The following is a 56,639-nucleotide window of genomic DNA, read 5'->3' as shown; positions in this document are numbered from 1 at the left end:
CAGCTGAATCCACCCGCCGCAACGATCTGACCGAGATCCGGGCGTGGGCTTCGCAGAACGGGCACACTGTGTCCAGCCGCGGCAGGATCTCGGCGGAAGTCATCTCGGCTTATGAGCAGGCTTCGGCGTAAAGCTTCGGTTCGTCAACAGCACGGCGCGCATTCCCTCCGCGCGCCGTGCTGTTGACGTCTAGTTGGGCAGCGGAATATCGGCTTTGAATCGCTCGCCCGGCGGCAGACCGCGCAGCACCGCACTGGTCCAGGCCACCGCCGGCGGCCAGCCCGCGACGGCGTTGACGATGTGTTCGGGCAGCGGCATCGTGTAGAACCGCAGGTCAGCGCCGCGGTTCCAGTAGTCGTTCACCGTCGGCAGTACCGCCGACGTCGGGATCAGTTCGTCCCAGATTCCGTGCCACCAGAAGATCGGGCTATCCGGAATGTGATGTCCCAGACTCTGATCCGCGAGTACCTCCATCACACCCGGCGCCGTTTCCAGTGACTTCCCCGGCTGGAAATAGGCGCTGATCGGCCGGTACGCGCCTGCCGCGCCGATCGTGTACACGCAGCGACTCCGCATATCCGCCACGATCGCCTGACCTTCGGGGGTCAGCAATTCCTTCGCGTCGAACTGGTCGGGGAATTCCCGCGACAACGCGGCGAAGCCGAGCCACATCGTGAAATTACTGGCGCCGGCGAGGCCGGGCTGCTGGGCGATCGCGTAGCGAGCCTGGGCGCGGAGGTCGGCGGGGAATCCACCCACCGCGGTGCCGAGCAACCGCACATCGGGGGCATAACTCTCGCGAAGTTCGGCCGCACGGATCGAACCGGAGCCGCCGCCGGAGTACCCGTAGAGCGCGATCCCGGAGTCGGTCAGGCCCAATGCCGAGTTCTTCATGGCGCGCAAACTGTCGAGCACCATTTTGCCTTCGTCATAGGTGTTGAAGGTATTGAACTTGCCGTCGAAGTCGGCGACGTTGATCGCGAATCCCTGCGCGAGCCAATAGACCGCAAGCGCGGCCTCTTTCATCGTGCCCGCCTGCAACGTGTACGACGGGTTGCACGACGAATCGGTCGCGTCGATGGCCTCCTGGAACGACACCACCGGTCGTGAACTGCCCGACCACGGGATGCCGGGGACGATCACCGAGGTCGCGGTCGCGATCGGATTGTCGTGCACGTCGTTGCTTCGGTACAGCAGTTGTTCGGTGTGCACCGGGAAGGGCAAGCCGAGCAGACGCGTCTGCACCGTTCGGGAGCGGATGATCTGTCCGGGCGCATAGGAATTCAGGTCCGCCGGGTCGTCGTACCAGGGATCTTCCGCGGGCACCGGGATCGGCAGCATGTCGTAGAGCTGGGGTTCGGCGGGCAGCTGCGGGAGCTGGTTCTGGTCCGGCGGAAATCTCGGGTACGGGTCGCCGGAGGCGTTGCCCGCGCTCGACACCGCCAGACATACCGCCGCCAGAGGCACTACCGCCCACCTCGTTCTGAACATTCGTCCCCGCTTCGGTCGACCGCGCCCACCCCGGCGACTCGGGTGGATGGTGGCTGCCGCGCTGCGCTGCATGGCGTCTCCTCTGGTAGGTGACGCTGATTACAGCACGAGCACTTGTTTCTAACAAGAGTTCTTGTTCATAACGCGAGACCTTTGCCGTTGACAAGGGATCCACTGCGGCAATATTCTCTTCTTATACGCAGATACATCTGCTGCGAAGAGTTATTCGAGGTGCGCAACACCGGCGTCGCCGAGTGCACGAGCGTCGTTCCCGACGGCGGCACCGAGGCAGATCTGCGCGCGGTGTGCGCCACGCTGAGCGCGATGACCGACGCCTGGGATCGCAACGACGCCGATGCCTACGGTGCCACCTTCACCGAAAACGCCACCTACACAACGTTTATCGGCACCCACTATCAGGGACGTGCGGATGTGACCGAGGGGCATCGCGCACTGTTCCGCGGATTCCTGAAGGGCAGCAAGCTGGCCGACTCCTTCCTCGACATCCGCGACCAAGCCACTGGCTGCACGATGACCACGAATCACCCTGCGCGAGTGGACAACAGGTAAGGGGAGAACGGCTCACGGTAGAGTGCCCGAGGAAGTTCGCAGGGGTGTAGGCGCTAAATTCGGGGGGATACCGTGAACGAGATCTTGGCCTTGATCGGGGTGGGTGGGCTGATCCCGACTGTGATCGCGTCGGTGTCGGCGTGGTTCTCGACGACATTCAGTCGCCGAATCAACAAGCGGGCGATCGAAACCACCATGACAGGCAACGACGTTCCTCCCGCCGTCTCGATAGCGACCGAACCGGAGGATCCCGACACCGACCACATCCAGACGCCGCGTCCTCGAACAGAGGAATACCTTCGGCAGGTGCGCAGCGCGATGGCGCAGAGCACGGCGTTTTTCTGGGCGTACATGATCAGCGGCTGCTGTGGAGTCGTGGTCGTTCTCGCCGCGGCATCGATGGTGGCGTTCGGCAATCGAGACGCCGCCGCCGCGACCTCGATCATGGGTGCGGTGCCGGTCGGGATCACCGCGTTGTTCTACAAGCGTTCCACCGACCTCGATAAAATCGTGGGCGAAAATCTCGCACGCCTGGGCAAAGCCGACGAGATCGCGGAAGCCAACCGCGCCGCGCACGATGTGGTGTCGCGCATGGGGGTGGGCGCCGATCAGGACCGACTACTGGCCATGATCGGGGTGCGGCAACTCTTTCCGTCCGCGACGCCCGCGGAAGTCGCTGAACTCCTGCGGACCGTGCCGGTCGAATCCGGACACTGAGGCGCCCGGAACGACCGCAAGGGGTGACTGGCAGTACCTGGAACAGCAGTCACTTCCACGCGCTACACCCACGGTGTCGAATGGTGTGCACAGCGCGTGTCGCCGATACCCGACTCGGGGGCACGGTCATGCTCGCAGTGGCCGTCGTCGCGACAGCGGGCGGTGACATCGACACCTGGCTCCGCGACAACGCCATCACCCGCTGACAGTTCAGTTGCCGTATTGCGCTGTCTCCGGGCGCTCGATCAAGAGCACGTGCGCGACCTCGTCGGCGACCGGTCGGTGCCGGATTCCCTTGGGCACCACGAACAATTCGCCCGGATGCAGGGTGACGGGCGCGCGGTCTTCCAGTTCGATCCGGAAGGTGCCGTCCCAGCAGAGGAAGAGTTCGTCTTCGTCGTGGTGGTGCCAGGGGAATTCGCCCGACAGTCGGGCGACGCGGACAACGGTGTCGTTGACCATGGCCAGCTCCTGTTGTTGAAAGGGGCCGGGCAGGGCGGCGACGGCCGCGGGGATCGATACCGAACCGGTAGTGCTCGAGGTTGTCATGGTGATCATCGTCGAGCTGCTCGAGGCGACGATCCAGCGCCAATCAGCCATAATTGGTTTGGCTATGGATCCAATTACTGTGACAGATCGGCTCGGCCGCTGGTCGGCGGGGCGCGGGCCCCTGTATGCCCTGCTCGCGGCGGGGTTGCGCGGGCTGATCGAGGACGGCGAACTCCCGCCTGGCGCGCTGCTGCCCCCGGACCGCAAACTGGCTGTCGCCTTGTCGGTCGGGCGGAGCACCGTGGTGGCGGCCTATGACCTGCTGCACGACGAAGGGCGAATCGTTCGACGACAAGGCAGTGGCACCCGTGTCGCGGGATCACCACAGGTCGATCCGCCGGAAGCTACCAGTGAGCCGATGTTTCTCGACCTGCTCGAGCCGCGCTCCGACGTGATCTCGCTGGCGTGCGCGGCACCGGATCGACCTCCTCTCGCATTGGCCGAGTCCTACGCGGCGATGCTGCCCGCCTTGACCGCCACGACCGACGACATCGGCTACTACCCGTCCGGCCATCCGGCGCTTCGGGAGGCCGTCGCCGAGTATTACCGGGGTCGGGGTCTACCGACCGAGGCCGGGCAGATTCTCGTCACTACCGGTGGGCAACAAGCACTTTCACTGCTCGCACGCGCCTTCCTCCGGCCTGGCGATCGCGTTTTCGTGGAGGCTCCGACCTATCCCGGCGCGTTGGAAGCCTTTCGCGCGGAAGCGGCGGACGTGTCCGGCCTGCCGCCGGGGCTGGACGGTTTCGCGGGAGCGATCCGCGACCATCGCCCCACTCTCGCCTACGTGATCCCCACCTTCCAGAACCCGACAGGCTCGGTGCTGTCCACGCTCACCCGGCGCAGGCTCGCGGAAACATCGGCAGCAGAGGGGATTCCGCTCATCGATGACGAAGTCCTGGCCGAGCTCGGCTTCCCTGGCCACGAGACTCCGCGACCACTCGCCGCGTTCGCGGACACCGTGATCACCATCGGTTCGCTGAGTAAAAGCGTCTGGGGCGGACTGCGAGTCGGCTGGATCCGCGCGGCATCCCCTGTCGTCACCAAGCTCGCCAAGCTTCGCGCGGTGCACGACCTCGGTGGCAATCTTCCCGCCCAGCTGGCCGCGGCCGAACTACTTCCCCGTCTCGACGACCTGCTGCGCGCGCAAGCCACCGAGCGCCGACTTCGTCACGACCATCTCCGCGCGGAACTCGCCCGCCGAATCCCCGAGTGGGAGGTGCCGCCGGTCGAGGGCGGCCAGACCCTCTGGATCCGGCTGCCACACGGCGACGGCGCCTCCTTCGCGCAAGCCGCACTGCGCCACCATGTTTCGATCCTCGCGGGCAGCGGCCTCGATCCGACCGGCGGGAGCGAGCGCTACCTGCGGATTCATTTCCTCCATCCGCTGGAAACCCTCACGACGGCAGTCGACCGTCTCGCCGAAGCCTGGCGCACCTACCGTCCGCCGAACAGACCCGCTGTCACGACACCACCTCTGGCGATGTGACGTCTACGCCCGAACACCAGGCGAGATCGGCCCGCATCCCCCGCGATCGACTCCCGCCTCGGTGCGGGTTGACCCTGACGCTGCGTCAGGGTTGCACCCTTGTCGCATGACGAACAACAACACGTCCCCGACCCGGCACGCCCCGCCGGTCGGCGGATTCGAGGAGATCAATGGCAAGCGCATCTTCGCGCACCGGTCGGGCAGCGGCGGACCGGCCGTGGTGTTCCTCCCAGGCGCGAGCGCGGTCGGTCTGGACTATTTCGTTGTGCAGCAACAGGTTTCTCAGTTCACCACCGCCGTCATCTACGACCGCGCCGGCACCGGCTACAGCGATCCGCTGCCCTTACCTCGCACCGCCGAAGCGGTCGCCACGGAACTGCGTCAGCTGCTGCGCGCCCAAAACATCGCCGCCCCTTATGTTCTCGCGGCGCACTCCCTCGGCTGCCTCTACGCCCACCGGTTCGCTCAGCTCTACCCGCAGGATGTGGCCGGGCTGGTCTGGATGGACGGCCTGCATCGCGACTGGGACGAGTTCATGCCGCAGTCGATGCACCTGGCGGCGGCCGCGGTGCCCACGCCCGATCTCGAACAGGTCGAACAGATGCGGACCGCCCTGCGCGAGTTGCGCGTCGAGTTGCTCGCGGACTACCCCGAGCATGTGCGGCAGCCACTGATCGATGCCAAGTCGAGTACCGAATGGATCCGTGCGGGCTTCGCCGAGCGCAACGGATTGACCGACGTGGCGACCGAACTGCACGCCGGGCCGAACCTTCCAGATGTTCCGCTGGTAGCGCTCAGCGTGCTGGGCGCCGACCCCGGCCAGTCCGCTGAGGCGCTGGCCGAGATCCACGACGGCAGGCGACGAATGGACGCGGCCGTGGTGGACGGGGTTTCGCACGGGGAGCAGCGCATCATCACCGACACCGTGCACCACCGACTCTGCTTCGACCGTCCCGATGCCGTGGTCGAGGCGATCCGCGATGTCGTCGACCAGGTGGCAGGCCCCTAGAATCGGCGCGGTGCTCACCATCGGCCAACTCGCGGCGACTGCCGACGTGACCGTGCGCACCGTGCGCCATTACCACCAGGTCGGGCTGTTGCCCGAGCCAGAGCGCGACGCCTCCGGCTACCGCCGCTATCCCGCGCAGGCAGCGGTGGATCTCATCCGGATCAGAACCCTCGCCGACGCCGGCGTCCCCCTGTCCAGGATCGACGCGCTGCTCCACGCGCAACCCACCGAATTCGCTTCCGCCATCAGCGATATCGACGCGGCGTTGCAGCGCAAGATCGATCAGCTCGCCGAGTACCGCCACCGGATCGCCGAACTGGCAGGCGGCGAAAGCCTCTTCCTCCCCACCGAAGTGGTCGCCATCCTGAACCGGATGCGCGGTCTCGGCATCAGCGAACAACGAGTGCGACTGGAGCGCGACTCCTGGATCCTGCTACAAGCATTGGACGCCGACGCCCTCCCCCGGCGAATCCGCGAGAAGAACGCCGAATTCGACGACCCCGAAACCACCCGCCTCTACCTCGCCGTAGACGAATCGGTCGACTGGAACCCCCACGATCCACGCCTCGACCAACTCATCGACGACCTGGACACCTGGCAAATCCGCCACCAACGCCCCACCACCCGATCCACCGAACTCGCAGCCTCTCGAATCTCGGAGTCCTCCCCCGCCTGGCAACGCATCATCAACGCCCTCACCCACCGAGCCCAACAGCGAGCCACCGAGCACGACCGGTGACGTCCCTCAGGAGCGCTGCTGGGCGACGGTGTCGCTCGCGGTCTGGACGAAGGCCTGTACTCGTGCGGTGAGGCCGGTATTGAGCCAGCCGAGGCCGAATTGTAGGGGTGGGGCGTCGGTGACGGGGATGAAGGTGACGTCGGGGCGGACGTAGAACAGGGGGGCTTGTTCGGTGGTCAGGTAGACGCCTTTGCCTGCGCCGACGAGGGCGAGGATCTCCTGGAAGGTGGCGGCGGTCGGGCCCGGGTCGATGGGGCGGCCGGATGGGGTCGTCTTGGGGTGGTGGAATTCGTCGAAGTAGGCGGGGAGCTGCGGCGGGTTCTGGATCATGGTGACCTCGGCGAGGTCTTCCAGGGACAGCGCGGGTCTGCGGGCGAAAGGGTGGCCGGAGGGGACGGCGAGCATCTTGGCTTCGCAGAGCAGGGGTGGGCCGATGGTCATGTCGGGCTCGCTCATCGGGAAGCAGCAGAGCATGGTGTCGACATCACCCTCGCGCAACCGATTCGCACCGTCGCTCAGCTGCAACTCGGTGATCCGCACGGTGCATTCGGGGTGCCTGGCCTCGAAGATCTCGCCCACCTCGAGCAGGTACCGTCCACCGGCCGACCCGAAATAGCCGACCCGCAGGGTGCCGTGGATGCCGCGTCCGGCCAGTTTGGCATTGCGGACGCTGCGCTGGACCTGTTCGTAGGCGGGCCGAAGCTCCTCGCGCAGCTGACATCCGACCGGTGTCAGGGCAACCTTGCGGCTGGTCCGTTCGAATAACGGCACCCCGACCTGCCGCTCGAGCGCCTTGATCGTCTTGCTGATGTGCGCCGTGGAGACCCGCAGCCGCTCCGCGGTTCTGCCGAAATGCAGTTCCTCCGACAGCGTCAGGAACGCCTCGATCTCGTTTCGCTCCACGCCCCGCCTTCGATCATTGCCCACCGGTTAACGACCCTTGGGTGATTTGTCGTTGATCACGCCCGGCGAACGGTTGATCATAGATCCGTCTACGAAAAGCGTTCAGAGAGGTCGGTTTCGACATGGCGGTAGTGACCGTTCCGCACATCAGGCACCGGGTCGTCGAGATCGACGGCGTACGGGTCTTCTACCGGGAAACCGGGCCGACCGACGCGCCGGCACTGCTTCTCCTGCACGGCTTCCCCTCGGCATCGCACCAGTTCCGTCGGCTCATGGACGCACTGGGCGGGCGATACCGGATGATCGCCCTGGACTACCCCGGCTTCGGGCACACCGAAGTCCCCGACGATTTCGTCTACTCCTTCGAGCGACTCGCCGATATCGTCGAAGGGTTCGTCGACGCGGTCGGGCTGCGACGATTCGTGTTGTACGCCTTCGACTTCGGTGGTCCGGTCGGGTTGCGGCTCGCCACCCGCCGTCCGGCACAGATCGCGGGCCTGATCGTCCAGAACTCGAACGCCTACGACGAGGGCCTGTCCGAGATGGCGCGCGCGATGACCGCGAACAAGCCGGGTCTACCGGGCGCCGAGGACAACGTTCGACAGATCCTCGAACTGCCCGTCACCCGCGGCCAATACGAGGGCGGCACCACCGATCCGGAGCTCATCGCACCCGACGGCTGGACCCTGGATCAGCATTTCCTCGACCTCCCGGGCCGCAAGGACGCGCAGGTGCACCTGGCCCTCGACTACCACACCAATGTGGCGCTCTACCCGGTGTGGCAGCAGTGGTTGCGCGAGCACCAGCCGCCGACGCTGGTGCTGTGGGGTCGCAACGACGCCTTCTTCCCCGAGGCAGGCGCCACCGCCTACCTCCGTGACGTCCCCGACGCCGCGGTCCACCTTTTCGACACCGGACATTTCGCACTCGAAGAGAATCTGCCCGAAATCGCGCCGCTCATCAGCGATTTCGTCGATCGCCTGTATCACCGCAAGCCCATGAGGATCGCGGTCATCGGCGCCACCGGCAACCTCGGCGGTGCGGTGGCCAGGGAGGCCGCCGCTCGCGGCTTACAGGTCACCGCGCTCGGCCGGGACACGATGGATGTCACCGACGCGGCCTCGGTCAAGAATGCCGTCGCGGGTCACGACGCCGTCGTCGCGGCCATCAAGGGCGAGGACCGACTGGTGCCGCGCGGCGCCGCGACCCTGCTCGAAGCCCTCCCCCTCGCCGGGGTCGATCGCCTGGTGTTCCTCGGTGGGGGCGGCAGCCTGGAGTACGCACCGGGACAGCGTTTCGTCGATTCGCCGAATTTCCCCGCCCAGTACCTGGAGACGGCTCGCGACCAGACCGAAGCGCTCGAGATCTTGCGGGCTTCCGATTCGCCGGTCCGGTGGTCCTATGTCAGCCCGCCGCCCGTGCACCTGGTCCCCGGCGAGGCGACCGGCTCCTACCGGGCCGAGGCTCGCGATACCCCGATCACGGATGCCGACGGTGAAAGTCGCATCAGCGTAGGCGATTACGCCAGCGCGATCGTCGACGCGATACAGGAAGGTTCCTTCGTCGACCAACGCTTCACTGTCTCGTACTGACCCCCTGCACGCCTGTTTCAGCGCAGGACCAGTTCACGAAGGGCCGCGGCCACGGTTGCGGGGTCCTCTTCAGCCATGAAGTGACCCGTGTCGACGGTGCGGTGGTCGAGATCCGGTGCCCAACTCGACCACAGCGCCGCCGCTTCGAATCCGAGCGCAGCGCCCCAGTCCTGCTGCATGACCGTTACGGGCATGGACAGCCGCGCGCCTGCCGCGCGATCGGCGCGGTCGTGGTCGATATCGATGGTCGCCGAGGCGCGATAGTCGGCCACGATCGAGGGGACGGCTTCGCGACTGGCCTCCAGATACGCGGCGCGTACGGGCGGAGGGATCGCGGCGGGATCCTTGGTCCACAGGTCGAGGAAGTAGGCGAAGAATGCGTCGGCGCCGGCCGAGATCATCTGTTCGGGCAGACCCGGCGGCTGGGCCATCAGGTACAGGTGGAACCCGACGGCAGCGTCGACGCCGTGCAGCACTTCCCACATGTCGAGGGTGGGTAGCACGTCCAGGCAGGCGAGGTGGGTGATCGTCGCGGGGTGATCGAGTCCGGCGCGGAAGGCGACAAGGGCGCCCCGGTCATGGCCCGCGAGTGCGAAGCGTTCATGGCCGAAAGCCGCTGCCATGGAGACGATGTCGGCTGCCATACGCCGCTTGGAGTAGGTATCGGGTGCGGCGTCGGCGGGTTTGTCGCTGTCTCCGTAGCCGCGTAGGTCCGGCCTATCACCGTGTGGTCGACGGCCAGGTCGGCGGCGACGTGACGCCACATCAGGTGGGTCTGCGGGAAGCCGTGCAGCAGCACGATCGGGGCACCCGAACCGGCGACGGCGACGTTGAGCGCGACATCGTCGGCGACGGGGACGCGGTGGTAGTCGAATCCGGGAATGGTGCGGGTCATCGCGTTGGCTCTTTCGTTCGAAGGCTGGTCCGCGGGGTCCGAGCGGATCGAGTTCGAGCGTGCGGTGTCGCGATGAGCAGCCGATGAACGCGCACTACATTGGCCTGATGCGGTTTCAGGTGCTCGGTCCCGTCACCGCGCACGACGACCTGGGCGGACCGGTCGCGCTGCGCGGTCCGCGCTATCGCGAGGTGCTCGCGCGGCTGATCCTCGCCGACCGGCGCGTGGTTCCGGTCAGTCGACTGGTCGACGATCTATGGGACGAGCCGCCCGCGGACGCGGTGGGCGCGGTGCGCACCTTCGTCGCCGGACTGCGGCGCGCGCTCGAGCCCGACCGCCCGCCTCGCACACCGGCGCGTCTGCTGGTCACAGAGGGGCTCGGTTACGCGCTGCGGGCCGAACCCGATGCCGTCGACGCGTGGCGATTCGACAATGCGGTCCGGATGGCATCGACTCTGCCTGCCGGACAAGCTTTCTCGGTACTCACCGAGGCATTGGGCTGGTGGCGCGGACCCGCCTACACCGACTTCGCCGATGCGGGATGGGCGCAGGCCGAACGATCGCGGCTCACCGAGCAGCGACTGCTGGCGGTCGAACGCCGTGCCGAAGCCCAAGTGGCGCTCGGCGACGCCGCGGCAGCGGTTCCCGACCTCGACGCGCATGTCACCGAGCATCCGTGGCGCGAAGACGCGTGGGGGCTGCTGGCCACCGCCCTGTATCGCTCGGGCCGTCAAGCCGACGCGCTCGCCGTCCTCACCAGGGCCCGGCGGATGCTGGCCGAGGATCTGGGCATCGACCCGGGACCGGCATTGCGCCGCCTCGAACACGACCTGCTGCGCCAGGCGGCACACCTCGACCCGGTCGCGACCGATCCCACCGCGCAGGTCTGGGAACAGGCACGCGCCGCCTACGACAGCGCGGTCCCGCCACGCACGAGGACGCGCCTGGAATCGACCGCCGGATTGATGCGCGACCTCGCGGTGACGGGCGGCGGCGGGTTGGAAGCGGCACGCGCACATCGGATTTCCGCTGTCGTCGCCGCCGACGAACTCGGTGACCCGGAATTGACCGCACGGGTGATCGGCATCTACGACGTGCCCGCGATCTGGACCCGCTCGGACGACCCGGCACAGGACCGACGACTCGTCGACATCGCCGAGAAGACCCTGTCGCGGCTGCCCGCCGACGACGACGCCGACCGGGCCAGGCTGCTCGCGACCATCGCCGTCGAATCGCGCGGCGGCCTGCCGGTGGACGATCCGACCGAGGCCGGTCTGCGCCCGCTGCGCGCCGCCCGCCAGGCCGAGGACATCGCTCGCCGACTACACGACCCCGCACTGCTGGCATTCGCGCTCAACGGGGTGTTCATGCAGAGCTTCCAACGGGCCGGACTGGCGCAGCGGCGCGAAGCCGTCGGCGCCGAGATCGTCGCGGTGGCGGCGAAGAGCAAGCTCGCCACCTACGAGGTGCTCGGTCACCTGATTCTCGTTCAAACGCGTTGCGCCCTGGCTGATCACGCCGGCGCCGACCGGCACGCCGATGCCGCCGACGCGCTCGCGCGGCGTTACGAACTGCCGCTGGTCGAGGTGTTCACCACCTGGTATCGCGCCTTACGCACCAGTGCGACAACAGATCTCGCGACCGCTGAGGCGGCATATACGGCAGCCGCTACCGCCCTCACCGGTGCCGGTATGCCAGGGCTCGAGCACGGGCTGTTGCCGCTGGCCGAGCTGAGCCTGTATCTGCGCCACCAGCAGACCGCACGGATCGCGGCGATCGCCCCCGATACCGACTGGGGACCCTACAGATCCTGGGTCGAGCCCACCCTGCTCGTCGCCCGAGGGCAGATCGACGAGGCGCGCAATGCCCTGCACGACATCACCTCACCACCGCGCGACCTGTTGTTCGAAGCACTGTGGGCGATCGTGGCACACGCGGCCGTCGCCGTCGACGACGTCGAGGTCATGCGCCGAGCCCGGACCCAGCTGGCCCCCGCCGCGGCCGAAACCACCGCGCAGAGCGGACTTCTCAGCGTGGGTCCGGTTCGGACATACCTCGACGACATCGAATCGGCGCTGTCGTCACACCGCAGGCGCGACTAGCGGTAGTCGCCGAAGGTGGCGCGCAGGTCGTCGATGATCAGGTCGGGTTCCTCCATGGCGGCGAAGTGGCCGCCGCGTTCGAACTCGGTCCAGCGCACGATGTTGTGATTGCGTTCGGCCATGCGGCGCACGGGAACACCCAGGTCGAAGGGCATGACAGCCACGGCGACCGGAACGTCGGTGGCAGGTTCGGGTCGGCCCCAGGTCGCGGCGCCCTCGTAGTAGTAGCGCGCCGACGAGCCCGCGGTGCCGTTGAGCCAGTAGATCATCACGTTCGTGAGCATCGCGTCGCGGTCGACCGCGTCCTCCGGCACGTCGGTGGAGTCCGTCCAGTCCTTGAATCGTTCGACGATCCACGCCAATTGGCCCACCGGCGAGTCGGCGAGTGCGTAGGACAGGGTTTGCGGGCGACTGGCTTGCAGCAACGCGTACGCGCCGAGTTCGTAGTCGGCCCGTTGGGCCAGCTCCAGCGCGCGCTTCTCGGCGGGGTCGTCGAGGTCGGCGGTCTCGGGAGTGACCGTGGCCGAGGCGATCATCGTCACGTGGAGTGCCAGCAGATGGTCGGCGTCGATCACCGCCAGCTCGCGGGAGATGGCCGCACCGGTGTCCTCGCCGTGCGCGACGTAGCGGTCGTAGCCGAGCCGGGCCATCAGCTGTGCCCAGGCGTGCGCGGCTCGTGTGGTCGACCAGCCGACCGCGGGGCCGGAGAACCCGTAACCGGGGATGGTCGGCACCACGACATGAAAAGCGTCCTCGGCGCTGCCGCCGTGCGCCACCGGATCGGTCAGCGGTCCGATCACGTCGAGGAACTCCACGATCGAGCCGGGCCAGCCGTGGGTGAGCACCAACGGCAAAGCATCGGGTTCGGCCGATCGCACATGGACGAAATGCACGTCGTGTCCGTCGATTTCGGTGCGGAACTGCGGAAAGGAGTTGAGCCGGGCCTCCTGCGCTCGCCAGTCGTAGGTGTTGCGCCAGTAGCCGGCCAGTTCCCTGGTGTAGTCGAGCGGGATGCCCTGTGACCAGCCGACGCCGGTGACCCCGTCGGGCCAGCGGGTGTTGTCCAGTCGGCGGTTCAAGTCGTCGAGGTCGGCCTGGGGGATATCGATCAGGAAGGGGGTGATCTCGGTGCTCATGAGAACTACGCTAATCAGCACCTAGGACAGCTTCAGCCCTAGCTTCCCGGAAGAATGGATTCATGCTCGAATCCTCAGCGCGACTGCTCCGATTGCTCTCACTGCTGCAGACCCCCCGCGATTGGACCGGTCGCGACCTCGCCGAACGCCTCGAAGTCGATATCCGGACGGTACGTCGCGACGTCGACAAGCTGCGCACGCTGGGCTACCCCGTGCACGCCGTAGCGGGCTCGGCCGGGTACCGGCTTCGCGCCGGGGCCGCGCTGCCTCCCCTGCTGTTGGACGACGAGGAGGCGATCGCGGTCGCGGTGGGCTTGGGGACGGCTGTCGCAGGCACCGTCGCGGGCATCGAAGAATCGTCGCTGCGTGCGCTCGCCAAACTCGAACAGGTGCTCCCGTCGCGGCTACGCCATCGCATCGCGGCGTTGCAGGCGGCAACGGTGACCGTGCCCAGCGGCACCACACCGGTCGATCCCGAGACTCTCACCGCCATCGCCGGTGCGATTCGCGATCGCCACCTACTCCGATTCGACTACCGCACCCACGACGGCGCCACCACCCGCCGCACCGCCGAACCGCATCGGCTCGTCCACACCGGACGACGCTGGTATCTGGTCGGCTGGGACGTCGACCGCGCCGATTGGCGCACCTACCGAGTGGACCGATTACAGCCACGCATCCCGACCGGACCGCGCTACGACCCACGTCCAGCGCCCGACATCGATCTCGTCGGCTTCGTCTCACGTAGCGTGAGCACGGCCCCCTATCGGTACCAGGCGCGCATCACCCTGCTGGTGTCGGCACTCGAAGCCGCCGACCGTATCCCGGCGACAGTCGGTGTCATCGAAGCCATCGATGACAACTCCTGCCTGCTGCACACAGGGTCGAACTCGCTCGACGAGATCGCCGTCTACGTCGGCCTTTTCGGCTTCGGCTTCCGGGTCCACGAACCACCGGAACTCGTCGATCACCTGCGCGCACTGGCGGCTCGCGTCACCGAATCCGTGGCCTCGAGTACCGACACCGACTAGGCGGCGTCCTGTAAGTCGTCCGAGCTGGAGGATCAGTCGACGCCTCTGGTCATCGATTCGACCTCACCATCGGTGTCGTCGGTGACCATCACGTAGTTCGAGGCTGCCGCGCCTGGATCTCCGTTTCGGCGGTTCACAATGCAGAGACGAACTCGGTTGTGCGCGACGCGACGAACCTGACATCGTGTCCAGGTGGCCGTACATCTGGGCGAAAAGAACAGGTTCGCTGTTGAAGTTGGCGTTCTGTCCTCGGGGCTGCGTCAAGTGGACCTGTGGGCCGCCGATCAGTGGTTGACCTGCGACGACAATATGGTCTTTGTCGAGCAGTTCCGCCGCTCTGTGAAGGAAACTGCTGTCTCGGTACGTTCCGGGCACGTTCCGCCTCTGCCCTTTGCCGGGCTGTCCCCGATCGCCACTCATCGTCGGTTCAGTACCGCGACCGACGACGACCCCATTTGCGCGCTACGCGAGCAGTTTCGGTTCCTTTACTGGGGACCCACGACCGACAACTTGCAGACCTTCGTCTTCCGCGACGGCGACCACCTGGTGATCACGTTCCAGTTCTGGCGTGAGGCGCATTTCCTCAATCATCCCGAGCATGTGGGACGGGTCTTCCAGGTCAAGATCGAGCCTGCAGAATTCGCTGGAATCCTCGAAAGTCTAGATTCAGCTCTGTAGGTCATCGGAGCCAGAGGACCATGGCGGCGATGGTGAGTTCGGCGTAAAAGTAGCTGACGCGTTTGGCGTCCGGGTGGCCAATCCGCGAAATTGATTGGGCCGGTTAAAGCATCGTTCTACCACGTTGCGTTGTTTGTAGAGGTCGCGGTTGAATGCCAGCGGACGTCCGCCCACGCAGCCATTGGCTTTACGCTGGGTGATCTGGTCATGCGTTCGGGACTGACGAAACGCACACCACGGTCCCGAAGGCCACGGCGGGTCGAGGGATGTGAATATGCCCTGTCAGCGATGATCTGGTGTGAGCGCGGCCACGGCCGATCCGAGCTACATAGATACCGTCGAGCAACGCTACCAGCTGCGGATTGTCTCTGGCCTGGCCAGCGGTCAACACGATCCGCATCGGTAGCCCGCGTCCATCGACGGCGAGGTGGATCTTGCAGCTCAATCCACCCCGGGAGCGGCCGAGTCCTTTCCCCGTCGATCGCGAGGGCTTCGATTCCGGGTGCGCAGCCCCCTTTTTCCGGGCCCCAGCAGCGTGCTGATGAGCCCGGACCACGCTGGAATCGACACTGATGACCCACTCGACCTCGCCGATCGAGTCGTCTTAGACGATCACCTGATCCAGCAAACGTTGCCAGGTGCCATCGGCGGTCCACAACCGCATCCGCTCGTGCGCGGTTTTCCCGGGACCGTGCTGCTCGGGCAGGTCACGCCATGGTGCTCCGGTCCGGAGTTTCCACAGGATCGCGTTGATCACCTGCCGGTGATACGCCAGCGTCGACCACGTCTTGATACCGGCAACAACGGGTCGATTCGGCCTATGCCCGATCAGTCAACTCACCCCGACCAACCACGACATGCAGCTAACACCTACCACCACAACGGCTTACAGGACACGGCCTAGCCGCGAGGAACACGGCTCACCGGCTACGTGAAGACATAGTCGGTGAGCGGGAAATGCGTACTGCGCCAAGCAGCTTCGACGGTGGAGCTGGGACGCAGGGGTACGTCGCCGTGTTTGTCGAAGTAGTAGCTGTTGGCGGTGGCGCAGCTTTCGTCCCAGAACACCTGGCCGCCGCGACGGGCGAGCATTTCACGGAAGAAGCGGTCGTTGGCTTCCTCGCTGACCTCGATGCGGTCCGCGTCGTGCGTGCGGGCGTGGTGCAGGCAGCGCAGGATGTGGCGGGTCTGGTTCTCGATCAGGGTGAAGTAGGATGCGCCGTTGTAGCCGTAGGGGCCGATGATGGAGAAGAAGTTCGGGAACCCGGGGACGCTCACGCCCTCGTAGGCTTGCAGCCGGTTCTTGTCCCACCAGGTCTCCAGATCGCGGCCGTCGACGCCGCGCAGGTCATAGGTCGGCATATTGCCCGATTCCATGACTTTGAACCCGGTGGCGAGGACCAGCACGTCGGCGGGGTGTTCGGTGCCTTCGGCGGTGCGGACGCCGGTGGCGGTGATCTCGCTGATCGGGTCGGTTTCCAGGGTCACGTTCGAACGATTGAATGTCGACAGATAGTCGTTGGAGAAGCTGGGCCGTTTGCACCCGAGGGCGTATTTCGGGGTCAGCGCGGCCCGCACGGCGGGGTCCTTCACCTGGCGCCGCAGATGGGCAAGGCCCGCGCGTTCGCCGATCGCCGCGGTGGGTAGAGAGCTGTGATAGTGGGCGGCCAGCGGGAAGGTGAATTCGACGTAGGTCTGGCTCACCAGTCGGGTCAGCGTTCGTCCGCCGGGGACCTTCAGCGCCAGCCGGGCGGCGAGGGGCAACGGCAGGTCAGGGCGGGGCAGGCACCAGATCGGCGTGCGCTGGAACACCGTCAGCTGCTCGACCTGCGAGGCGATCTCCGGGATCACCTGAACCGCGGAGGCGCCGGTGCCGATGATCGCCACGCGCTTTCCCCGCAGGTCCTGGCGGTGATCCCAGCGTGAGGTGTGCATGACGGTCCCCGCGAAGGACTCGATGCCGGGGATATCAGGGAGTTTGGGTCTGGTGAGCACGCCGGTCGCGCTGATCACGAAACGCGCGGTCAAGTCGCTGCCGTCGGCGGTGTGCAACACCCACCGGTCGGCGGCCTCGTCGAAGTCCGCGCCGGTCACTGTGGTGCCGAAGCGAATGCGCGGGCGCAGCTCGTATTTGTCCACGCACGACTCCGCGTAGGCCTTGAGCTCGCGGCCGGGCGCGTAGACCCGCGACCAATCGGTGCGCTGCTCGAAGGAGAACTGATAGCTGAACGACGGAATATCCACGGCGACACCGGGATAGGTGTTCCAGTGCCAGGTGCCGCCGACACCGTCGGCTTCGTCGATGATCACGAAGTCGTCGAACCCGGCCTTGCGCAACTCGATCGCCACGCCGATCCCGGAGAACCCGGCTCCCACGATGACGATCTCGTGCTCGATTCCGGTGGTGGTCATGCGATCTCCTTCATCAGTTCCGCCGACGGATGCAGGCGGCCGGGCCGAGCGACCGTGCGTACTACATGCCCTGCGTCGTCGGCGTAGACGATGGCGTCCACCCGGTGCTCGATGCCGTCGACGGTACGCACGCCCAGCGGCACCAGTCGTGCGATCGGCCAGGTCACCAGCGTGCAATGAGGTTGCCGCAGGGCGCGGTAGTAGCTGTTGTGCACCGCGACGCCCGCGGTGTCGTCCGGCGTCAGACGGTGGCGCAGCCACGAATCGCGCACCTGGACGCGGAGATTGACGCGAGCGGCGAGCCGAACCAGTCCTTGCGGTGCGCGGCGCAGCGTCGTCGCCGCGGGCAGCGGTACGCGTGGGAGGACCCATACCGCCTCGGTCTGGAACACCGTCACCCGCGCGGCCTCGGCGGCGATGCCGGGCAGCAGTCGCGCGGCCGCCGCCCCACTGCCGATGATCGCGACCCGCTGACCGGTGAATTCGTGCCGGGGCGCGAAGGCGGTGCGGTGCACCTGCGGACCGGTGAAGGTATCGGCGTCACGCAACGTCGTCATTTCGCCACCGGTTCGTAGGTGAGTTCGTCCGACCAGGACGGCCTACGGCCGAGGACACGGATCGGAAAACGGTCGATGCAGGCATTGGACACATCGGCCAGCAGCTGGAACGGCTGACGACGGTGAATAGTGGCTTTCCCGTGCATCTTCACCACGTGATAGAGCGGGACCCGGCGGATGGCCGGGCTGCGCTCCCCCACGTTCTCGTAGCGGCGCACCGCCTGCCACAGCTTCTCCTCGTCGAGGCCCAACGCGATGATGTTGGTCGACATCCGCGACAGCAGTGGCGCGTACAGCAGCGCGCCGAGCACGAACGACGGACGCACCGCGAAGCCGGCTGTCTCGATGGCGATCCGGCGCAGCGGGCCCGCGCCGAGCTGTTCGAGAACCTGGAATCCGACTGCCAGGTGCCGGGACTCGTCGCTGTTGATGTGCCGGAACACCTCGTGGCACACCGGGTCCTCGACCTCGTCGAGCAGGAATTTCACCAGCGCGCCGTCGAGTGCGGTCTCCAGCGAGGGGATCACGGTGCCGAGGACGGGCAGGGTCAGCTGGTCGGCGTAGCGGTCGAGCCAGCTGATGACCAGGCGAATGTTCTTGTTGGGCAACGGCATCGCGTCACCGTCGGGGAGCATTCCCCAGCGGCGCATCAGCGCGAGTTCGGCGTTGGCGTGCTTCTGTTCCTCGGCATGGAAGTACCGGTAGATCTCGCGCAGCGGGCCGGGTGGCGCCTGGTGGGTCAGCGCGGCGAAGCCCCGGGCGCCGACGTGTTCGATCCACACCAGGTCGGCCATGAAGGTGGCCAGCCGCGGGCGCTGTTCGTCGGTGATGGTGTCGGCACCCGGTGCGTCCCAGTCGATATCGGCCAGCGCCCACTGCTTGGCGCGAATGGTGGCGAGCATCTCGGGATAGGCGAACGTCATTGTTCGACCTCCTTCGGTGGAGTGGATCAGCGCACGACCCGCTCCAGCAGGCCTGCCGAACGGGTGTAGGTGGTGGGCAGCCATCGTTTGGCCTGCCAGAGCATCTTGGCCTCGAGCTGCGGCACCACATAGAGGTCGCCGTGGTCGACCGCGTCGAGGGTGGTACGGACGATGGCCGCCGGTGCGCGTCCGGTCCAGCGCAGGAGCAGTCCGCCCAGCCGCTCGGCGGTGTCGTCCATGGGTGAATCCGCCTGCATGATATTGGTTTTCACGCCGGTCGGGCACAGCACCGTGACGCCCACGCCGGTGCCTGCCAGCTCGGCCGACATCGTCTCCGACAGCGCTAGCACGCCGGCCTTGCTGACGTTGTAGGCGGCCATCCTCGGTGCCGCGCCGAACGCGGCCGCCGAGGCGACGTTCACCAGCGATCCGCGCCCGGCCGCGCGCAGAATCGGCGCGAAGACGTGGCAACCGTGGATGACGCCCCAGAGATTGACGCCGAGCGTGCGCTGCCAATCGTCGAGGGCGAACTCGCCGACCACCGGCCCGCCGGCGCCGATGCCCGCGTTGTTGACCACCACGGTGGGTGGGCCGCCGAACCAATCCTGCGCGGTCGCGGCCACTTGCGTGACCTCATCGATCACGGTGACATCGCAGCGGGTTCCGATCGCTTTGCCACCCGCCGCCTCGACGAGTTCGGCGGTCTCGTCCGCGCGGTCTCGATCGATGTCGGAGCACAGGACGCGACCGCCCCGGCGACCCAACTCGACGGCGAACGCGCGTCCGATCCCACTGCCCGCGCCGGTCACCACCGCATCGGCGTTCGTGGTCCGGCGCTGACCGCCGAAGGGGAACAATCGCATGGCAACTCCCGGGATCTACCGGCGAGACTCTAATTGGTGGCATCTGCCACCATTGGCCGCACCTGACACCAATTAGGCGCGCGGAGGTGTACTTTGTCAACCATGGAAGTGCGCGCACCGGCACGGACGTGGGGCGGGCGGACCGCCGAGGAGCGCAGGGCGCAGCGACGGGTCGGCCTGGTCGAGGCCGCCCTCGATATCTGGCTCGACAACGGGTGGGCCGCGGTCACCATGCGCGGGGTCTGTCAACGGGCCTCGCTTAACGACCGCTACTTCTACGAGCACTTCGCCGATCGCGACGAACTGCTCGCCGCGGCCTGGGACGAGGTGCGCACCGAGGTGTTCGCCGAGCTGGCGAACGTCGTGGTCGAACAGGCCGACCGGACACCACTCGAGATCACCCGCGCGACCATCGCCCGCGCCGTCGCGCTACAGACTGATCTACGCGGGCGGGCCAGGATCCTGCTGGCCGATCACGCCGGCAGTGCCGTGCTCGAACAGCGGCGCAAAGCCATGCTCACCGACGCGACCGATGGGCTGATCGCTATCGCCTGGCCCTATCTACGCCCCGATATCGACGAAACCGCCATGCGTATGAGCACATTGGCCGGTATCGGCGGATTCATGGAACTGGTGTCCGCCTGGCGCACGGGCGTGCTCGACGTGGACGCCGAGCGAATCGTCGAACACAGCAGTGCGATCGCGATGCAGCTCGGCGCGACGTTCCTGCCGACGGAGATCATCGGCGACCAGGATTCCTGACGGCAGTGATGGGCTCGACCCGCAGCGCTGCGATGATTACTGCGCGGACCCCTTCAGTGCGCGCAGACCGGCGGCCATGAATTCCGGCGTGGCATCGGCGGCCCGGTCGGCGGCAGAACCGGTATCGGAGCCCTGGTGGGCGCGGTGGGTGATGCCCTCGCCGATGATGCCGAGTTTGAAGTTGGCCAGAGCGAGATAGAAGCCCCAGTTGGCCAGCTCGCGCCCGGACGCGGCGGCGTAGGTCTGGGCGAGGTCGTCGGGAGTCGGCAGGCGAGAGCTGGTCCACGCGGCGCGGGTGCCGAGGATCATGTCGAATATCGGGGCCCGGTACACGCACATCAGAGCGACGTCGGTGAGCGGGTCGCCCAGGGTGGAGAGCTCCCAATCGACTACGGCACGCACGATCTTCGGGTCCGCGCTGTCGAGGATCGTGTTGTCGATCCGGAAATCCCCGTGCACGATCGAGGCCGACGATTCCCGAGGGATCGCGGCGGACAGCGCCGCGTGCAGAGTTGCCACGTCGGGGAGCTCGCGGGTTTTGACCCGCTCCCACTGGGATGCCCAGAGCTTGACCTGCCGGGTGACGAATCCGTTCGGCCGACCGAATGATTCGAGCCCGACCGCGGCCGGGTCCACCGCGTGCAGCTCGGCCAGAACGCGGACCAGTTCGCGCGCACTGGAATTCACCTGCTCGTCGGTGAGCGTCGCCAGCTCGTCCTGATCCCGGAACACCGTCCCGTCCACGAACTCGACGACGGTCATCGGCGCACCGAGCGCGGATCCGGTCGCATCGAAGGCGATCGTCCTCGCCACGGGCACCGCGGATTTCTGCAGCGCGCTGGTGACGGTGTATTCGCGGGCCATGTCGTGTGCCGACGGGGTGAGTCCGGCGACCGGTGGGCGGCGCACCACCCAGCGCGAGACGTCATCGGCGGCGGCGAACGTCAGATTGGACCGGCCACCACTGATCAGTTCGACGCGCAGCTCGCCGCGCACCTCGACGCCCTGCCCGCGCAGGAACTGCTCCAGTGCGGCGATGTCCATGCCCGGCAGTGTCATTCGGAATCTCGCTTCGCACGCTTGGCCGCGCTCACCGCGCGTTTGGCGATGGCCCAGCGGTGTACCTCGGAGGGGCCGTCGTAGATACGGAACGGACGCACTTCGCGCGAGAGGCGCGCGAGCGGGAGGTCGGCGGAGACACCGAGACCGCCACACATCTGCATACTGCGATCGACGATGCGGAAGATCGCTTCGGCGGCATAGGTTTTCGCGATGGATGTCGCGTTCGCGGCGGGTTCACCACGGTCGAGTTCCCAGCAGGCGCGGGTCAGCAGCGCGCGCGTGGCGGCGATGTCGATCTCGTTGTCGGCGATCATCTTCTGGACCATGCCGAGGTCGCCGAGCCGGGAGCCGAAGCCCTCACGCTGGGCCACGTGCGCGAGGGCGACGTCATGGCCGCGGCGGGCGGCGCCGAGCCAGCGCATCACGTGGGTCATGCGGGCGGGGCCGAGGCGCACCTGGGCGTATTCGAAGCCGCGGTCGACCTCGCCGAGTACCGCCGATTCCGGAACGAGCAGGTCGTCGAAGAAGACCTCGCAGTGGCCACCGATCATCGACTTGTCGAGGGTGTCGAGGTGACGGCCGACGCGGATGCCGGGACTGTCTGCGGGAGCGAGGAACATGGTGGCGCCGCCGCGTTGGCCCGGCTCGCCCGAGGTGCGGGCCATGATGATGAAGAACCCCGCGCCGTCGGCGCCGGTGATGAACCATTTGTGGCCGGTGATGCGCCAGCCGCCGTCGGCGCGGACCGCGCGGGTGCTCAGCGCGGACGGGTCAGAGCCCGCGCCGGGGGCCGGTTCGGTCATGGCGAAGGCCGAGCGCACCTCGCCGCGAGCGAGCGGGGCGAGGAACTGCAGCTTCTGCTCCGGGTCGGCGATGTGGGCGAGCATGTGGACGTTGCCCTCGTCGGGGGCGGCAATATTGAGGGCCGTCGGGCCGAACAGCGAGTAGCCCGCCTCCTCGAACACCGGAGCACGACTCGACATGTCGAGACCGTGGCCACCGTATTCGATCGGCGCGTGCGGGGCGAAGACACCCGCGTCGCGGGCGGCCTGCTGGAGCTCGATTCGCAGCTTCTCGCCGCCCGCCGCGGCGATGTCGCCGTCGTGCGCGTCTTCCACCGAGAGCACATGTTCGCGGATGAAGGCGCGTGTGCGCTCGGCCAGGCTCTGCACCTCGGACGGATGGGACAGGTCGATCGGCACGGGTCCGCTCCTCGGCTCGGTTGCCGAACGATCGCTCGGCAATAGACTGCAATGACAGTGGCATGCGCCGATTACTGCTGTCAACAGGCATGGTCGCTGGGCCGCATTGTTCAGGTATTCTGAACAACATGGAGTCGACGGCAGGCGAACACGCGGTGGGCGCACGGGTGCGCCAGGCGAGGACCGCCGCAGGGCTGTCACTGCGGGCGATCGCCCAGCGGATCAACGTCAGCCCGGCCACGCTGAGCGCCATCGAGACCGGCAAGACCGGCGCATCGGTCGCACGCCTGCGATCCCTGGCTGTCGAGTTGGGCACGACGGTGGCCTGGCTGATCGGCGACCAGCCGCGCCGCGCGCACGATGGCCGCCCCGTCGAACCCGGCCCGCACACCGGCGCCACCCCGGATTCCTGGCGCGAGTTCCCGCCGCTGGATATCGACCCGGTGCTCGCCGCCGCCATCGACTCCTTCGTCGAGACCGGCTACCACGGCGCCACGATGCGCTCGATCGCGGCGCGCGCCGGCATGAGCGTGCCCGGCGTCTACCACCACTACCGCGACAAACAGGACCTGCTGGTCCGCGCACTCGACCTCACCATGGACGAATTGCACCGGCGGGTGCGCGCGGCCCGTCTCGACGGCGTGAACGGCCGCGAACGAGTGATCCGTGTCGTCGAGGCACTCGCGCTGTTCCACACCCACCACCGCGAACTCGCCTTCATCGGCGCCAGCGAGATGCGCAGCCTGAACCCGGCCGATCGCGATCGAATCACGGCCTCCCGCAACGAGATCCAGTACCTGCTCGATGCCGACATCGATACCGCGCTCGCCGAAGCGGACAGATCGGCCGACCGTGCCCGCGACGCCGGGCGTGCCATCGCGACGATGTGCACCGCACTCCCCCAATGGTTCCGCCTCGACGGCCCGTCCTCCCCCGAACAGATCGCCACCGCCTACGCGGATTTCGCCCTCGGCCTGCTCGGCTTGGCCAGCGCCGACAAAGGAACGGCTGGATCACCCAGAGACCGAGAAACAGCACAGCCGACCGATTCCCGGTAGACAGACCAGCGGCGCACGGGAGATACCCCGTGCGCCGCTGATGGTCGAACGTCAGTTCACCGCATACGGATACGTGTCGGAGCGACCCTGGAACGACAGGATCCGCGGGTTCTGCACCCGACCGTCGCGAATCTCGATCGCCCGGCGAATCGTTTCGCTGCCATCCCACGCTTCGGGGCCGCCGAGCACGACGGGCAGGTACTCGAGCAGGGCTTCGGAGTTCTCCCACGTCGCCGAGTCCCAGAGGAACGACGGGCTGTGGTCGACACCGTAGTAGTGCAGATCGTCACCGACGGTGAACATCGGATCGGCGAACGAGGTCGGTCGCGAGAACTCGAAGCCCATCCCCTCGTCACACGAGACGTCGACGAAAAGTGTTCCGCGTGTGAACAGTTCGAGGTCGTCGTTCATGACGAACGTCAACGGGTCCTCGGTGTCCTGGAACATGCAGTTCACGATCACGTCGTAGTTGGCCAGCATCTCCGCCAGCGGCCCCGGTTCCGGCGCCTTCAGCGCGAGTGTCCGGCCCGGCAGTGCTGGATCACGCTTGAAATGCTGCATCCGCACCGAGGCGAACGGCGAGGCCACCGCCGACACACTGCGCTGGGTCAGCACCGTCACATCGCTGATCCCCAGCGCCGACAGCGCCCGCACCGCACCACGCGCGGTGGCGCCGAAGCTGATCACCGCCGCGCGCATCCGGCGACCGTAATCTCCACTCACGCCGCGCAATTGGAGGGCGTGCATGACCGAGCAGTAACCGGCCAGTTCATTGTTCTTGTGGAACACGTGGACGCTGAAAGCACCCGACTTGGTCCAGTGGTTCATCGCCTCCCAGGCGATCAGGGTCAGGTCGCGGTCGACAGCCAACTGGGTCATGCGGGCGTCCTGCACACAGTGCGGCCAGCCCCACACGATCGTGCCGGGGCGCATCTGCGCGAGGTCTTCGGCCAGCGGCTTGGCCAGGAGCAGCACATCACATTCGGCGAAGAGCTCGTCTCGCGTGCGATGGCCCGCTACCAGTGGGGCGAGGACATCGTCGGGGTAACCGAATCGATTACCGTAACCGTGTTCCAGGTAGATCTGACCGCGCAGTTCGGGACTGATGCGGTCGAAGTGAGCCGGGTGGATGGCCAGCCGGTGTTCGTTTTCCTTGCGAGAGGTCGCGACGACGCCGACCGTCAGGTTTTTCACAGTTGCTTCACCTGGTCAGCCTACCCGTAGGCCCTTTCAGCTCTCCGCCTCGTTGGTGATGTCGTCGAGCGACTCACCCATGGTCTCGGGCACCCGGCGATAGCAGAACACCAGCGAGATCGCGGAGACGACCGCGAAGAGGAAGAACATCGTCGAGGCGCCCCACAGTTCACCCAGCGGCGGGAATATCAGGGAGACGGTGAAATTTCCCATCCAGATGAGGAAGGTGCAGATACTCATCGCGGTGGCGCGGATCGGGGCGGGGAAGATCTCCGAGATCAGCAACCAGGTGGGCACACCGACGCCGAGCTGGAACGCACAGACGTAGACGATCATCAATGTCACCAACACGTAGCCGGTGGCAGTGCTCTGTGTGAGTCGTTCCATCAGACCCATACCGACCAACGCGACGACCATGATTCCCAGCCCGATGAACATCGGCGGGCGCCTGCCGATCTTGTCGACCAGGCTCATGCCGAGCATCACGCCGATCACCGCGCCGACACCGATGCCGATCGAGGAGGTGATCGCCGCGTCGTCACCCATACCCGCTTGGGCGAGAGTGGACGGCGCGTAATAGATGACGGTATTGACACCGACGAATTGCTGAATCAATGCCAATCCGACGCCGGTGTAGAACAGCGCGCGCACCTTCGGTTTGCGCAACTGGTCACTCAAACTGTCCTTGACCGCCTCGTCAGCGGCTTCGGACTGTTCGATCTCGGCGATCGTCGGCTCGACATTCTCGGGGTAGTAGGACTTCTCGAGCACCTTCTTCGCATCAGCGGTGCGGCCCTGCTTCAGGTACCACCGCGGTGAATCCGGCATGAAATACATGCCGATCACGAGCGCCGCGGCGGGAATGGCCGCCATCGCGAGCATGAGCCGCCAGTTCCCGGTCGGGGCGAGCAGTGCGTTGACGATGTAGGCGAGCAACTGTCCGCTGGCGATCATCAGCGAGTTCATCGAGACCAGGCGCCCGCGATAGGTCGGCGGGGAGATCTCGGAGACGTACATGGGCACCACCAGCGAGGCGGTACCGACGGCGACGCCGAGGACAAGGCGGGTGATGATCATGACCGTGGCATCGGGGGCGAGCGCCTGGGCGAGCGCACCGACGAAGAACAAAACGCCGGCGAACAGCAGCGTCATCCGTCTGCCCCACCGGTCGGCCATCCAGCCGCCGGTGATCGAGCCGATCGCGGCGCCGATGAGCAGCGAACTCGTGATGACGCCGACCTGGGTCTGGCTGAGCGCGAAGTCGGGCGTGAGGTAGACCAGCACGCCGGAGATGACGCCGGTGTCGTAGCCGAACAGCGCGCCGCCTAGCGCGGCGATGACGACGACGGTGAGCACGAACTTCTTGATCTTTGCCCGCATCGCGACCCGTTCGGGCGAGTCGGGCGTGGTATCGACCGGCGGTTCGGTGACCGGGGAAACGACCACCTTCTCGGACCGATTCATGATGGCGCCGAGCCGCTCCGGCTCTTTATCGGTGGATCCACGAGGGGAATCGGGCATGTCCACACCTCCGCCGAATGGAGTAGGTCGATTCCTGCACCTTAATCGAGCTCGGCAACTCGGCGATAGCTCGAAATCCACGCACATTTCGTCAGCGACGGGAGATAAGTGACGATCGGGGAATGTTATCCCACCCCCTGCGGTGGATAACATTCCCCGATCAACACGCTTTTATCGGAATCGCCGGCGACCGAAATGCTCGACATTTGCGAGTGTCGCTTTTGCCCGGCTCTCGCGCACGGCCGACCGTTGCGCTATCGCCGATGCAGCGACCAGACGCTGACCGCACCCCAGAGCGCCAGGCTCACCGCAGCGGCCATATAGAGAAGGTAGGCCATCACGACCAGGACGGACCCGTAATTGCCCACCCAGTCACCGAGGCGCAGTAGGCCGGCCACGCCGAGACCGAGCAGGATCAGACCGAGGATCAACCCGGGCGTCGCCAGCGGGGCGATGGACGATTCGACGGCCGAGGCCGCGGCGAGGCGGCGACTTCGTTCAGTAACTGGAAGATTGCTGTTCGAGTCGAAGTAGATACTGCTCATATCAACGAGGCCCCTTCCTGACAGCCGTCCCGATACGGCCGATGGTCGATCCGTATCGGATCTTTCGATGACCGTCGCGCCGCGGCGGACTGCGGGCCGTTCGTGACCGAGAATCGGCGTCGATCCGGTTGATGATCACGAACGGTTAACGTTCAGCAATTACGAGCTTGCCAGCTGGGTTGGCCGGAGAATAGATGGTGTGATCTGCATCACATCGAACAATTGTGCGACACGGGGAGATAACGTGCGTTACATATCTCGAGAACACGGGTCGGAACTGGTGAAACCCACATAGAACTGGACATTTGCTCAAGAAACCGACACGCGTGTCATTTATCGAACCGTTACTGCCCTGACGTGCGAAAACGAGCTTCGACCTACACCGCGATCCAGTTGGTACGTCCACGAGCCCTTCGACACGGCACCGTGACGAAAACCCATTGCGACATCTTCGTGGGTTCGAACTGGCGAACGCGTCGCGTCGGCTATCTTGCATCTAGTTTTTTCGATGCTGCTGGATCGTTCGTGTCGCTTCGCCGAAATCGCGTGCCGCGTGAGATCCACGCCTCGCGCTGTCGGCGACCCTCTCAGACGAAGGGACGCCGGTCATCATGCCCGCACCCGTTATCCTCCACGGCCGCATCGCACGGCTGGAACCTCTCGCACCCCACCACGTACCCGGACTGATCGCCGCGGCCGCCGCGCTCGACGGACCGGCCGGGTTCACTGTCGTCCCGCACGGCGAACAGGAGGCACGCACCTATGTCTTCCAGGCCGAGGCGGCGCAACTGGCAGGCACGGCGCTGGCCTTCGCGATCGTCACCGTCGCCGACGAGTGTGTAGTCGGGGCGACCCGATTCACCCGGATCGACTACTGGCAGGGGCCACTGACCTGGCCGCTGTCGGCCGAACCGGTCACCGCGTTGCCGGGCGGGGCGATCCCCGACGCGGTGGAGATCGGCAATACCTGGCTCACCCCGGCGGTGCGGGGTGGTCAGGTCAATCTCGACTCCAAGCTGATGCTGTTGGCCCACGCCTTCGACAGCTGGGGCGTGCGGCGGGTGACCCTGCGCGCCGACGCCCGCAACCTGCGCTCCCGGGCGGCGATCGAACGCCTCGGCGCGGTGAGTGACGGTGTGCGACGGGCACATTCGCGTGGGCTCGACGGCGAAGTGCGTGACACCGCGTTCTATTCGATCCTGCACGACGAATGGCCGGGGGTGCGCGGGCGGATCATCGAGCAACTGGCCGCCCGCGCGGCCTTGCGGTGCGCGCCGTTGATCCCGGCGACCGTGGAAGCGTTGCGGCCGTTGGCTTCTTCGCCGATCGGTTGAGACCTCAGCCCCGCAGCGACTCGATGCGGTCGATGATCAGCGCGGCGAGTTCGTCCGGGCGCTCCTCCGGCAGCCAGTGCGAGCCGTCGAGCACGGCAAGGCGGTAGTCACCGGTGACGAATCCGCCGGTGAGCTCGGCGCCGCGGCGGGTCAGACCCACGTCGCCGGTGCTCCACACATGCGTCACCGGCACGCTGACGCGCGCCGTCACCGCGCGCGGTGTGGTGATCGCCAGGGCCCGATACCAGTTCAACGCGGTGGTGAGTGCGCCCGAGTCGATGATTTCTGTGTGCACGCGGGCGATCGCGTCGGCGGACATGCCGGATTTGGCCAAGATCTGGTCGAAGACGGCAGGCCGCGCGCGGATGAAGCGCTCCGGGAGCACCGGCAGCTGGAACAGCGCCATGTAGTACGAGCGAAGCAGTTGATCGCTGCTGATCATCGAGCGGGTGAAGGCGCCAGGATGCGGCACCGACACGGTCACCAGTGTGCGGACGAGTTCGGGGCGGGCCGCGGCGACCGACCAGGCGACCATCGCGCCCCAGTCGTGTCCGACCAGATGCACCGGACCACGGTCGATGTCGTCGATCAACGCGACCACATCCTCGACGAGTTCGTGCACACGGTAGGCCATGCGGCCCGCCGGACGGGCGCCCGGTGAATAGCCGCGCTGGTTCGGGACGAAGGTGCGGTAGCCGCGGGCGTTGAGCAAGGCGGTGAGCGGCTGCAGCGAGGTGGCGGTTTGCGGAAAGCCGTGCAGCGCGACGATGACGGGACCGTCGGGTGGGCCGGAGTCGACGACGTCGAACTCGAGTCCTGCCCTGGTGAAGGTGGTCAACTGAGTACTCAACGAACCCTCCGAATCGGTAATTTACTTATTGGTAAATTACTACCGGCTCGGGTGTGACGTCAACAAGGCTCATCTGCCCGTTCCACCATGCACCACGGCGACTTCCGCACCGCCGAGGTCGAAGGCCCGGTGCAGGATGCGCACGGCGTCGTCGAGGTCGGTATCGCGAACCAGCACGGAGATGCGGATCTCCGAGGTGGCGATCAGGTCGAGGTTGATGTTCGCCGCGGCCAGCGCCTCGCAGAAGCAGGCGGTGACGCCCGGGTTGTTGCGCATGCCCGCGCCGATCAGCGAGACCTTGCCGACGCGGTCGTCGTAGCGGACATCGGCGAAGCCGATCTCGGCGCGGCGCTCGCGCAGCAGGGCGACCGCACGCGCACCGTCGGCGGCAGGCAGGGTGAAGGTGATGTCGGTGCGACCGGTGCCGGTGTTCTGCACGACCATGTCGATGCCGATCTCGGCGTCGGCGACCGCGCGGAACACCTCGGCCGCGTAGCCGGGTTCGTCGGGCAGACCGACGACGGTGACCTTGGCCTCGTTGCGGTCGTGCGCGACGCCGGTGAGCACGGCCTGGTCGGCGGGGATGTCGGCCATCGAGCCGAAGACGGTGGTGCCGATCGTGTCGGTGTAGGACGAGCGCACGTGCACGGGCACCTGGTAGCGGCGCGCGTATTCGACGCAACGCAGCATGAGCACCTTCGAACCGCAGGCCGCCATTTCCAGCATTTCCTCGTAGGAGATCTGGTCGAGTTTCTGGGCGTCGGCCACGATGCGCGGGTCGGCGGTGAAGACCCCGTCGACATCGGTGTAGATCTCGCAGACATCGGCATGCAGCGCTGCGGCCAGCGCGACAGCGGTGGTGTCGGAGCCGCCGCGGCCCAGGGTGGTCACATCGTGGTTGTCCTGGCTCACGCCCTGGAACCCGGCGACCAACACCACTTCACCGTCGTCGAGTGCGCGGCGCACTCGCCCCGGATCGACGTTGATGATCTTGGCGCGGCCGTGCGCGCCGGTCGTGATCACGCCGGCTTGCGAGCCGGTCAACGATCTGGCATCCGCGCCGAGCGCATGAATAGCCATGGCTACCAAGGCATTCGAGATCCTCTCCCCGGCGGTGAGCAGCATGTCCAGCTCACGCGGTTCCGGTGCCGAGGCGATCTGCCCCGCCAATTCGAGGAGCTCATCGGTGGTGTCGCCCATCGCCGAGCAGACCACCACGACATCGTGCCCCTGCTTCTTCGTCTCCACGATCCGCTCGGCAACCCGCCGGATCCGCTCCGCGGTGGCTACCGACGAACCGCCGAATTTCTGCACAACCAGGGCCATCTGCGAAGTCCTCTCCCCTGCTCGCCCGCATGCGATCCGCGGGTGACCCTTCGAGTATCCAGGCAATCCGGGCACGGTCGTACCAATTCGGAAACGAAAATGGCTGCGGCCGAATGGTTTCGGCCGCGATACTGGCGGGCAGGGGGTGGCGCGCGCTGTGTCGGCTCCCGGTTCGGCAGTCTCGGCGTTAGGCGAATTCCTATGACCCATCAGCACATCGCTGTTCTCGGCACCGGCCCACTCGCCACGGAGGCAGTGCGGATCATTCGCGACACCGTCGACGATCTGAGCGAGCGTGCCGGAACACGACTGGCGCTCGGTGCGATGTCCGATGCCGAACTCGTCATCGATGCGACCGAGACTGTCGCCTCGGCGCCCGCCGTGCTCGACGCGCTGCGGGCGGGACGGTCGGTGATCACCGCGAACACGGCGCTGGTCGCCGAGCACGGGCACCGGTTGGCCTCGGCCGCTGAGGAATTCGGGGCCGATCTGTTCTTCGAGGCGGCGGTGACCGGCGGGGTCCCCGTGGTCCGGCCGCTGACTCAATCGCTGTCGGGCGATCGGGTGCGGCAGGTGCTCGCGGTCTTCCCCGCCGACGGGACCAACGCGGTGGCGCAGGCGGCGATCCTCGCGACGCTCGCCTTCCACACCCGAGTGGACGTCACCGACGTTCATTTCGAGGAGTTCGGCGCGGCCGACCCACACGATCTCGCCGCCGCGGCAGCGCTGTCTCTGCGGCTGCGGCCACTCACTGTCTGCACCAGGATCAGTGAGCGACCCGGCCCCGAAGCCGGTGGCAAAGAGAGCATTTCGGTACGCGTGCACCCCGCCCTGCTCCCGGAGGCCCACCCGCTCGCCCAGGTGGACGCACCGTTCAGCGCGGTGACCGTCGAAGCCGACAGCGCCGGACGGCTGATGTTCTCCGGCCGTGACTCCCCGACCGCCACCGCGTCAGCTCTGCTCGGTGACCTGGTCACCGCCGCGCGCAATCGCGTCAACGGCGGCCGCGCACCCCGCGCCTCCTACTACGCCGAACTCCCCGTAACCCCTCTCAGTGACACCCCGACCCGCTACTACCTGAACCTGCGCGTCACCGACCATGCCGGCGCGTTGGCCCAGGTCGCCTCGATCTTCGCCGACCACGGGGTGAGCATCGAGCGGGTCCGTCAGGAGCACCACAACGACGCCGCCCACCTGATCGTGCTCACCCACCGCGCCAGGGAATCCGCCCTCACCGACACGGTCGATGCGCTCACCGACGCATCCTGCGTGCGCGCGGTGCTGACGCGGTGGCGGGTGGAGGGTGCTCCCGATCAGCCGTGAACCCCCACCAGCGGAGTCCAGGTCATCCCTGCTCGGTGGGGACGACGACGAGTTCGGCCACATTCACCCGTCGTGGAGCCGAGACGGCGAAAGCGACAGCGTCGGCGATGTCCTCGGGGAGCAGGACTTCCAAGTCGTTGCGCCATACCTCGAGCTCAGCACGCCGGTCGTCGTCGCGCATTCCGGCACCGAGTTCGGTGCCGACGAATCCGGGTTCGACGTTTTTCACCCGAACCCCGCGTGGGCCGAACTCGGTTCGCAACGTGCGGGCCAGCTGGGCCACCGCCGCCTTGGTGGCGCAGTAGACGCCGTAGTTCGGGAACGCGAGGTGGCCGCCGATGGAACCGACCAGCACCAGGTCCGCGCGCCGACCGGCGTCCGCGGCGGCGAGTAGGTCGTCGATGAAAGCCCTTCCGGTGTAGAGCAATCCGTTGATATTCGTCCCCACCATCTGGTCCCACTCGTCGATCTCGGCGTGCTCGAACGGCGCGCCGAGCATGACGCCTGCGTTCGCGACGACCAGATCCACGGGCCCGAACGCGGCCCGCACCTCGGCCGCGGCGTCGAGGACCGACTGCCGCACGCTCACGTCGACACTCACCGCGAGCGTGTTCGCGCCGATACTGTGGGCGAGTTCCTCCAGCCGATCCTTGCGCCGCCCGAGCAGCGCGACCTTCACGCCGTCGGCCGCCAGCCGCCGTGCGGTCGCGGCACCGATACCACTGGATGCTCCGGTCACGACGGCGACCCGGCCTTCGTTGGTGTTGTTTGTCATGGCCACCACGTTCGTCTCGGTCCTCGGGGTGTGCCAGGTCGGAAACTTCCTGGTAGTGGGAGGGCCACCCAGCAACCGCGGGGTCGGCCTACCCTCGAAGCCATGGATTCCGACAATCGTCTCGGTGCGTTCCTGCGAGCCCGACGCCAGCAGGTCGGCCCCGCAGAGTTCGGGATGGCCGGGGGCGGTCAGCGCCGAGTCGCCGGATTGCGGCGCGAGGAGGTGGCCATGTTGGCCGGGATGAGCGCCGATTACTACATCCGGCTCGAGCAAGGCCGCGACAGACATCCGTCCGATCAGATCGTGGCGGCGTTGGCCCGGGTGTTCTCTCTCGACGACGACGGCGCCGCCCATCTGCGGGAGTTGGCGCGTCCGGCACCGCGACGCACTCGCGCGACGAGGCGACCGGAACGTGTCACGCCGAGCCTGCTGCGTCTGATGCGCACCTGGTCGGACACGCCGGCGCTGGTGCTCGGGCGGCATATGGATGTCTTGGCCGCGACGCCGCTGGCCGTCGCGCTGAATTCCTGTTCGGCGCCGGGAGTCAATCAGGTCAGGATGGTGTTCCTGGATCCCGAGGCACGCAACATTTTTCCGGACTGGCCGAAGATCGCCGCGGAAACCGTGGCCGGACTGCGGGTAAGCGCGGGCACCGACCTCGACGACCCGCGCCTGACGGAACTGGTCGGCGAGCTGTCGTTGAAGAGCGAGGACTTCCGCCGCCTGTGGGCCAAGCACGAAGTCCGCGCGAAAACCGCCGGGCAGAAGCGATTCACCCATCCGCTGGTGGGCGAGCTCGCGTTGTCCTACGAGACGTTCACGGTCAACGGCGCGTCGGGGCAGATGCTCGTCGTCTATCACGCCGAGCCGGGCTCCGATGCCGAGCAGTCTCTGGTCCTGCTCGCCGGCCTGTCCGTAGACAGCGCGCCCAGGCACTCATCGGTGACTACAGGCTGAAAGCCACCGCGCGCAGGATCAGGACGGCGATGAAAACCGCGGTGAAGGCCAGGTCGAGGGAGAAGTCGCCGATGCGTATCGGCTTCAACACTTTTCGCACCGGGGCGATGACGGGCTCGGTGGCGGCGTGGGTCACCTCCCGCGCCTTGCGCGCCCACTGTGGACCGTTGCCGAGCGCATCGATCCAGTCCACCACCATCCGGGCGATCAACAGCACCAAGAAGATGGTCAGCGCGTAGCCGACCAAGGTTCCGACAAGACTCATTGCGCACTCCCTCGCGGAGGCCACAGAGGGCCTCTTACCGATGTCAACGTGCCCGACATTGCCAAGGTGTCCACCACCCGGTTCTTCTCAGCCGATTATCAGGCCCGCGGTCACGTTCTTCGCGGTGATCGCGGGCGCGGCGTGGTGGCATCTGAGCGGCAAGGGCGAGCGGCGTCGACTATTCGCCGTGGCGGGCATCCGTCGGCTCGTAGCGGCTGGTGAAGTCGAGAATGCGGGCAGTCACCGGCTTCGGGATCTCGTGGAAGAGACCGTGCCCGGCCCCACGGAAGATCTCGACTTCGCAGGTGGGCACGTTGTCGCGCAGGCGTTGTTCGGCGAGTTGCGAGTCGATGACCAACGACTCCGACCCGAGCAGTACCAGCGTCGGCATGGTGATCGTGGCCAACCGCTCGTCGGTGAACATCTTCGGGTAGCCGATCGAGGGGGCATACCCCAGTGCTGCCTTCACCCCGTCGAATTCCGCATCGGTCAAGGTGACGCCGGGATTGAGCCGTGCGTTCATCTCACGCAGATTCTTGTCGGTGGGCCGGGCACCGACCCGGATCATCGTCCACAGCAGGCTCCACTTGATCTTCGTCAGCGTGCCACCCGGCTCGAGCACGGTCAGGCTCGCCAGCCGACGCTGCTCTGTGGTGGCGATCGCCATCGCCTGCCACCCGCCCTGCGAGTAACCGACCAGGTGGACCCGGTCGACGCCGAGCCCGTCTAGAACCTCTCCGAGCCATGTACCGAAGCCGTTCTCATCGATCGGCGCGGTCTGCACGCTCAGACCGGGCACGCCGATCATTTCGGGCATGTAGACGACGCGGTCACGAGCGAAATCCTCGATGACGTGGTCCCAGGACAGGCTGTTGCCGCCGAGTGAATGCATCAGCACGATCGGCACCCCCTCTCCGGCACCGGCTTTGCGGACGCGAGTGGATCCGAAGGAGGTGCTGATGTCGACCGTGGTCGACGGGATCCGCCACTGCTTCTCCAGTTCTCGATAGGTCCGCAGATACTCCTCGCGCGCCTTGTCGTTCTTGAACCGCCCGATCTTGGCCATGACCACCCCTATACCTCGTTGATGATATCAACGTACCACAACAGTGGTATGGGCGTACCATGAAAACCTGCCGGGACAGAAGGAGGCGACGTGCCACGTTTGGCCGATCACGAAGAACGGCGCAGATCGATCACCAGTGCTGCGCGGCGGGTCATCGTGCGGGGCGGGCTCGAAGCCGCGACCTTCCAGTCCGTTGCCGCCGAAGCGGGGGTCTCGGTGCGGTCGGTGCAGTACTACTTCGGCACCAAACGGGAGTTCCTGCTCGCCACACACCGCGCGGTCGTCGAGGATTCCGGCGCTCGGATGGCACAGGGGTTCGCGGCCCTCGGGCCGGACGCCGGTCCGCGCGATATCGTCCGCACGATCCTGCTCTCGGTCCTGCCCCTCGACGAACCCAGCCGGTGCGACGCCGTGATTCTCGGCATCTTCCACGCCGCGACGCTCACCGGTCCCGATGTCGCATCGGCCGATACCGTGGGAGCACCGAACTACATCGTCGACGCGATCGCGGGACAACTACGGCAGCTGCGCGGTCCCGACGCCGACGAGAACACGCTCATCACCGATGCCGAGGTGGCCCTGCTCACGGTCGGCGGGCTGGCACAGGGAATGCTCACCAACGACGACTACGCCTCTCGCGCAACACAATTGGTCGATCATCTGCTGGACCGAGTAGTCGGCGGCTGAAAAACGAAGAGCCCCGGCGATATTCGCCGGGGCTCACTCGTCTGACACACGAATTACTTCTTGCGTTCCTTCTTCTCGCGCACGCGCACCGAAATGCGCACCGGCGAACCGTCGAAACCGAACTCCTCACGCAGGCGACGCTCGATGAAGCGGCGGTAGCCTGCCTCGAGGAACCCGGTGGTGAACAGCACGAACGTCGGCGGGCGAGTGCTCGCCTGGGTGGCGAACATGACGCGGGGCTGACGACCGCCACGCATCGGTGGCGGGGTGGCCGCGATGACTTCCTTGAGCCAGGTGTTGAGGCGGCCGGTGGAGATGCGCTTGTCCCAGGACTCGAGCGCGGTTTCCATCTGCGGCACCAGCTTGGCCACGGCGCGGCCGGTGTGGGCGGAGATGTTGACCCGCTGGGCCCACGGCACACGCACCAGATCGCGATCGATCTCGCGCTCGAGCATGTAGCGGCGGTCCTCGTCGACCAGGTCCCACTTGTTGAACGCCAGCACCAGCGCGCGACCGGACTCGGAGACCAGGCTGATCACGCGCAGATCCTGCTCGGTCATCGGTACCGAGGCGTCGATCAGCATGATCGCGACCTCGGACGCCTCCAGCGCCGACTTCGTGCGCAACGACGCGTAGAACTCGGTGCCGGTGGCATTGGAGACCTTGCGACGCAGACCGGCGGTGTCGACGAACTTCCAGGTCTTGCCGCCCAACTCGACCAGCGAGTCGACCGGGTCGACGGTGGTGCCCGCGACATCGTGGACGACCGAACGCTCGTCGCCCGCCAGCTTGTTGAGCAGGCTGGACTTGCCGACGTTCGGCTTGCCGACCAGTGCCACGCGACGCGGACCCGCCACAGCGGTGCCTTCGCGCGGGGTCTCGGGCAACGCGCTGAGCACGTCGTCGAGCAGGTCACCGGTGCCACGACCGTGCGCGGCCGAGACCATGCGCGGCTCGCCGAGACCCAGCGACCACAGCGTGGCCGCCTCGAGTTCGACCTTCTGGTCGTCGACCTTGTTGGCCACCAGGATCACCGGGATCTTGGAGCGGCGCAGCTTGCGCACCGCGGCCTCGTCGGTCGTGGTCGCGCCGACCGTGGCGTCGACGACGAGCAGGATCGCGTCGGCGGTCTCCATCGCCACCTCGGCCTGGCGGGCGACATGGGCCTGCAAGCCCTTGGCGTCGGGTTCCCACCCGCCGGTGTCCTGCACCATGAAGCGGCGCCCGGCCCAGTTGGCCTCGTACGAAATGCGGTCACGAGTTACGCCGGGAACGTCTTCGACCACCGCTTCGCGTCGGCCGAGAATGCGGTTGACCAAGGTCGACTTGCCCACATTGGGGCGCCCGACCACGGCAAGCGTCGGCATCGCGATGTGCTGTTCGCCTTCGCCGTCCCCATCGATATCGAGGACGTCCCATTCGGACTCGTCGGTCCAGGTTCCGTCGCCTACGAGAATCTCTTCGATCATCGCGGACCTCCTGTCGTGGCCGAAAGCTGCTGAGCCACCACGCGATACAGCTCCTCGATGGTCTGTGCCATCGTCAGGTCGCTGGTGTCGACGAGCACCGCGTCGGCGGCGGGGCGCAACGGCGACACTGTGCGGGTGGAGTCGAGGGTGTCGCGGCGCTGCACGTCGGCCAGCACGGCCGCGTAATCGTCGCCGCGGCCCTCGCGGATGTTCTGAGCATTGCGCCGTTCGGCGCGTGCCTCCGCGGAGGCGGTGAGATAGATCTTGGCATCGGCGCCGGTGAGCACGACGGTGCCGATATCGCGGCCTTCGACCACGATGCGACCTGACATCGCCGTGATCTCGCGCTGCAGGGCCACGAGCTGCTCGCGCACCGGCCCCACCGCCGAAACCGCCGAGACGGCCTTGGTGACGGCGTCGCCGCGGATCTCCTGCGAGACGTCCTCGCCGTCGAGTTCGACGACCTCGTGGCTGGGATCGGTGCCGATCGAAAGCGGCAGTGCCGCAACGGTTTCCGCGATCGCGGCCGCATCGGTCAGCTCGACGCCCGCACGCAGCACGCGCAGAGTCGCGACCCGGTACATGGCACCGGTGTCGAGGTAGCGGGCGCCGAGGCGCGCCGCCAGTCGACGCGACACGCTGGACTTGCCGGTACCGGAGGGGCCGTCCATCGCGACGACGAGCGTCGCGTCACCGGTCATCCGGTCGCCGGCGAACTCCAAGGGAAAGTCCACACCGTTCACAGCTGCACCGCCTCGTAGAGTTTGCCGATCTCGTCGCGGCCGAGGACCCGCAGCGTGCCGGGGCGCTGGTCACCCAGTGCCACCGGGCCGAGGTGGGTGCGCACCAGCCGGATCACCGGGTGGCCGACCTCGTCGAGCAGCCTACGCACGATGTGTTTGCGGCCCTCGTGCAACACGAGCTTCACCAGCGACCGACCCTGGTATGCCTCGAGCACCATGAACTTGTCGACCTTGGCCGACCCGTCCTCGAGCTCGACGCCTTCGCGCAGGCGTTTACCGACCAGGCGGTAGTTCACCTCGCCGTCGACGGTGGCCAGGTAGGTCTTCGGCACCTCGAACGAGGGGTGCATCAGCCGATGCGCCATCTCGCCGTCATTGGTGACCAGCAGCAGGCCCTCGGTGTCGGCATCGAGACGACCGACGTGGAACAGACGCTGACCAGCGGCGATCCGCTCGGCGATGATATCGCCGACGCAGGGGCGCCCCAGATCGTCGGACATGGTGGACTGCCAGCCCTTGGGCTTGTTCAGCACCAGGTGCACCAGTTCGTCGCGCACCACGACACGGGTGCCGTCGACGCGCACCACCGCGTTCTCGGCGTCGATACGCAGACCCTGCTCACGCACGATCTTGCCGTCGACCTCGACGCGACCCGCGGCGATCATCTCCTCGGCGGCGCGACGCGAAGCCACACCCGCCTTGGCGAGGACCTTCTGCAAGCGTTCGCCTTCGCCCCACGGAAGCTTCTTGGGGCCCTCGGTGACGTCGGAGTGCTGGTGACGCGCGGGCTTGGCGTTGTTCAGAATCGTCGGAGCGACGACCTTCTTCTGCGGCTTCGAGGAGGTCTTCTTACGCGCCGCGAAGGCTTGGCTGCCGGCCGAAGCGCCACTGCGCTGACCAGCCGTGCCACCACGCTGTCCGCGGTCGGCGTCACCACGCGGGTAACCGCCACCGCTGGAAGCACCGGTGCTGCGACGGTCATCACGCTGACCTCCGCCTGCGGGGCCGCCACTACGGTCGTCACGCTGGTAACCACCAGCAGACGGGCCGCGACGGTCGCCACCGGCCGGGCCGCCACTACGGTCGTCACGCTGGTAACCACCAGCAGACGGGCCGCGACGGTCGCCACCGGCGGGGGCGCCGCGTCGATCATCACGCTGATATCCACCGGGCGAACTGCCGCGACGGTCACCACCGGCGGGGCCGCCGCGACGATCGTCACGCTGGTAACCACCGGTAGAGGGGCCGCGACGGTCGTCACGCTGGTAGCCACCACCGGTCGAGGTGCCACGGCGACCGCCGGACTCCGCGTCACGCTGGGCGCTGCCCGCGGACCGGGCCGCTGTCTGATTACCGCGCTGGAAGCCACCCGCGCCGGTGCCGCGCCGGCTGGGAGCCGCTGAGCGGGAGCCACCCTGCCCGGTGCGCGCACTGTCGCCACGGTTACCCGCGGTTCGATTCGCGCCACTTCGGGGCTGGTCGCTGCGATTTCTTCGATCCGGTGTGCCATCTCGGCGAGCGGAATTATTCATCTGTCCTGTCAATCGTCAGTGCCGGGATCCCTGTCGGACTCGGCGGGTTTGTTCAGCTTGGTGACTGTCAATCGTCGGTGCCGAGATCCATGTCGGACTCGGCGGGTTTCTTCAGCCTGGTGAACCGCGGATCGGTTTCCAGGCTCTCGCTGATCTCGTCGATCAGATCGACGCCGGGAAGCAGCGGCGCCAGCAGTGGCAGGTCGCCGAGAGAGGCGAGCCCGATCCGTTCGAGGAACAACTCGGTGGTGCGGTACAACGTGCCGTTGGTTTCGGGGTCCTGACCTGCTTCCGCGATCAGGCCTCTGGCCAGCAGCGTGCGCATCACTCCGTCGACGTTCACTCCTCGGACCGCGCTGACCCGCATGCGAGTCACCGGCTGGCGGTAGGCGACCACCGCCAAGGTTTCCAAGGCGGCCCGGGTCAGTTTCGTCCGGGCCCCATCGAGCAGTACACGCTCGACATAGGGCGCGTACTCCTGTCGAGTATAGAAGCGCCATCCGTCACCGACGAAACGCAGGTCGATGCCGCTGCCCCGTGCGGTCAGTTCGGCCGCCATCGCGCGCAGCACGGTTTCGACGCGCTCTGTGGTGTCGTCCAGGGCCGCTGCCAGCTGTTCTGTCGGCGCGGGGGCGTCGACGACGAGCAACATCGCCTCGAGCGCCGAGCGCACTTCGAGGTCGTCGAGTGGCTCAGAGGTGAATTCCACCACTGCCTCTGTCATCCGTAGTCCTCCTCGAAAGTCAACGCGGCTGCCTCGGCGTCCGGATCCAGCTCACCGAGCCAGCTGACCGCGAGGGGCCCGAGCGGATCCGGTTGGTCGAAAGCGATGGTTTTGCCCCGGTACAACTCCAGCAACGCCAGAAATCTCGCCACGATTTCCACCGGGACTGTGCAGTCGACCACCAATTCGGCGAAGGTCGTCCAGCCGCCCGGACCGCGTTGCTTCAAGATGGCCAGCACCACCTCGGCCTGTTCGGCGACCGAGATGGTGTGCATGTGCAGATGCCCGAGCCCGACTTCGGCGATCGGGCGTGGCCGAAAGGCCGCCGCGGCGATCTCGGCGAACGCGGCGATATCCACGCCGAGGGTGACGTCGGGCAACAGTCCTTCGAACTGTTCCTCGAGCGCCACCGAGCGCGGATACCGGCGCAGCGCCGCAGCCTCCAGCTCGGCGAGCAGCTCGGCCACCTGCTTGAACGCGCGGTATTGCAGCAGCCGCGCGAACAGCAGGTCGCGAGCATCGAGCAGTTCCAGGTCGTCGGCGTCGGTCATCTCGCCCGAGGGCAGCAGCCGCGCCGCCTTGAGGTCGAGCAAAGTGGCGGCGACGACGAGGAATTCGGTGGTCTGATCGAGAATCTTGTCCGCGCGCAGCTTGGTGTTGCCGGCCAGTTCGGCGGTCAATGCCTTGGTGTAGGCGATGAATTCGTCGGTGACCTGATGAAGCGCGACTTCGGTGACATCGAGTTTGCGCGAGCTGATCAGCGTCAGCAGTAGATCGAACGGCCCCTCGAAATTGGTGAGCCTCAGGTGAAAACCGGTTTTCTCCTCGGTCGGCACCGCGTCTTCGGGTACTGCTTGCACCGCAGGTGTAGCTCCGATCACCGGCCAGACCGGTGGATGACTTCACGGGCCATCGCTCGATACGACTCGGCGCCGCCCGATTTCGGCGACCAGGTGGTGATCGGCTCCCCGGCGACGCTGGCATCGGGGAAGCGCACGGTGCGCGAGATGGCGGTGTCGTAGACCAGATCGCCGAACACCTCGACCACGCGCGACATCACCTGACGCGAATGCAGCAGGCGCGCATCGAACATGGTGACCACGATGCCGTAGAGGCTCAGCCGCGGGTTGAGGCGGTCGCGTACCTTCTCGACGGTGTCGTTGAGCAGGGCGAGGCCGCGCAGCGAGAAGTACTCGCATTCCATCGGAATGATCACGCCGTCGGAGCAGGCCAGCGCGTTGACCGTGAGCAGGCCGAGCGAGGGCTGGCAGTCGATGAGGATGTAGTCGTAGCGATCGCGCACGCCGTGCAGGGCACGGCCGAGCGACTGTTCGCGGCCGACTTCGTTGACCAGCTGGATCTCTGCGGCCGATAGGTCGATGTTGCTCGGCAACAGGTCCATGCCGTCGACCTTGGTGGTCTGCAGCACGTCGTCGACCTTGGCCTTGCCGCCGATCAGCAAATCGTGCACGGTGAGATCGAGGTCGTGGTGTGCGACACCGAGCCCGGCCGAGAGCGCACCCTGCGGGTCGAGGTCGACGAGCAGCACCCGGCGGCCGTATTCGGCCAGTGCCGCACCGAGATTGATGGTCGAGGTGGTTTTTCCGACCCCGCCCTTCTGATTACACATGGCGACGACGAGTGCGTCGCCATGTCGCTGGACCTGGGGTGGATCGGGTACCAGTCGCAGCGGGCGGCCTGTCGGGCCCATCTCGACGGCCTCGGCGACCTCTTCCGGTCCACCGTCCCACGGTGTTTCCGCTGTCGTCACGATCCGCTGCTCCTTATACGTTTTCCTTGCCGGTAACCCCTGTCGAGGGTAGCGAGGCCGATACGGGACCGGTTCGCTTTCGTACGGTCCAACTCTGGGGTAGACGCTACCGCTCGGACCGGTGAGGTACAGCATGGCAACGCCGGGCGTGTTCGCACAATACCTGCTCAGCGCATATCGGAGGTGATGGTTCACGTGGCACGGGGATGGGCGGTGGCCCACACTTCACGCAGGGTGCTCACCGTGACGAGGGTGTAGATCTGGGTCGTGGTCACCGAAGCGTGGCCGAGCAGTTCCTGTACCACCCGCACATCGGCGCCACCGTCGAGCAGGTGGGTGGCGAAGGAATGACGCAGGGTGTGCGGTGAAACCGTCGCCCCGATCCCAGCCCGTTCGGCGGCGGTCTGCAATACCTGCCATGCGCTCTGCCGTGACAGTCGGCCGCCGCGAGCGTTGAGGAAAAGCGCTCCGCCGGAACCTTTCCCGCTCGCGGAGAGGGTGGGACGACCGCGCACCAGATACGCGTCGACGGCGGCCAGGGCCGGACGGCCGACCGGCACGAGGCGCTGTTTTCCGCCCTTGCCGTGCAGCACCACACAGCGTTGCTCGGCGTCGATGTCGTCGACGTCGAGTCCGACCATTTCCGAGATCCGCGCGCCCGTGGAGTAGAGCAGTTCCAGTAGTGCCCGGTCGCGCAGTCCGCGCGGTCCCCCGTCGGAGCCCTCCGGTTCACCGCCCGCCGACTCGAGAAGTCGCAGAACCTGGTCGTAGGGCAACGCTTTGGGCAACCGGCGCCCCGGCGCGGGTGGTTTCACCGCATGCGCCACATCGGTGTCGGTGATGCCTTCGGCGGCGGCGAAGCGGTGTAGTCCGCGGACCGCGATCAATGCCCTGGCCACCGAACCGGCTGCCAGGGCAGGATGATCGGCGCCGCCGGCACGCAAGGCCATGGTGAATTCGGCGACGTCACCTCGGGCCACCGCGCTCAAGCTCTCGACGCCGCGTCCGGTGAGGAAATTGCGGTAGCGGGCCAGATCACGACGGTAGGCGCCGAGGGTGTTGCGCGCGGCTCCGCGCTCGACCGCGAGGTGGTCGAGGTAGGCGTCGATCTCCCGCTCGAGCACGCCCCTGCCTGTCTAGTACGCGGGTTCGGCTGCCGAAGCGCGCGCCGCTGCTGTGGTCACGCGTGGTTACCGCGAGCCGGCGCCTCGGCGGCTTTGCGCCGCAGGAACCTCGTCGGTTGACCGGGCCAGGGCGCATCGGGTGCGCGCAGCGGCGCCCCGCTCGCCTGAGCCGCCGCGTAGGCGAGCACGCCCGCGACCGCGGTCGCGTTCACGATCTCGCCCGCCAGCGCGGCGCGCACCGCCTCGCCGAGCGGCATCCGCACCAGTTCCAGATCGGCTTCCTCATGTTCGGGATCGGGCCGGTCGGTGACGCTGAGACCGGTCGCGAAGAACACTCGAAGCGCCTCATCGGTGAAGCCCGGCGACAACGCCACATCCACCAGCACCGACCACTGCGCGGCGGCGAGGCCCGTCTCCTCGGCCAGCTCGCGCTTGGCCGCGGTGAGCGGGTCCTCGCCCTCGATGTCGAGCAGCCCGGCGGGCAGTTCCAGCAGCCGGGTACCGATCGGATGCCGATACTGCCGGATCAACACGACATTGCCGTTGTCGTCGAGCGCGAGCACCGCGACAGCACCGTGGTGCTCGATGACCTCGCGCTCGGCGACCCGCCCGTCCGGCATCCTGACCTGATCCTGGCGCAGGGCCAGGATCGCGCCGCTGTAGAGCACCCGGCTCGACACCGTCTCGAAGTCGTGACTACCGGGCTCGCTCATGCGTTCCTATCGCCGATGTTCCTAGGCTTGCGCGGGCTGCTCCGCGAGCTCTTCCTCCGGAAAGTCTACGGGAAGGCGTTCGGCCAGTTTGTATTTCAACGCGGCGCTGATCAGCGCCGCAAACAGCGGATGCGGCCGGGTCGGACGGCTCTTGAGCTCCGGATGCGCCTGGGTGGCGACGAAGAACGGATGCACCGAAGCCGGGTATTCGACGAACTCGACCAGGTGCCCGTCGGGCGAGGTTCCGGAGAAGACCAGCCCGCTCTTGGCGATGGCGTCGCGGTAGGAGTTGTTCACCTCGAACCGGTGCCGATGCCGCTCGGACACATTCTCGGTGCCGTACGCCTGCGCGACGACCGAGCCCTTCTTCAGGGTGGCGGGGTAGGCGCCCAAGCGCATGGTGCCGCCCAGATCGGCTTCACCGGCGACGACGTCTTCCTGATCGGCCATGGTCGAGATGACCGGGTTCTTGGTGTCGGGCTCGAATTCCGCGGAGTTCGCGTCGGCGATACCGACCGAACGCGCCGCCTCGATGACCACGCACTGCAGACCCAGGCACAGCCCGAGCAGCGGGATACCACGGTGGCGGGCGTAGCCGATCGCTCCGAGCTTGCCCTCGATGCCACGGATGCCGAACCCACCGGGGATCAGCACGGCGTCGACATCACGCAGCGCCGCCTGGGCACCGACCTCGGTCTCGCACTCGTCCGAGGGCACCCAGCGGATGTTCACCTTGGCGCGATGGGCGAAACCACCCGCGCGCAGCGCCTCGGTCACCGACAGGTACGCGTCCGGCAGATCGACGTACTTGCCGACCAGCGCCACCTCGACGGTCTCGCGCGGGGTGTGCACGCGATCGAGCAGATCGCCCCACACCTTCCAGTCCACATCGCGGAACGGCAGCCCGAGCTTGCGCACCACATAGGCATCGAGGCCCTCGCTGTGCAGCACCTTCGGGATGTCGTAGATCGACGGCGCGTCCGGCGTGGAGATGCACGCCTCCACATCGACGTCGCACATCAGCGCGATCTTGTTCTTGAGACCCTGCGGTACCTCACGGTCGCAACGCAGGATCAGCGCGTCGGGCTGGATACCGATATTGCGCAGCGCGGCCACCGAGTGCTGCGTCGGCTTGGTCTTGAGCTCACCCGAGGGCGCCAGGTACGGCACCAGCGACACGTGCAGGAAGAACACGTTGTCGCGACCCACGTCGTGACGGATCTGGCGGGCCGCCTCGAGGAACGGCTGCGACTCGATGTCACCGACGGTGCCACCGATCTCGGTGATCACCACATCCGGCACATGCCCCTCGAGATCAGGACCCTGCATCGCCAGGATGCGGCTCTTGATCTCGTCGGTGATATGCGGAATGACCTGCACCGTATCGCCCAGATACTCACCGCGACGTTCCTTGGCGATCACCGTCGAATAGATCTGCCCGGTGGTCACGTTCGCGTCCATCGTCAGATCGCGGTCGAGGAAGCGCTCGTAGTGACCGACGTCCAGGTCGGTCTCCGCGCCGTCTTCGGTGACGAACACCTCGCCGTGCTGGAACGGGTTCATGGTGCCCGGATCGACATTGAGATACGGGTCGAGCTTCTGCATCGTCACCCGCATGCCGCGCGCGGTCAGAAGCTGACCGAGGCTGGAGGCGGTGAGACCCTTACCCAATGAGGAGGCGACGCCACCGCTCACGAAGATGTGCTTGGTGGCATTTTTAGCCTGATTCCGTTGATGACCCACGGACCACCACAGTACCGCCTCCCCGGATATTCAAGCGCAACCGAGGTGCGTAAACGGTCGCGTCGGCCGCTGGCGGTTGGTCAGGGGCCGGGCTTGCTGTGCCTGGGGAGTTACCCATGTTCTTGCGTGATCAGTTGTTACGTCGGTCCGCGAGTCGCGGGAACTCGGGTTGGGAAGGTGGTGAGGTTCTCAATCAGCGGGGCATGGCTACCAGGGTCAGTGAGGTCGCTGATGTGCCTGTTCCGTAGCGGCCTGCGCCGCCTGTGAGTTGTTCGGTGAGGGCGAGTGTTGTTGTTACTCGGCCTGTTTCGCGGTCGATGTTGTCGACTGTGGTGACCGTTGTGGCCAGGGGGGCTTGGGATCGGACGGTGGCTATCGGGGCGTTGCCTTCGGCGGCGCCTGCGCGGCCGGCGAGGACGGTGCCCGCGGCTCGTGCTCGGAGGGCGCCGGTGAAGCGGGCGATAGTCGCGCCCTGGCCGGTGTCGGATTCGACACCGTTGCCGGTGACGACGACGGCGAGTTGGGCGGGGCCGGTCGGGGTGTCGCCATAGGTGAGGAAGCCGCCGCCTCGGAGGGTCTCGAGGATCAGGGCAAGTTCCTGGGGAGTGCTGCGGGGCTGGTTCGTCGTGGGGTCCTGGAGCAGCGCGAGGCCGAGCAAATCGCCTGCGAGGCTGCCCTGGTCCACGGCGCCGGTGTTCAGTTGGGCGCCCGCGGGGACGATGTTGGTCAGGGTGGAGCGCATGCGGTCACCCTCCCCCGCGTCGACGAAAGACTCGGTGAGGGCTACGCGACCGGTCAGCGTGGCACCTGCTGTTTGCAGGGACTTGCTCACGCCGTCGATATCGCCGGGGTCGGCATCGGGGGTGGTGAGGACGACGACAGTGCGGTCGGCCAGGGTGCCGCTCAGGATTCGGGCTGCCGAGCCCGCGATGAACTGGTCGGCGGAGTCGAGGCGGGCGGTGAGTTGTGCGTTCTGGGCAGCCAGTTCGTCCACCTGGGTGTTCAGGTCGGTCTTGTCCGACCGTAGGCCCGAGATCATGCCGCCCGCGAGGGTGTGTGAACCGAGCACCACCCCGACCGCGAGTGCGAGGAAGATCGCCGCGATCGAGATGGCGTGCTGACGCAGCGAGATCACAGCAGACCACGCACCCACAGGACGAAGCTGTTCCAGTACTCGATCGCCCAGTCCAGCATCTCGGAGCCGTTGTGCGAGGCCAAGATCACCACCACGATCGCCACCAGCGCGGCCAGCACCACCAGCGCCACCGCGGCACCCGCGGAGCGATGCCGGTACAGCGTCGACACCGCGTTCGCGTCGACCAGCTTCGCACCGACCTTCAACCGGGTCAGGAAGGTGGCCGGATTGCTGTCGCGACGCCCACGGTCGAAGAAATCCTCGAGCGAGGCAGGGGCGCCCGCCAGCACGATCAGGGACGCGCCGTGATGGTCGGCCAGCATCAACGCGAGGTCGGTGGGCGAACCCGAGGACGGGAACGTGGTGGCGCCGATACCGAGATCCTGGATGCGCTCCAGCCCCTTGGCGTGCCCGTCGGTGTCGGCGGGCAGGATCATCTCGGCGCCGGACTTCAATGTCTCGGTGCTGATCTCGTCGGGATCGCCGACGATAAGGTCGGGCGTGTACTTGAGTTTGCGCAAGGTATCCGCGCCGCTGCCGACCCCGATCAGGATCGGCGCGTACTCCTTGATGAACGGCTTGAGTCGCTGCAGTTCCGCGAGATGGCCCGAGCCGTCGGCGATCACGACCACGTGCCGGTCGCGCATATCCAGCTCGATATCGGGCACGCCGACACCGTCGATCAGCAGCGCGCTCTCGGTGCGGACGAATTCGGTGGTGTTGCCCGCGAACGCGTCGAGGTGGTCGGCGAGGCCGTTGCGCGCCTCGATCATTCGATCGGCGATGGCCGACTCGTCGAATTCGATACCTTCGACCAGGACCTCGGGTTCTTTCTTGGTGAGCTTGTCGGCGTAGACGATGCCACCGTCGATGCGGACCTTCGACCCGTCCTTGATTTTGCCGAACGCGTCGGAGGACACCGTGTCCATCAGTACGATCCCGTTGGCCACCAACACTTCTGGTCCCAGATTGGGATACCGCCCGGAAATCGATGGGGAGGTGTTGATCACCGCGAGCACCCCCGCCTCGACCAACCGGTCGGCGGTGTGACGGTCCAGATCGGTCTCGTCGAGGACGACCACATCCCCCGGACCGACCCGCCGCAGCAATCGTCCGGTATCGCGATCCACCCGGGCGATCCCGGCGACACCGGGCAACGTTTCCGTGTTCCGTGACAACAACGCCGGCATCTTCATGAGGCCGATGATGAAGCCAAACCCTCAACCTTTGGTGGAGGCGCGCCGGTCGGCGCACAGGTGACGACTACCCGTATGCTCCGGGTCACAGACATTTCGGACAGGAGACATATTCATGCCACGCAGCACCGTCGAGACGGTCTTCGACGCACCTCGCGACATCGTCTACCGCCTCTTCACCGAGCGTGAGGCCGTCAGCCCGTACCTGCCGATCCAGGTCAAGCTCGTCAAAGCGGGCGACCCGACCACCGGCGTCGGCGCCCAGCACGTGCTCGGCTTCGGCAAGCTCGGCGTCACCGAGGAGATCACCGCGCTGGTTCCCGGCGAGCGGATGGAATACAAGATCGTCAAGGGCGCGCCGGTCAAGCGCCACGTCGGCGCCATCACCTTCGCCGACACCACCGAGGGCGGCACCCGCGTGGTGTACACGATGGAGTCCGAGCCTTCGCTGCCCGTGCCCGCGAAGGTGCTCGAGTTCGGCCTGCGTCAGCTGACCAACCAGCTCATCGGGGGCGTGCGCAAAGCCCTGCGTTAATTCTAAAGCGCTGGCGCGCTCGAGTTCGCGCCCCCTTGTGTCCCGTCGATCAGGTGCCGTTGCTTGCTCCTTCGTCGCCTACGCAACAGCACCTGATCGACGGGACGGGCGCGAACCGCCGACTTCGTCGGCGATCCCTCCTCGAGGTCGGGATGTACGGGGCTCGGAGTGCGGAACGCAGCTAGGCCGGGGCTCGTTCGGCCCTAGCGGTTTCGAGTAGTTCTTCCGCGTGCGCGCGGCCGGTCTCGGTGTCGTCCAGACCCGCGAGCATGCGTGCCAGTTCCACCACTCGTTCCTCGTCGGTCAGCGTGCGAACTCCGCTGTCCACCTTGCCTTTTCCGTCGTCGGACTTGTTCACCACCAGGTGGGTGTCGGCGAAGGCCGCCACCTGTGGCAGGTGGGTCACGACGATGACCTGGTGGGTGCGGGCAAGGCGGGCAAGGCGCTTGCCGATCTCCACCGCGGCCCGGCCACCGACACCCGCGTCGACCTCGTCGAACACCATGGTCGCGCCGTGATCGGAACCGGCCAGCACCACCTCGAGCGCGAGCATCACCCGCGAGAGTTCACCGCCGGAAGCACTCTTGCTCAGGGGCAGCGACTGCGCGCCGGAGTGCGCGGAGAGCCGGAATTCCACTTCGTCGCACCCGTTCGATCCAGCGTGCAGCACCACCCCGCCGATATCGAGCGGCGCCGAATCCTGGGCACTGGCCGGGAGCGGACGGACGTGGACTTCCAAACGCGCCTTGCCCATCGCCAGCCCACCGAGCTCGGTGCTCACCGCGCTCGCCAGCTTGCCCGCCGACTTGGCGCGCGCGGCACTGAGTTTGCGTGCCGCCTCCCGCACCTTGCCCGCCGCGGTCTCGACCTCACCGGCCAGCTTGGCCAGCGCGTCCTCGGACACATCGAGCGAGTCGAGGCGCGCGCGCGACTCGTCGGCCCAGGCGATCACGCCGTCGATATCGGGTGCGTATTTGCGGGTCAGCGATTTGAGCTCGGCCTGTCGATTGAGCATCGTGTCCAGCGCGCTGGGATCGGACGGCAGTTCCGACAGGTAGCTGCTGAGTTCGGTGGCCACGTCGACGACCACCGCGATCGCCTCGCCCAGCCGCGGAGCCAGCGCGGCCAGCGCCGGGTCGTCGGCGGAGTCCAGGCGGGCGCGGGCACCGCCGAGCAGATCGAGCACGCCACCGCCGTCGGCCGGTGCGTCGCTGGGACCCGACATCGACTCGTGCGCGGCGACGGCCGCCTCGCGCAACGAATCGAGGTCGCTGAGCCTGCGGATCTCGGCGACCAGGCGGGTGTCCTCACCGGGTTCGGGCGCGATGCCGTCGATTTCGGTGAGCGAGTACTTGAGCCGGTCGGCTTCGAGTGCCAATTCCCTACTGCGCGCGGTACGTTCGAGCAGTTCGGTGCGCGCGTCCAACCAGGACCGGCGATGCACCTGGTACTTGCGCAGCAGTCCGGAGACCCCGTCGCCGGCGAACTGATCGAGTGCCGACAGCTGCTGTTCGGGCCGCTGCAACCGCAACTGATCGTTCTGGCCGTGCACGGTCAGCAGTCGCGAGGTGAACTCGCCGAGCACCGAGGCGGGCACCCCGCGCCCACCGAGGTGTGCGCGCGAACGTCCGTCGCTGTTGACGGTGCGGACCGCGATCACGCTGCCGTCCTCGTCGGCCTCGGCTCCCGCCGATTCCAGCACCTCCCCGACCGCCGCGCGGGCCGCCTCGTTTACGTCATCGACGACGAAACGGCCCTCCACCACGGCTTTCGTCGCGCCGAGGCGCACCCGTCCCGCATCGGCGCGCGCACCGCTGAGCAGGTGCAGGCTGGTGACAACCATGGTCTTGCCCGCACCGGTCTCGCCGGTGAGCACGGTCAGACCGGCATGGAACTGCGCGGTGGCCGTCGAGATGACACCGAGTCCGTCAATCCTGATCTCTGTCAGCATCAGTGCTCTTCCGTTCGCTGTCTGCCCCGCCAGCCGGTGACCGGCAGTTGGAACTTGCGCACCATCCGGTCGGCGAAGGGCGCCGAATCGAGCCGCACCCAACGCACCGGCTGTTCGCCGCGCACCACTTCGGCACGGCCACCACGCGGCAACGCGAGGGTTCGCCTGCCGTCGAGGAACACGATCGCATCGTGCCCGGTCGCCACGGTCTCCACCGCGATCCGCGAATCCGGACTGGTCACCAGTGGCCGCGCGAACAACGCGTGCGCATTGCTCGGGATCACCAGCATCGCCTCGACTTCGGGCCAGACCACCGGCCCACCCGCCGAGAACGCGTAGGCGGTCGACCCGGTGGGAGTGGAGATGAGGATGCCGTCGCAGCCGAACGCCGAGACCGGCCGCCCGTCCACTTCGAGCACCACTTCCAGCACACCCATGCGCTGCGCGTTCTCGAGGCTGGCCTCGTTGAGCGCCCAGCCGTGTTCGACGATCGTGTCGTCGACGCGCACGGTGACATCGATGGTCATCCGGTTTTCCACCTGGTAATCGCGATCGACCACCTGCGAGAGCGCCTCGTCGAGGTTCTCGGCCTCGGCCTCGGTGAGAAACCCGATGCGGCCCAGGTTGATTCCGAGCACGGGCACACCGGTGGGCCTGCCGAGTTCGGCCGCGCGCAGGAAGGTGCCGTCGCCACCGAGGGCGAGCACCATCTCACAGCCCTGTGCCGCGGACGGGCTGTGCGGCACCACCCGCACCGGATATCCGGCTTCGTCTTCGAACCGGGTGCTGTCGGCCTCGTCGGCCAGCACCCGCAGGCAGATTCCCGCTTCGGCGAAGATCTTCGCCACCCGGTGCGCGGTCTCGATGATCTCCGCGCGGCCGGGATGGGCGACGAGCAGAATCTCCCTGCCGCCGGAATGCGTACTCACTGCGGACCCTCCTCGACAGCGTGTGCGACCAGCGCCCGCACCTGTTCGGCGTCGTAGTCGAACGGGCCGACCTTGCGCAGCCACAGGAAATACTCGACGTTGCCCGACGGGCCGGGCAGCGGACTGGCGACCACACCCAGGGTGCGCAGTCCGAGCGCGGCCGCGGCGTTCGCCACATCGCACACCACCTCGGTACGCAACGCCGGGTCACGCACCACCCCACCCGAGCCGACCCGGTCCTTGCCGACCTCGAACTGCGGTTTCACCATCGGCAGCAGATCAGCACCGTCGGCCGCGCAGGCCGCCAGAGCGGGAAGTACGAGCCCGAGCGAAATGAAGGACAGGTCACCGACGACGATTTCGACTGTGCCACTGATGGATTCAGGGGTGATGTTGCGCACATTGGTGCGGTCGAACACCCGGACCCGGTCGTCGTTCTGCAGACGCCAGATCAGTTGGCCGTAGCCGACGTCGACCGCGACCACTTCACGCGCGCCCCTGTTGAGCAGCACGTCGGTGAAACCGCCGGTCGACGCGCCCGCGTCCAGACACCGCTTGTCCGCGATGCTGAGCCCCTCGGGTTCGAACGCCTCGAGTGCGCCGAGCAGTTTGTGCGCACCACGCGAGGCCCACGACACCTCGTCGGGTTCGTCCCGCACGATCAGCGGGGTTCCCGTCTCCACGGCCGTCGCGGGTTTCACGGCGACGGTTCCAGCAATCAGGACGCGGCCCGCACCGATCAGTTCGACCGCGTGTTCTCGCGATCGCGCCAATCCGCGGCGAACCAGTTCGGCGTCCACGCGCGCTCGCCTGGCCACCTCAGATCTTGTCCACTGTCGCCAGCGCGTCCACCAGTACGTCGTGCGCCTGCTCGAGGATGCGCGCGCGGCGGGTGATGTCGGCGCCGGTCTCGGTGTTCTCCGCCGGGCTCACGGCGGGACGCGGACCGAGTTCGGCGAGCAGTGCATCGACCTCGGCCTTGATCCTGCTCGGATCGGCCGGTTCCTGATGTGCCGGGACGCCGGGCAGGTGAGCGCCCGGCACGGGAATCCCGGGCCGGGGTGGCTGTGACGCGCCGTTCGGCGGTGAACTCGCAGTACTCATCGTGGCGTCAACGCTATCGGATTTCCGAATCGGCTGCGCGCACCCGTACCGCCCGGCCGGGATGCTGTCGCAACAGTTCGGCGATGTCCGCGGGCGCGGCGGGCTCGGCCAGCGCGGTGTCGTTGAGGGCGTCGAGGGTGGCGGCGATGTAGGTGGGGATCCGGGCCGCGGGTGCGCCGATCACCTCGTCGAGGGTGCTCACTCCGGTCAGCACCAGCAGCGAGTCGAGGCCGAGGCCGTTGGCGCCCTCGATATCGGTGTCGAGACGGTCGCCGACCACTAGGGCCCGGCGGGTGCCCGCTCGCTCGATCGCGTCTTCCATCAGTGGCGCGTAGGGCTTGCCCGCGACCAGCGGCTCGCGATCGGAGGCGGTGGCCAGCGCGGCGACCATCGAGCCGTTGCCGGGAGCGAGGCCACGCTCGTTGGGCAGGGTGCGGTCGGCGTTGGCGGCGATCCACAGCGCGTCGGCGCGGAGGGCGTAGGCGGCTTCGGCTAGGTCTGGCCACGCGGTCGTCGGCGAATGACCTTGCACGACTGCCGACGGTGGGGTGTCACCGAACCGGCGGATGGGCTCGAGGCCGACGGCTTTCACCTCGGCGACCAGATCGTCGGTGCCGACCACGAGCACCCTGTCGCCGGGGCTCAGACGTTCGGCCAGCATGCGCGCGGCGGCTTGCGCACTGGTCACCACGTCATCGGCGGTAGCCGGGTAGCCGAGCTCGTCCAGGTGGTGTGCCACGGCACCGGGACCGCGCGCGGCGTTGTTGGTGACGTAGACCAACCGTTGGGCCGAATTACCGTCCGGTACCAGCGCTTTGGGAGCGCCCTCGATGACCTCGGGTCCGCGGTACAGCGTTCCGTCCAGGTCGAGCAGCAAAGCGTCATATTGATCGCGCAGCCGGTTCATCCACCCTCACTCCGTCGTCACTGCCGGGTCGAGCACATCCGCGACCCTAGGCGAAGGCACCGACAGCTTCGCTTCTGCTGCGCTGTCGAATAGCATTCGCACCCTTCATGATCGAGCATGTGCCGAGTATTCGTGCACGGTGTGCCGGTTCCCACTTCGGCGACCAGCGAGTCGCGGGCCTTCTCCCGACCCGGCCGCCGCAGTTCGGCACCCTTCTGACATGCGAAAGGCCGCAGTCCGGGAACCCGTGAAGAGTTCCCGGCCCGCGGCCTGATGCTGATCTACTGCGCGTCGCCGGTGAGTTCGGTTGCCCGTTCCTCGGCGTCGGTTTCGTCATCGAGATCGGCGGCGGCGGCGTTGAGGAACCACTGCAGTCCGTCGTCGGTCCGGCCTGCCGCCACCAGCGCATCGGCGTAGGCGTAGAACAGGCGCGCTGCGGCGGAACCGGTGCGCGAGGGATCCAGATCCGAAGCCTGCAGCGTCACCACGGCCTGGTCGAACTGACCCAGATCCATCCGGGCGCCGGCCACCACCATGCGCAGCTCAGCGGCTTCGTCACCGGTGAGCGTCTGCGCTTCCTCGCTGCGACCGAGCTCGATGGCCCGCTCCGGCCTGCCCAGACCACGCTCGCAGTCCGCCATCACCGCGAGCAGACCGGCACCACCCGACATCCGTCGCGCGGTCCGCAGCTCCGACAGCGCCTCGGCCCACTCCTCGGCGTGGTAGGCCACCACACCGGCGGTCTCACGCACCACCGCGATACGGCCCGCACGCTGCCGCGCGGCCCGAGCGTGTGCCAGCGCCAGGCGCGGGTCGTCTTCGAGCAGTTCGACCGCCATCACCATGTGCCGGGCCACCGAATCAGCGTTGTTCTTGTCCAGGCTCAGCAGATCGCGGCGCACGGCCGGATCCAGATCGGAGGCCTGCACGTCCTCGGGCAGATCGGGCTCCTCGGGACGAGCCGCACGGCGATCGTCCGGCCGCCCACCTGCCGTGCGAGCACCTTCGCCGCCACGGCGACGGTCGTCGCCACCGGACTCCGGACCGCTCCGCGAACGGTCGTCACGATCAGTGCGAGCACCGCGATCAGCGAATCCACGCCGCTCGCCGCGATCGGAGTCATTGCGAACCCGATCGTCACGAACCGAACCGCCGGAACGGTCGTCACGACCGGCACCACGCGGGCTGTCATCACGGTCCGACTCGCTACCGGCACGCACGGTTTCGCCGTGATCTGAAGCGGCACGGGGATCATCGCCGTGGTCCGAAGCGCGATCGCTGACGGCCGGAGTTTGCGACTCACCATCAAGGGTCACAGCGCCAAGCGATTTGTCGTCGTCGCGATCCCCGGAGCCGGCCCGGTCGTCACTATCCGACACTCCACCAAGACGATCGCCCGCATCCGCGTCGGTGTCAGCCGATGTGCTTGCGGCGGCCTTGTTGTCGACGTCGGCTACCCGAGCCTCATTCGACTCGGAACGCTCGGATGCGGCCTCCTCGGACTGCTCACTGGACGCAGCCGACTTATCCGTCGAGGACTCGTCGGTCGCTGCCGCAGAGATGTTGTCAGAGTTGCCGACCGAGGCCGTGCTGTCATCGATGGTCGACTCGTCGATGTCGGACGCGGCCGATGCCGAGACGACGCCGAGTACATCGCTTTCGCGCTCAGTGCGCTTCTCGCGGTAGGTGCCGTTGAGCGGCTTGCCGTCCTCGCCGACGAACCGTCCCTGACCGCCACCGGCGCGGGCATCACGCTTGAAGCCGCCGCGACCACGATCGTCGTCCCGTCGGGGACCGCGATCGCTGTCGTCGCGCTTGGGGTAGCCACCCTTGTTGCTTTCGTCGCGCCGAGGGTAACCACCCTTGTCGTCGCGCTTCTGGTAACCGCCACGATCCGAACTACCGCGCGAGCGATCGTCACTGTCATTGCGACGGAAGCCACCGCGATCCGAGGAGCCGCCACGGTCGCTGCCACGATCGGAGCTGCCGCGCGAACGGTCATCGCCCTCGCCGCGACGGAACCCTCCGCCCGAGCCGCCACGGGGGCGGTCGTCGTTGTTGCCGCGGTAGCCACCACCGGACGGACGATCACTGCCGCCTTCGTTCCGCTTGAATCCACCACGATCGCTCGAGCCGCCACGACCGGCGTCGTCACGGCGCTGGTAGCCGCCGCGGTCGCCACTGTCGCTGCGCTTGAATCCACCGCGATCATTGTCGTCACGCTTGGGGTAGCCACCGCGATCATTGTCGTCGCGCTTGGGGTAGCCACCGCTGCGACCGGCGTCGTCGCGCTTGGGGTAGCCGCCCTTGTTGCTGTCGTCGCGCCGCTGGTAGCCACCGCGATCCGAGCTGGCACCACGATCCGAGCCGCCACGGGGGCGGTCGTCGTTGTTGCCGCGGTAGCCACCACGGTCGCCGCCGCGATCGTAACCACCGGACGGACGGTCACTGCCGCCTTCATTCCGCTTGAATCCGCCACGATCGCTCGAGTCGCCACGACCGGCGTCGTCACGGCGCTGGTAGCCGCCGCGGTCGCCACTGTCGCTGCGCTTGAATCCACCACGGTCGCTGCTGCCACCGCGATCGTCACGGTTGTATCCGCCACGATCGTTGTCATCGCGGCGCTGATAACCACCGCTGCGACCGGCGTCGTCGCGCTTGGGGTAGCCGCCCTTGTTGCTGTCGTCGCGACGCTGGTAGCCACCGCGATCAGACGAACCGCCACGATCCGAGCCGCCACGGGTGCGGTCGTCGTTGTTGCCGCGGTAGCCACCACGGTCACCACCGCGATCAGTGGAGCCGCTACGACCGGCGTCATCACGGCGCGGATAGCCGCCGCGGTCGCCACTGTCGCTGCGCTTGAATCCACCACGGTCGCTGCTGCCACCGCGGTCATCACGGTTGTATCCGCCACGCTGGCCCTCGGGACGACCGGAGCCGCGATTGTCGTCATTGCGGCGGAATCCACCCCGATCGGAGCTGCCACGATCGGAATCACCACGACCGGCGCTGCTTCCCCGGCTGCCCGCATCGTCACGGCGGAATCCGCCGCCTTCGCCACGGCCTGAGCCGCTTTTGTCACCGTGTCCGCCGCGGGGGCGATCGGTCGGTTCGCCTCGCCGGCCGAAACCGGGGGCGTCTCCGTCCCGGCGGAAAGGCTTCCGTCCGTCGTTGTGTTCCGACACGGCGATCCCTCTCTAGGTTCCCCGGCCTCCGGGGAGTGTTGTCATGGCCCCGCCACTAAGAATTCAACCACGGACGAAGGACGGGGCATCGTCCGCCTGGCGTACCGAGCTCGCATCGAGCCCACAAACGCCGATAGGGGACCCAAATAAGGGTCCCCTATCGCGAAGGATGTTCCGGCAGTGTCCTACTCTCCCACACCCTGTCGAGTGCAGTACCATCGGCGCAGGTGGCCTTAGCTTCCGGGTTCGGAATGGGACCGGGCGTTTCCCCACCGCTATAACTACCGTAACTCTA

The 56,639-nt window shown here is 67.0% G+C and carries 53 protein-coding genes, 1 rRNA gene and 2 pseudogenes (1 of these 56 running past the window's edge); 18 read left to right on the top strand and 38 right to left on the bottom strand.

All coding sequences use genetic code 11. The features are described 5' to 3' along the window. A protein-coding gene (locus tag IBJ82_RS32175; protein WP_056822989.1) for an Lsr2 family protein crosses the window boundary here: on the top strand, positions 1-131 show its end. 220 nt of this gene lie to the left of the window's left edge; only the last 131 of its 351 coding nucleotides appear in the window; the start codon falls outside the window, past its left edge; its stop codon occupies positions 129-131. Positions 132-189: 58 nt separating this feature from the next. On the opposite strand, the gene IBJ82_RS32170 is transcribed toward IBJ82_RS32175, so the two are convergent. Then, positions 190-1,491 carry a lipase family protein gene (locus tag IBJ82_RS32170; RefSeq protein WP_194829739.1) on the bottom strand — a complete coding sequence of 434 codons (1,302 nt, stop codon included), beginning with the start codon at positions 1,489-1,491 and terminating at the stop codon, positions 190-192. A gap of 231 nt (positions 1,492-1,722) precedes the next feature. On the opposite strand from IBJ82_RS32170, the gene IBJ82_RS32165 reads away from it, so the two are divergent. The 3 genes from IBJ82_RS32165 (at position 1,723) to IBJ82_RS35165 (ending at position 2,984) form a co-directional block, all read left to right on the top strand. Then, complete coding sequence (locus IBJ82_RS32165) at positions 1,723-2,061, top strand: SgcJ/EcaC family oxidoreductase (protein ID WP_370585576.1); 339 nt, start codon at positions 1,723-1,725, stop codon at positions 2,059-2,061. A gap of 72 nt (positions 2,062-2,133) precedes the next feature. Further along, positions 2,134-2,778, top strand: coding sequence for a hypothetical protein (locus tag IBJ82_RS32160; protein WP_194829737.1), 645 nt, complete (start codon positions 2,134-2,136; stop codon positions 2,776-2,778). An 83-nt stretch (positions 2,779-2,861) separates the two neighbouring features. Further along, positions 2,862-2,984 carry a hypothetical protein gene (locus IBJ82_RS35165; protein WP_255533135.1) on the top strand — a complete coding sequence of 41 codons (123 nt, stop codon included), beginning with the start codon at positions 2,862-2,864 and terminating at the stop codon, positions 2,982-2,984. A gap of 4 nt (positions 2,985-2,988) precedes the next feature. Here IBJ82_RS35165 and IBJ82_RS32155 read toward each other — a convergent pair whose 3' ends face one another. Continuing rightward, positions 2,989-3,327, bottom strand: coding sequence for a cupin domain-containing protein (locus IBJ82_RS32155; RefSeq protein WP_228537999.1), 339 nt, complete (start codon positions 3,325-3,327; stop codon positions 2,989-2,991). A gap of 64 nt (positions 3,328-3,391) precedes the next feature. Between IBJ82_RS32155 and IBJ82_RS32150 the strand changes: the two genes are divergently transcribed. From IBJ82_RS32150 to IBJ82_RS32140, 3 genes are all read left to right on the top strand, one after another. Then, positions 3,392-4,816, top strand: coding sequence for a PLP-dependent aminotransferase family protein (locus IBJ82_RS32150; RefSeq protein WP_194829736.1), 1,425 nt, complete (start codon positions 3,392-3,394; stop codon positions 4,814-4,816). A 106-nt stretch (positions 4,817-4,922) separates the two neighbouring features. Continuing rightward, entirely contained in the window at positions 4,923-5,825 is a 903-nt protein-coding gene (locus tag IBJ82_RS32145) for an alpha/beta fold hydrolase (RefSeq protein WP_194829735.1), read from the top strand. Between the two features lie 10 nt (positions 5,826-5,835). Then, complete coding sequence (locus IBJ82_RS32140) at positions 5,836-6,564, top strand: MerR family transcriptional regulator (protein WP_194829734.1); 729 nt, start codon at positions 5,836-5,838, stop codon at positions 6,562-6,564. 6 nt (positions 6,565-6,570) lie between these two features. Here IBJ82_RS32140 and IBJ82_RS32135 read toward each other — a convergent pair whose 3' ends face one another. Then, positions 6,571-7,467 (bottom strand): LysR substrate-binding domain-containing protein, encoded by an 897-nt coding sequence (locus tag IBJ82_RS32135; RefSeq protein WP_194829733.1) that lies wholly within the window; start codon positions 7,465-7,467, stop codon positions 6,571-6,573. A 122-nt stretch (positions 7,468-7,589) separates the two neighbouring features. Here IBJ82_RS32135 and IBJ82_RS32130 point away from each other — a divergent pair, with 122 nt between their 5' ends. Further along, positions 7,590-9,059, top strand: a complete 1,470-nt coding sequence (locus IBJ82_RS32130) for an alpha/beta fold hydrolase (protein ID WP_194829732.1) — start codon at positions 7,590-7,592, stop codon at positions 9,057-9,059. A 17-nt stretch (positions 9,060-9,076) separates the two neighbouring features. Here the strand turns inward: IBJ82_RS32130 and IBJ82_RS32125 are convergent. After that, positions 9,077-9,954, bottom strand: a pseudogene (locus IBJ82_RS32125) (alpha/beta fold hydrolase). A gap of 107 nt (positions 9,955-10,061) precedes the next feature. On the opposite strand from IBJ82_RS32125, the gene IBJ82_RS32120 reads away from it, so the two are divergent. Continuing rightward, positions 10,062-12,056 (top strand): AfsR/SARP family transcriptional regulator, encoded by a 1,995-nt coding sequence (locus IBJ82_RS32120; protein ID WP_194829731.1) that lies wholly within the window; start codon positions 10,062-10,064, stop codon positions 12,054-12,056. Here IBJ82_RS32120 and IBJ82_RS32115 read toward each other — a convergent pair. Beyond that, positions 12,053-13,192, bottom strand: a complete 1,140-nt coding sequence (locus IBJ82_RS32115) for an epoxide hydrolase family protein (protein ID WP_194829730.1) — start codon at positions 13,190-13,192, stop codon at positions 12,053-12,055. The two genes, IBJ82_RS32120 and IBJ82_RS32115, sit on opposite strands and share 4 nt — an antisense overlap. A 62-nt stretch (positions 13,193-13,254) precedes the next feature. Between IBJ82_RS32115 and IBJ82_RS32110 the strand changes: the two genes are divergently transcribed. After that, a complete protein-coding gene (locus IBJ82_RS32110) occupies positions 13,255-14,223 on the top strand; it encodes a YafY family protein (protein WP_194829729.1) in 969 nt (322 codons plus the stop codon). A gap of 192 nt (positions 14,224-14,415) precedes the next feature. Further along, the gene (locus tag IBJ82_RS32105) at positions 14,416-14,901 is read left to right on the top strand and encodes a hypothetical protein (RefSeq protein ID WP_194829728.1); all 486 of its coding nucleotides are present in this window, start codon (positions 14,416-14,418) and stop codon (positions 14,899-14,901) included. Position 14,902: 1 nt separating this feature from the next. On the opposite strand, the pseudogene IBJ82_RS35535 reads toward IBJ82_RS32105, so the two are convergent. The 5 genes and pseudogenes from IBJ82_RS35535 to IBJ82_RS32080 form a co-directional block, all read right to left on the bottom strand. Beyond that, a pseudogene (locus IBJ82_RS35535) lies at positions 14,903-15,764 on the bottom strand (IS5 family transposase). Positions 15,765-15,828: 64 nt separating this feature from the next. Further along, entirely contained in the window at positions 15,829-17,313 is a 1,485-nt protein-coding gene (locus tag IBJ82_RS32095; protein ID WP_194829727.1) for an NAD(P)/FAD-dependent oxidoreductase, read from the bottom strand. After that, on the bottom strand, positions 17,310-17,870 hold the full coding sequence (locus tag IBJ82_RS32090) for an NAD(P)/FAD-dependent oxidoreductase (RefSeq protein WP_194829726.1): 561 nt from the start codon (positions 17,868-17,870) through the stop codon (positions 17,310-17,312). The genes IBJ82_RS32095 and IBJ82_RS32090 overlap by 4 nt, the downstream gene beginning before the upstream one ends. After that, positions 17,867-18,793, bottom strand: a complete 927-nt coding sequence (locus IBJ82_RS32085) for a hypothetical protein (RefSeq protein ID WP_056822964.1) — start codon at positions 18,791-18,793, stop codon at positions 17,867-17,869. The genes IBJ82_RS32090 and IBJ82_RS32085 overlap by 4 nt, the downstream gene beginning before the upstream one ends. Before the next feature lie 26 nt (positions 18,794-18,819). Beyond that, the gene (locus IBJ82_RS32080; RefSeq protein ID WP_194829725.1) at positions 18,820-19,656 is read right to left on the bottom strand and encodes an SDR family oxidoreductase; all 837 of its coding nucleotides are present in this window, start codon (positions 19,654-19,656) and stop codon (positions 18,820-18,822) included. 102 nt (positions 19,657-19,758) lie between these two features. On the opposite strand from IBJ82_RS32080, the gene IBJ82_RS32075 reads away from it, so the two are divergent. Further along, a complete protein-coding gene (locus IBJ82_RS32075) occupies positions 19,759-20,418 on the top strand; it encodes a TetR/AcrR family transcriptional regulator (protein WP_194829724.1) in 660 nt (219 codons plus the stop codon). Positions 20,419-20,454: 36 nt separating this feature from the next. Here the strand turns inward: IBJ82_RS32075 and IBJ82_RS32070 are convergent, their stop codons facing one another. Together IBJ82_RS32070 and IBJ82_RS32065 are read right to left on the bottom strand one after the other, a co-directional pair. Further along, positions 20,455-21,462, bottom strand: a complete 1,008-nt coding sequence (locus IBJ82_RS32070) for a phosphotransferase family protein (RefSeq protein WP_194829723.1) — start codon at positions 21,460-21,462, stop codon at positions 20,455-20,457. Positions 21,463-21,473: 11 nt separating this feature from the next. Next, positions 21,474-22,682, bottom strand: a complete 1,209-nt coding sequence (locus tag IBJ82_RS32065; RefSeq protein WP_194829722.1) for an acyl-CoA dehydrogenase family protein — start codon at positions 22,680-22,682, stop codon at positions 21,474-21,476. 128 nt (positions 22,683-22,810) lie between these two features. Between IBJ82_RS32065 and IBJ82_RS32060 the strand changes: the two genes are divergently transcribed. Beyond that, positions 22,811-23,740: a TetR family transcriptional regulator gene (locus IBJ82_RS32060; protein WP_194829721.1), complete on the top strand. Its 930-nt coding sequence runs from the start codon at positions 22,811-22,813 to the stop codon at positions 23,738-23,740. Positions 23,741-23,791: 51 nt separating this feature from the next. Here IBJ82_RS32060 and IBJ82_RS32055 read toward each other — a convergent pair whose 3' ends face one another. From IBJ82_RS32055 to IBJ82_RS32045, 3 genes are all read right to left on the bottom strand, one after another. After that, a complete protein-coding gene (locus IBJ82_RS32055; RefSeq protein ID WP_194829720.1) occupies positions 23,792-24,934 on the bottom strand; it encodes a N(5)-(carboxyethyl)ornithine synthase in 1,143 nt (380 codons plus the stop codon). Positions 24,935-24,970: 36 nt separating this feature from the next. Next, positions 24,971-26,455: a sugar porter family MFS transporter gene (locus tag IBJ82_RS32050; RefSeq protein WP_194829719.1), complete on the bottom strand. Its 1,485-nt coding sequence runs from the start codon at positions 26,453-26,455 to the stop codon at positions 24,971-24,973. A gap of 254 nt (positions 26,456-26,709) precedes the next feature. Continuing rightward, positions 26,710-27,000 carry a hypothetical protein gene (locus IBJ82_RS32045; RefSeq protein WP_194829718.1) on the bottom strand — a complete coding sequence of 97 codons (291 nt, stop codon included), beginning with the start codon at positions 26,998-27,000 and terminating at the stop codon, positions 26,710-26,712. Between the two features lie 611 nt (positions 27,001-27,611). Between IBJ82_RS32045 and IBJ82_RS32040 the strand changes: the two genes are divergently transcribed. After that, the gene (locus IBJ82_RS32040) at positions 27,612-28,334 is read left to right on the top strand and encodes a GNAT family N-acetyltransferase (protein WP_194829717.1); all 723 of its coding nucleotides are present in this window, start codon (positions 27,612-27,614) and stop codon (positions 28,332-28,334) included. A gap of 4 nt (positions 28,335-28,338) precedes the next feature. Here the strand turns inward: IBJ82_RS32040 and IBJ82_RS32035 are convergent, their stop codons facing one another. Together IBJ82_RS32035 and IBJ82_RS32030 are read right to left on the bottom strand one after the other, a co-directional pair. Beyond that, positions 28,339-29,184: an alpha/beta fold hydrolase gene (locus tag IBJ82_RS32035; protein WP_228537996.1), complete on the bottom strand. Its 846-nt coding sequence runs from the start codon at positions 29,182-29,184 to the stop codon at positions 28,339-28,341. Between the two features lie 69 nt (positions 29,185-29,253). Beyond that, a complete protein-coding gene (locus IBJ82_RS32030) occupies positions 29,254-30,510 on the bottom strand; it encodes an aspartate kinase (RefSeq protein WP_194829716.1) in 1,257 nt (418 codons plus the stop codon). 201 nt (positions 30,511-30,711) lie between these two features. Here IBJ82_RS32030 and IBJ82_RS32025 point away from each other — a divergent pair, with 201 nt between their 5' ends. Beyond that, positions 30,712-31,833 carry an ACT domain-containing protein gene (locus IBJ82_RS32025; RefSeq protein WP_194829715.1) on the top strand — a complete coding sequence of 374 codons (1,122 nt, stop codon included), beginning with the start codon at positions 30,712-30,714 and terminating at the stop codon, positions 31,831-31,833. Between the two features lie 22 nt (positions 31,834-31,855). Here the strand turns inward: IBJ82_RS32025 and IBJ82_RS32020 are convergent, their stop codons facing one another. Continuing rightward, complete coding sequence (locus IBJ82_RS32020; RefSeq protein ID WP_194829714.1) at positions 31,856-32,608, bottom strand: SDR family oxidoreductase; 753 nt, start codon at positions 32,606-32,608, stop codon at positions 31,856-31,858. A 102-nt stretch (positions 32,609-32,710) separates the two neighbouring features. Here IBJ82_RS32020 and IBJ82_RS32015 point away from each other — a divergent pair, with 102 nt between their 5' ends. Next, a complete protein-coding gene (locus IBJ82_RS32015) occupies positions 32,711-33,565 on the top strand; it encodes a helix-turn-helix transcriptional regulator (protein WP_194829713.1) in 855 nt (284 codons plus the stop codon). Here IBJ82_RS32015 and IBJ82_RS32010 read toward each other — a convergent pair. Continuing rightward, complete coding sequence (locus IBJ82_RS32010; protein ID WP_194829712.1) at positions 33,555-33,830, bottom strand: YggT family protein; 276 nt, start codon at positions 33,828-33,830, stop codon at positions 33,555-33,557. The genes IBJ82_RS32015 and IBJ82_RS32010 overlap by 11 nt on opposite strands. Positions 33,831-34,008: 178 nt before the next feature. Next, a complete protein-coding gene (locus IBJ82_RS32005; RefSeq protein ID WP_194829711.1) occupies positions 34,009-34,896 on the bottom strand; it encodes an alpha/beta fold hydrolase in 888 nt (295 codons plus the stop codon). A 90-nt stretch (positions 34,897-34,986) separates the two neighbouring features. On the opposite strand from IBJ82_RS32005, the gene IBJ82_RS32000 reads away from it, so the two are divergent. Continuing rightward, positions 34,987-35,583, top strand: coding sequence for a TetR/AcrR family transcriptional regulator (locus tag IBJ82_RS32000; protein ID WP_194829710.1), 597 nt, complete (start codon positions 34,987-34,989; stop codon positions 35,581-35,583). A gap of 53 nt (positions 35,584-35,636) precedes the next feature. On the opposite strand, the gene der is transcribed toward IBJ82_RS32000, so the two are convergent. The 11 genes from der to steA form a co-directional block, all read right to left on the bottom strand. Then, the gene (gene der / locus IBJ82_RS31995) at positions 35,637-37,052 is read right to left on the bottom strand and encodes a ribosome biogenesis GTPase Der (protein WP_194829709.1); all 1,416 of its coding nucleotides are present in this window, start codon (positions 37,050-37,052) and stop codon (positions 35,637-35,639) included. Continuing rightward, on the bottom strand, positions 37,049-37,753 hold the full coding sequence (gene cmk, locus IBJ82_RS31990) for a (d)CMP kinase (protein ID WP_194829788.1): 705 nt from the start codon (positions 37,751-37,753) through the stop codon (positions 37,049-37,051). The genes der and cmk overlap by 4 nt, the downstream gene beginning before the upstream one ends. A gap of 38 nt (positions 37,754-37,791) precedes the next feature. After that, positions 37,792-39,327 carry a pseudouridine synthase gene (locus tag IBJ82_RS34940; RefSeq protein ID WP_228537995.1) on the bottom strand — a complete coding sequence of 512 codons (1,536 nt, stop codon included), beginning with the start codon at positions 39,325-39,327 and terminating at the stop codon, positions 37,792-37,794. Between the two features lie 67 nt (positions 39,328-39,394). Beyond that, positions 39,395-40,051, bottom strand: a complete 657-nt coding sequence (gene scpB, locus IBJ82_RS31980; RefSeq protein WP_194829708.1) for an SMC-Scp complex subunit ScpB — start codon at positions 40,049-40,051, stop codon at positions 39,395-39,397. Next, the gene (locus IBJ82_RS31975; RefSeq protein ID WP_370585575.1) at positions 40,048-40,932 is read right to left on the bottom strand and encodes a ScpA family protein; all 885 of its coding nucleotides are present in this window, start codon (positions 40,930-40,932) and stop codon (positions 40,048-40,050) included. The genes scpB and IBJ82_RS31975 overlap by 4 nt, the downstream gene beginning before the upstream one ends. Continuing rightward, the gene (locus tag IBJ82_RS31970) at positions 40,929-41,762 is read right to left on the bottom strand and encodes a ParA family protein (protein WP_228538008.1); all 834 of its coding nucleotides are present in this window, start codon (positions 41,760-41,762) and stop codon (positions 40,929-40,931) included. The genes IBJ82_RS31975 and IBJ82_RS31970 overlap by 4 nt, the downstream gene beginning before the upstream one ends. Before the next feature lie 251 nt (positions 41,763-42,013). Continuing rightward, the gene (xerD, locus tag IBJ82_RS31965) at positions 42,014-42,946 is read right to left on the bottom strand and encodes a site-specific tyrosine recombinase XerD (protein WP_194829705.1); all 933 of its coding nucleotides are present in this window, start codon (positions 42,944-42,946) and stop codon (positions 42,014-42,016) included. 56 nt (positions 42,947-43,002) lie between these two features. Next, positions 43,003-43,659 carry an NUDIX hydrolase gene (locus IBJ82_RS31960; RefSeq protein ID WP_194829704.1) on the bottom strand — a complete coding sequence of 219 codons (657 nt, stop codon included), beginning with the start codon at positions 43,657-43,659 and terminating at the stop codon, positions 43,003-43,005. Between the two features lie 21 nt (positions 43,660-43,680). Continuing rightward, positions 43,681-45,402 (bottom strand): CTP synthase, encoded by a 1,722-nt coding sequence (locus tag IBJ82_RS31955; RefSeq protein WP_194829703.1) that lies wholly within the window; start codon positions 45,400-45,402, stop codon positions 43,681-43,683. Between the two features lie 193 nt (positions 45,403-45,595). Beyond that, positions 45,596-46,537, bottom strand: coding sequence for a copper transporter (locus IBJ82_RS31950; protein ID WP_194829786.1), 942 nt, complete (start codon positions 46,535-46,537; stop codon positions 45,596-45,598). Beyond that, the gene (gene steA, locus IBJ82_RS31945) at positions 46,534-47,733 is read right to left on the bottom strand and encodes a putative cytokinetic ring protein SteA (RefSeq protein ID WP_194829702.1); all 1,200 of its coding nucleotides are present in this window, start codon (positions 47,731-47,733) and stop codon (positions 46,534-46,536) included. Before steA ends, IBJ82_RS31950 begins: the two co-directional genes overlap by 4 nt. Before the next feature lie 115 nt (positions 47,734-47,848). On the opposite strand from steA, the gene IBJ82_RS31940 reads away from it, so the two are divergent. Further along, complete coding sequence (locus IBJ82_RS31940) at positions 47,849-48,268, top strand: SRPBCC family protein (protein ID WP_056822863.1); 420 nt, start codon at positions 47,849-47,851, stop codon at positions 48,266-48,268. Between the two features lie 181 nt (positions 48,269-48,449). On the opposite strand, the gene recN is transcribed toward IBJ82_RS31940, so the two are convergent. From recN to rrf, 7 genes are all read right to left on the bottom strand, one after another. After that, positions 48,450-50,219: a DNA repair protein RecN gene (gene recN / locus IBJ82_RS31935; RefSeq protein ID WP_194829701.1), complete on the bottom strand. Its 1,770-nt coding sequence runs from the start codon at positions 50,217-50,219 to the stop codon at positions 48,450-48,452. Then, positions 50,219-51,148, bottom strand: a complete 930-nt coding sequence (locus IBJ82_RS31930) for an NAD kinase (RefSeq protein WP_194829700.1) — start codon at positions 51,146-51,148, stop codon at positions 50,219-50,221. The genes recN and IBJ82_RS31930 overlap by 1 nt, the downstream gene beginning before the upstream one ends. Beyond that, positions 51,145-51,966 (bottom strand): TlyA family RNA methyltransferase, encoded by an 822-nt coding sequence (locus tag IBJ82_RS31925; protein ID WP_194829699.1) that lies wholly within the window; start codon positions 51,964-51,966, stop codon positions 51,145-51,147. The genes IBJ82_RS31930 and IBJ82_RS31925 overlap by 4 nt, the downstream gene beginning before the upstream one ends. Position 51,967: 1 nt before the next feature. Beyond that, positions 51,968-52,252, bottom strand: coding sequence for a hypothetical protein (locus IBJ82_RS31920; RefSeq protein ID WP_228537994.1), 285 nt, complete (start codon positions 52,250-52,252; stop codon positions 51,968-51,970). A 13-nt stretch (positions 52,253-52,265) separates the two neighbouring features. Then, the gene (locus tag IBJ82_RS31915) at positions 52,266-53,159 is read right to left on the bottom strand and encodes an HAD-IIA family hydrolase (protein ID WP_194829698.1); all 894 of its coding nucleotides are present in this window, start codon (positions 53,157-53,159) and stop codon (positions 52,266-52,268) included. 281 nt (positions 53,160-53,440) lie between these two features. Then, entirely contained in the window at positions 53,441-54,379 is a 939-nt protein-coding gene (locus IBJ82_RS31910; protein WP_370585580.1) for a hypothetical protein, read from the bottom strand. 2,137 nt (positions 54,380-56,516) lie between these two features. After that, positions 56,517-56,633: ribosomal RNA gene (gene rrf, locus IBJ82_RS31905) — 5S ribosomal RNA — on the bottom strand. Between the last annotated feature and the right edge of the window lie 6 nt (positions 56,634-56,639).

Origin of the sequence: Nocardia sp. XZ_19_231 (genome assembly GCF_015355705.1) — a bacterium.
Taxonomy (GTDB): domain Bacteria; phylum Actinomycetota; class Actinomycetes; order Mycobacteriales; family Mycobacteriaceae; genus Nocardia; species Nocardia salmonicida.
Note: the sequence above shows the minus strand (reverse complement) of the source record. Positions and strands in the feature narration are given on the sequence as shown.

Excerpts from the sequence above, each read along its gene's own strand:
- cmk (WP_194829788.1), bottom strand. The coding sequence starts at position 37,753 with ATGACCGGTGACGCGACGCTCGTCGTCGCGATGGACGGCCCCTCCGGT.
- IBJ82_RS32145 (WP_194829735.1), top strand. The coding sequence starts at position 4,923 with ATGACGAACAACAACACGTCCCCGACCCGGCACGCCCCGCCGGTCGGC.
- IBJ82_RS32020 (WP_194829714.1), bottom strand. The coding sequence starts at position 32,608 with ATGACAAACAACACCAACGAAGGCCGGGTCGCCGTCGTGACCGGAGCA.
- der (WP_194829709.1), bottom strand. The coding sequence starts at position 37,052 with ATGATCGAAGAGATTCTCGTAGGCGACGGAACCTGGACCGACGAGTCC.
- IBJ82_RS32150 (WP_194829736.1), top strand. The coding sequence starts at position 3,392 with ATGGATCCAATTACTGTGACAGATCGGCTCGGCCGCTGGTCGGCGGGG.
- IBJ82_RS32010 (WP_194829712.1), bottom strand. The coding sequence starts at position 33,830 with ATGAGTCTTGTCGGAACCTTGGTCGGCTACGCGCTGACCATCTTCTTG.
- IBJ82_RS32090 (WP_194829726.1), bottom strand. The coding sequence starts at position 17,870 with ATGACGACGTTGCGTGACGCCGATACCTTCACCGGTCCGCAGGTGCAC.
- scpB (WP_194829708.1), bottom strand. The coding sequence starts at position 40,051 with ATGACAGAGGCAGTGGTGGAATTCACCTCTGAGCCACTCGACGACCTC.
- IBJ82_RS32015 (WP_194829713.1), top strand. The coding sequence starts at position 32,711 with ATGGATTCCGACAATCGTCTCGGTGCGTTCCTGCGAGCCCGACGCCAG.
- IBJ82_RS32110 (WP_194829729.1), top strand. The coding sequence starts at position 13,255 with ATGCTCGAATCCTCAGCGCGACTGCTCCGATTGCTCTCACTGCTGCAG.
- IBJ82_RS31940 (WP_056822863.1), top strand. The coding sequence starts at position 47,849 with ATGCCACGCAGCACCGTCGAGACGGTCTTCGACGCACCTCGCGACATC.
- steA (WP_194829702.1), bottom strand. The coding sequence starts at position 47,733 with ATGAAGATGCCGGCGTTGTTGTCACGGAACACGGAAACGTTGCCCGGT.
- IBJ82_RS32115 (WP_194829730.1), bottom strand. The coding sequence starts at position 13,192 with ATGAGCACCGAGATCACCCCCTTCCTGATCGATATCCCCCAGGCCGAC.
- IBJ82_RS31970 (WP_228538008.1), bottom strand. The coding sequence starts at position 41,762 with ATGGGCCCGACAGGCCGCCCGCTGCGACTGGTACCCGATCCACCCCAG.
- IBJ82_RS32045 (WP_194829718.1), bottom strand. The coding sequence starts at position 27,000 with ATGAGCAGTATCTACTTCGACTCGAACAGCAATCTTCCAGTTACTGAA.
- IBJ82_RS32170 (WP_194829739.1), bottom strand. The coding sequence starts at position 1,491 with ATGTTCAGAACGAGGTGGGCGGTAGTGCCTCTGGCGGCGGTATGTCTG.
- IBJ82_RS32095 (WP_194829727.1), bottom strand. The coding sequence starts at position 17,313 with ATGACCACCACCGGAATCGAGCACGAGATCGTCATCGTGGGAGCCGGG.
- recN (WP_194829701.1), bottom strand. The coding sequence starts at position 50,219 with ATGCTGACAGAGATCAGGATTGACGGACTCGGTGTCATCTCGACGGCC.
- IBJ82_RS32155 (WP_228537999.1), bottom strand. The coding sequence starts at position 3,327 with ATGACAACCTCGAGCACTACCGGTTCGGTATCGATCCCCGCGGCCGTC.
- IBJ82_RS32130 (WP_194829732.1), top strand. The coding sequence starts at position 7,590 with ATGGCGGTAGTGACCGTTCCGCACATCAGGCACCGGGTCGTCGAGATC.
- IBJ82_RS32085 (WP_056822964.1), bottom strand. The coding sequence starts at position 18,793 with ATGACGTTCGCCTATCCCGAGATGCTCGCCACCATTCGCGCCAAGCAG.
- IBJ82_RS32060 (WP_194829721.1), top strand. The coding sequence starts at position 22,811 with ATGGAGTCGACGGCAGGCGAACACGCGGTGGGCGCACGGGTGCGCCAG.
- IBJ82_RS32030 (WP_194829716.1), bottom strand. The coding sequence starts at position 30,510 with ATGGCCCTGGTTGTGCAGAAATTCGGCGGTTCGTCGGTAGCCACCGCG.
- IBJ82_RS34940 (WP_228537995.1), bottom strand. The coding sequence starts at position 39,327 with ATGAATAATTCCGCTCGCCGAGATGGCACACCGGATCGAAGAAATCGC.
- IBJ82_RS32120 (WP_194829731.1), top strand. The coding sequence starts at position 10,062 with ATGCGGTTTCAGGTGCTCGGTCCCGTCACCGCGCACGACGACCTGGGC.
- IBJ82_RS32070 (WP_194829723.1), bottom strand. The coding sequence starts at position 21,462 with ATGGACATCGCCGCACTGGAGCAGTTCCTGCGCGGGCAGGGCGTCGAG.
- IBJ82_RS32005 (WP_194829711.1), bottom strand. The coding sequence starts at position 34,896 with ATGGCCAAGATCGGGCGGTTCAAGAACGACAAGGCGCGCGAGGAGTAT.
- IBJ82_RS31915 (WP_194829698.1), bottom strand. The coding sequence starts at position 53,159 with ATGAACCGGCTGCGCGATCAATATGACGCTTTGCTGCTCGACCTGGAC.
- IBJ82_RS31920 (WP_228537994.1), bottom strand. The coding sequence starts at position 52,252 with ATGAGTACTGCGAGTTCACCGCCGAACGGCGCGTCACAGCCACCCCGG.
- IBJ82_RS32025 (WP_194829715.1), top strand. The coding sequence starts at position 30,712 with ATGACCCATCAGCACATCGCTGTTCTCGGCACCGGCCCACTCGCCACG.
- IBJ82_RS32040 (WP_194829717.1), top strand. The coding sequence starts at position 27,612 with ATGCCCGCACCCGTTATCCTCCACGGCCGCATCGCACGGCTGGAACCT.
- IBJ82_RS31960 (WP_194829704.1), bottom strand. The coding sequence starts at position 43,659 with ATGAGCGAGCCCGGTAGTCACGACTTCGAGACGGTGTCGAGCCGGGTG.
- IBJ82_RS32075 (WP_194829724.1), top strand. The coding sequence starts at position 19,759 with ATGGAAGTGCGCGCACCGGCACGGACGTGGGGCGGGCGGACCGCCGAG.
- IBJ82_RS32080 (WP_194829725.1), bottom strand. The coding sequence starts at position 19,656 with ATGCGATTGTTCCCCTTCGGCGGTCAGCGCCGGACCACGAACGCCGAT.
- IBJ82_RS32050 (WP_194829719.1), bottom strand. The coding sequence starts at position 26,455 with ATGCCCGATTCCCCTCGTGGATCCACCGATAAAGAGCCGGAGCGGCTC.